The organism is Pelomicrobium sp. G1, from assembly GCF_051905455.1.
Lineage (GTDB): Bacteria > Pseudomonadota > Gammaproteobacteria > Burkholderiales > UBA6910 > Pelomicrobium.
Genome location: NZ_JBQACR010000009.1, coordinates 109,713 through 161,873 on the forward strand (window position 1 = coordinate 109,713; position 52,161 = coordinate 161,873).

The following is a 52,161-nucleotide window of genomic DNA, read 5'->3' on the forward strand; positions in this document are numbered from 1 at the left end:
CGTCCCGTTCTTCCCGCGCCAGGGCGAAGAGCTCCCCGGCGTCCTTGAGCTCTTGCCCGAGGCGCGAAAGGCGAAGCACCACCGATTCCAGGGCCTTGCGCTCGCGTCCCAGCTCCTGGGCGCGGCGGGGGTCGTTCCAGACCGCCGGGTCCTCGCTCAGGCGCACGACTTCGGCCAGGCGCGTTTTCTTGGCATCGTAGTCAAAGATACCTCCGCAGTTCGGAGGTGCGCCGGGCCAGGTCTTCCAGGGATTGCTCGATGTCGTTGAGGGTTTCGGCGTCCATGGGCGGAAGATTCTGTAAAATGACAAATTATAACGTCGCGCGGCCGCTACCGAGCGTCCTAAAAAGGCTTGACGACGCTCGGCGGTAAATGGTTCGTCAACCATTTACTGGAGCCTCAATAGGACAGGCTCAGGCCGGCTCCCAGTGCCGGATCGTGAGCTGCACCCGCTCCTCGCCGTTGAACTCGTTGACCTCCAGCCGGTAGGCGGCGCGAATGCGGGAGGGCAGCTCCCCGGCGTGGAAGAACAGCATGGCGTCGAATCGGGCGCCCGCCTTGGCAAGCCTGAGTTTGAGATGACGGCCCGCCACCACCCGCTGGGATTCCACCAGGAAGCAGTCGTCGAACAGGGGCTCCGGAAACCCCTGGCCCCAGACGTGCCGGGCGAGGAGCCGGGCGAGCTCCAGGTCGACGTCCCGGGGATCGAGGGGGCCGTCCGTCTCCAGGATCTGTTCCAAGTCAGCCTCGGTGAGCAGCTCCCGCGCGCAAGTTTCGAAGGCCTCGCGAAACGCCTCTAGCCCCTCCGCCGGCAGGGTCAGGCCCGCCGCGGCGGCGTGGCCACCGAAGCGGACGATCAACCCGGGCCGGCGCTTGGCCACGAGATCCAAGGCGTCCCGCAGGTTGAGGCCCGGGATGGAGCGGCCGGAACCCTTGAGCTCGCCGGCCTGCCCCGGTGCGAAAGCGATCACGGGGCGATGGAAGCGTTCCTTGAGCCGCGCGGCGAGGATGCCGATCACCCCCTGGTGCCAGGAGGGTTCGTAGAGAGCGAGGCTCCAGCGGCTTCCGGGGTCGAAGTCTTCCAGACGTTCCAGGGCCGCCTCGTGCATGTCCGCCTCGATGTCCCGGCGCGCCGCGTTGAGCCGGTCCAGCTCCGCGGCGATGGCCTCGGCCCGGACCGGGTCGTCGGTGGTGAGGCACTCGATCCCTAAGCTCATGTCGGCGAGCCGTCCCGCGGCGTTCAGGCGCGGGCCCAGGCAGAAGCCCAGGTCGTAGGCGCTCGCCCGGCGCGGGTCGCGCCCCGCGGCCTGGAACAGGGCCAGCACACCGGGGGGCGCGTCCAGGGCCCGGATGCGCGCGAGCCCCTGGTGCACTAGGATGCGGTTGTTGTGATCCAGCTTCACCACGTCGGCCACGGTGCCGAGGGCCACCAGGGGCAAGAGCCGGGCCAAGTTGGGCTCGGGCGTCCGGGCGAAGGCTCCGCGGGCGCGCAGCTCCGCCCGCAAAGCCAGCATCAGGTAGAACAGGACGCCGACGCCGGCCAGGGCCTTGCTGGGAAAGGGGCATTGGGGCTGGTTGGGGTTGACGATGGCCGCCGCCCGGGGCAGGACGGGCCCGGGCAGGTGGTGGTCGGTGATCACCACCTCCATCCCCAGCCGGCGGGCCGCCTCCACCGCTTCCACGGCGGCGATGCCGTTGTCCACGGTGATGAGGAGGTCCGGGCGCTTCAGGTGAGCGGCCAGTTCCACGATCTCAGGGCTGAGGCCGTAGCCCGTCTCGAAACGGTTGGGCACCAAGTAATCCACCCGGGCGCCGAAGGCCTTGAGCGCTCGCAGCCCCACCGCGCAGGCGGTGGCGCCGTCCGCGTCGTAGTCGGCCACGATCAGGAGCCGCTTGCCCGCCTGGATCGCCTCCGCCAGGAGCCGGGCCGCCTCCCTCACCTGGCGCAGCCCGTCGTAGGGGAGCAGGGCGGCGAAGCGGGCGGAAAGCTCCTCCGGCGCCGCGACGCCCCGGGCCGCGGCAAGCCGGGCCAGCACGGGATGGATTCCCGCTCCCCTCAGAGCCTGCTCGGCGTCGGAGGGGACTTCCCGGGAGATGAGCCGGGGCACGGTCAGCCTCCCCGGCTTCTCGCCGCCCACACGGGCAACGGTCGCTTCCTTCGCCAGAAACGGCGCAGGTCCGAAGCCCGGACCTGGACTTGCACGGGGGCGGGAACCGGGGTCACCACCAGGCGCTCGAAGCGCTTCGCGCCGAGGGCGGCTTCCAGGGGAGCAAACCACTGCCCTTCCAGGGCGGCGAGGCCCTCCCGCCAGCCTTGGACGTCCCCGTACTGGACCGCGCCCCGGAGGCGGTCCAGGACCACCAGCACCTCACCCTCCTCCCGAGGGCCGGCGAAGAATTCCCGGGCCGAAGGGGGGAGGGCGCGCGCCGCAACGCCGGCGGCCCGGGCGAGGGCGAGCGCCAGGACGTCGCGGGCGTACACGGTGCTGAAGACGGGCCGGGGTGCGGGGACCTCGCGCCCGCCCCCCCACAGCCAGACGCTGTTGATCGGCGGCCGCCCTTCCGCCTCCCGCCGGAGATTGACGGGATGCTCATGGAGTAGCATCTGAATCTCGGTCAGCCGGCGCTGCCAGCGGGGCGCGTCTTCGCCCGTGAGCTGAAAAGCGTCCACGTCCCGCCCGATCGCCTCGGCGATGAGCCGGGTCTGGAGCCGGGGGACGGCGGGCAGGCGCAGGTACCACCGGTCGGGCCGCATGGGGTAGAAGGCGAGCCCTTCCTCGGCGAAATGCCGGTTCAGGGTGTCGGTGAGGGCGGCGGCTTCCGCCTGATTCACTTCGAACGCGCCGCTGTCGGCGAGCAGCACCCGATCCCGCTCGACCTGAAGATGGACCGGATCGGCCCGCAGCCAGTAGGCGCCGCCCGGCGCGCCCTCGTCCAGCGCCAGGGTGAGGGGGGCGACCGGCCAGTCCTGCTGGCGCTCGACGCCGAACGCTCGGCATAGCCAGATTTCCGGGCTTGCGGGCTCGGCCGGCTGCCACCGGCCCCGGGACAGGAGCCGCTCCAGGCCCTCGAGGGAAAGATCTGCGAACGGCGAGGGGTCCGAGGCGTCGAAATCAAGAAGGTCAAGAAGGTGGGGAACCAGCAGATGGACGATCACGGGGGCACAAGGACCGCGCGGCGCGGTTGGAGGGGGCATTGTACACCGGCTCCTCGGAGGAGCTCCTCTTCCCGGCGGGCGGCCCGGGGTGCGTGCACCGGAAGAATGTGGCAGACTCTGGCCCGCCTTCCTTCGAAAGCGACGGCCTGAATTGCAACCTTACGAAGTCTTCGTCGGCCTGCGCTATACCCGCGCCAAGCGCCGCAACCATTTCATCTCCTTCATCTCCCTCATCTCCATGGCCGGCATCGCCCTGGGGGTGGCGGCGTTGATCGTGGTGCTCTCGGTGATGAACGGATTCCAGAAGGAGCTGCGGGCCCGCATCCTGGGGGTGGTTTCCCACGTCCAGATCTCGGGCCCGGGTAACGTGCTGCGGGACTGGCGGGAGGTAGAGGCTCAGGCGCTCAAACATCCCGGCGTGCTGGCCGCCGCGCCCTACGTGCTCGGGCAAGGCATGCTTACCCACCAGAGCCGGGTGCAGGGGGTGGTGGTGCGGGGCATCGACCCGGCGGCGGAATCCCGGGTCGCCGACGTGGGACACCACATGCGCTCGGGCAGCCTCGAGGCCCTCGAGCCCGGCGGGTTCGGGATCGTGCTGGGAATCGACCTGGCCCGCATCCTGGGCGTCTTCCCGGGAGACAAGGTGGTGCTGGTGGTGCCCCAGGGGATGGTGACCCCGGCCGGCATCCTGCCCCGGCTCAAGCAGTTCACCGTGGCGGGCGTGTTCGAAGTGGGCATGTACGAATACGACAGCGGCTTCGCCCTGGTGCACCTGGCCGATGCCCAGGCCCTGTTCCAGTTGGGCGGCGCCGTTTCGGGCGTGCGGCTCAAGCTCGACGACCTGTTCGCCGCGCCGCGGAGGGCGCGGGAGCTCTCGGCGACCCTGCCCGGGGACCTGTACGTGAGCGACTGGACCCGCCAGCACAGCAACTTCTTCCGCGCGGTGGAAATCGAAAAGCGCGTCATGTTCATCATCCTCACCCTGATCGTGGCGGTGGCCGCGTTCAACATCGTCTCCACCCTGGTGATGGTGGTGACCGACAAGCGGGCCGACATCGCCATCCTGCGCACCATGGGGGCGACCCCCGGGAGCATCACCCGCATCTTCATGGTACAGGGCTCCCTGATTGGCGTGATCGGCACCCTGCTGGGCGTGGCGGGCGGGGTGCTGCTGGCGTGGAACGTGGACGTGGTGGTGCCCTTCATCGAGGGCCTGTTCGGCGTCCAGTTCCTGGCCAAGGACGTCTACCAGATCAGCGAGCTGCCGTCGGAATTGCAATCGAAGGACGTGATCACCATCGCCGGCGTGTCCCTCGCCCTGAGCCTGCTGGCCACCCTCTACCCGAGTTTCAGGGCTTCCCGGGTGAACCCGGCGGAGGCGCTGCGCTATGAATGACCGCACGGCCCCGGTGAGCGGCGCGCGGGCCGGGGCGCCGGCGCGGGAGGAGGCGAGGCCGGTGATCGCCTGCCGGGGATTGCGCAAGACCTACGGGGAGGGTCCCACTGCAGTGGAAGTACTGCTGGGGGTGGACCTGACCGTCGAGCCCGGCGAGCGCCTCGCCATCGTCGGCGCGTCGGGATCGGGTAAGAGCACCCTGCTGCATCTGCTCGGAGGGCTCGACCCGCCCACGGCGGGAGAGGTGCGGGTGCAGGGGCAGGACATCCACGCGATCAGCGAAGCGGAGCGCAATCGGCTCCGCAACCGGACCCTGGGTTTCGTCTACCAGTTCCATCACCTGTTGCCGGAATTCACCGCCTTGGAAAACGTGGCCATGCCGCTCCTGATCCGCCGCCTGCCCAAGGAGGAGGCGGCTGCCCGGGCGGCGCGGATGCTGGAGCAGGTGGGGCTGGCGGCGCGCCAGCACCACGTCCCTGGGGAGCTCTCGGGGGGCGAGCGCCAGCGGGCGGCGCTGGCCCGGGCGCTGGTGACAGAGCCCCTGTGCGTGCTGGCGGACGAGCCCACCGGTAACCTGGACCGCCACACCGCCCGCAGCGTGTTCCGCCTGATGCTGGAGTTGAACGAGCGGCTCGGGACCAGCTACGTGATCGCTACCCACGACCCGGAGATCGCGGCCGGCGCCCAGCGCGTTCTCCGGCTGGAGGAAGGGGTGCTGGTACCGGCGAAGGCCGTTTATTGAGCCTACGGTAAATGGTTGACGAACCATTTACCGCTGTTCTGTTGCCTTCTCCTCGGCCGGGTCCTCGATCTTCAGCACGCCGGCCTGCACCGCCTCGGTGTACCAGGCTTCATCCTGGAGGGCCTGGGTGACCACGAAATTGGGTGCCGAGCGCTTGATGAGGCGCGGTCCGACGAAGCCCGCCAGGAAGACCAGGATCCCGAGCCACAGCTGGCCGATCAGCGCCAAGGCCACCCCGGCTCCCAGGACCGGCAGCGCCACCAGGGGCAATAGCAGCCGGCGGGACAGGAGCTTTTCCGCCAGGGCCCGATCGATTTTCACTCGCAGCGCGCCGCTGCGGTAGCCGGAGACGAATTCTTCGTGGGTCATGGGGCTCTAGTATTCCACCGGAATCGGATCCAGGCTGCGCCACAGGTACCAGGTGGCCACCGAGCGCCACGGGATCCAGCGCCTGGCGATGGAGCGCATCTTGAGCTTGGACAGGGGTCGCTCGTCGTTGTAGTGCCGGCTCATGGCCCGCTGCAGCCCGATGTCGTCCAAGGGCAGCACGTCCGGGCGCAGCATGTAGAAGATCAGGAACATCTCCGCTGTCCAGCGGCCGATTCCCCGCAGCTGGGTAAGTTCCCCGATGAGCGCCTCATCCTCCAGTTGCTCCCATGCCTCCAGGGAAATGGAGCCGTCGCTGAAGCGGCGCGCCAGGTCCCGCAGATAGTCCGCCTTGCGCGCGGATAGCCCGCAGGCGCGCAGCGCCTCCTCGTCCAGCCGGAGCAGGGCCTGGGGGCTTACGGCGCCGCAGGCGGCGGCGAGCCGCTGCCACACCGATTCCGCGGCCTTGACCGAGATCTGCTGGCCGACGATGGAGCGGGCGAGGGCGGTGAAGGCGTCGCTGCGCCGGCGCAGCGCCAGCCCGTCGTGGCGCCGGATGAGCCGGCGGATCACCGGGTCCGAGCCGGCCAGCTCCCGCTTGGCCTGTTCCCAGTAGAGGGGCGTCATGGGGATCAGGAGGGGTGGCGGGGGACGGAGCGAGCGAAGCGGGCCCGGCGGCGGCGCCACTGGATCGAGTAGTAAAGGCGCCAGGACCCGAGGACCGCGAAATAGCCCAGGCCAGCGAGCAGGACCGCCAGCATCGGCAGGCCGATCAGCAGGGGCTTGCCCAGGGAGGCGGTCCAGTCGACGAGGGCGGGGATCCATTCCTTGAAAGGCACGTGGCCAAACTCTAGGGGCTCCAGGGGGAGCGCCCGGTTGCCGCCGCCCGTGACCAGGGTGCCCAGCTTGTAGGCTGCCAAGTACAAGGGGACGATGGTGAAGGGATTGGTGTAGAGGGTCGCCAGCAGGGCGACTGGGAGATTCACCCGCAGGATCGCCGCCAGGATCGCCGCGACCAACATCTGGAATGGACCCGGAATGAGCCCCGAGAAGAGGCCTACGGCGACACCGCCCGCCACCGAGCGCCGGTGGAGATGCCACAGGTTGTGGTGGTGCAGGGTCTTGCCGAAGACCGAAAGGAAGCGGTTGCCTTTGACGCTTTCCAGCGTCGGTAGGTATTTCCTAAAGTATTTCCTGGGCATGCACGTGAACCCGCAGGCCGGCGCCGGACGGGACAAGGAGCGTGGCCCTGGGCGCGAGGCGAAGATCAATCTTACACTAAGGGACCTCTGAACAAGTCCCGCGCGGCGCAACTTCGGGTAAATTGACGGCCCGTGCGCGTCGCGGTGCTCGCCTTTCTTTTGGGAACTTTCCTGCTCCAGCAGCAGGCGTCCCTTCCCGACCGGCGCTGGCTTTGGCTCGCGCCCGTGGCCTTCGCTTTGGGCTGGGCTGCCGCTGGGAGCCGGTGTCCCTGGCGGCGGAGCGTGGGGCTCGCGGCGGCGGGCCTCGTCCTCGGCTTTCTGTGGGGTCAGCTTCGCGCCGACCTGCGGCTCGCGGACGCCCTCGCTCCCGAGTGGGAAGGCCGGGACGTGGAAGTGGAAGGCGTGGTGGCGAGCTTGCCGCGGCGACTGGAGTACGGCACCCGGTTCGAGTTCCAGGTGCGAGACCGGTTCCCGGCGGAGGCCGAGGTACCGGCGCGGCTCCTCCTCACCTGGCCCCGGCGGGAGAACGAGGACGGGGCCTGGGTCCCGCCCGTCAGGGGCGGGGAGCGCTGGCGTTTCACCGTCCGGCTGCGTCGTCCCCACGGCACGGCCAACCCCCACGGGTTCGACTACGAGGCCTGGCTCCTGGAGCGGGGGGTCCGCGCCACCGGCACCGTGCGGGAACGCTTGCCGAGCGCCCGGCTCGGCGTGGACGGCGGGCCCTCGTCCCGGGTGCTGCGGGCCCGGGAAGCGGTACGGGAGCGCCTGTACGGGGTACTCGGGGTTCGCCCCTACGCCGGCGTGATCGTCGCCCTTGCCATCGGCGACCAGGACGCGATCCCCCGCAGCCAGTGGGAGGTCTTCACCCGCACCGGGGTGAACCATCTCATGAGCATTTCCGGATTGCACGTCACCCTGGTCTCGGGCCTGGTGTTTGGCCTGGTCCGGGCCCTGTGGCGGCGCGTACCCGGGCTCGCTCTGCGGCTGCCGGCGGCGAAGGCGGGGATCGCGGCGGGCGCCGCCGCGGCCCTCGCCTACGCCTTGCTGGCCGGCTTCGCGGTGCCCACCCAGAGGACCTTCTACATGCTGGCGGTGGTGGCCCTGGCCCTCTGGACCGGGCGGGTCGAGTCCCCTTCCCGGGTCCTGGCGGCCGCCCTGTTCGTGGTCATGGCCCTGGACCCCTGGGCCGTCCTGTCCCCCGGGTTCTGGCTTTCCTTCGGCGCCGTGGCCGCCATCTTCTACGTGGCTTCGGGCCGCATCGGGACGCCGCCGCGCCTCGTCCAATGGGCGCGCATTCAGGGCGCGGTGACCCTGGCGCTCCTGCCCCTGCTCCTCGCCCTTTTCCAGCAGTTCTCGGTGATCTCCCCCATCGCCAACGCCCTGGCGATTCCCCTGGTGAGCCTGGGGGTGGTGCCCCTCACCTTGGCGGGGGCGCTCCTTCCCCTGGACTTCTTGCTCATCGCCGCCCATGAGGCCATGGCGGCCGGCGGCGCGGCGCTGGCCTGGTTCGCCGCGTTGCCGGCCGCGGTGTGGCAGCAGCACGCACCGCCCGGGTGGAGCGTACCCCTGGCCGTCGCCGGGCTGTTGTGGCTCCTGCTCCCCAAGGGTTTTCCCGCCCGCTGGGTGGGGGTGGTGCTGCTCCTGCCCCTGGGGCTTACGGCCGCGCCGCGGCCCGGTCCCGGGGAGCTGTGGGTGGACGTGCTGGACGTGGGCCAGGGGCTGGCGGTGGTGGCGCGCACGGAGAACCACGCCCTGGTGTACGACACTGGACCCGCCTTCGGACCGGACGCGGACAGCGGCGAGCGAGTGGTGGTGCCTTTCCTGCGGGGGGAGGGGATCCGGCGCCTGGACGCCCTGGTCGTAAGCCACGACGACGCGGACCACGCGGGGGGAACTCGTTCGGTGCTGGCGGCGCTGCCCGTCGCCCGGATGTGGTCGTCCCTGCCCGAGGGCCATCCCCTCCGGGGCGCCGCCTCCGAGCATCGCGTCTGCCGGGCGGGGGAAGGCTGGGACTGGGACGGGGTGCGCTTCGAGTTCTTGAGCCCTGAGACCTCGGACTACGCCGATCCGCGCCGAGACGACAACGCCCTGAGCTGCGTGCTCCGCATCGCCGCCGCTGGCGGCAGTGTGCTGCTGCCGGGGGACATCGGGCGGGCCGTCGAACGGCGCCTAGTGCAAGCCTATGGCCCGGGGCTCGACGTCACCCTGCTCATCGCGCCCCACCACGGCAGCGGCGGCTCCTCGTCGCCTGCGTTCGTGGCCGCTACCCGACCCGAGACGGTGGTGTTCACGGCAGGCTATCGCAATCCTTTCCGCCATCCCCGCCCCGACGTGGTGGAGCGTTACCGGGCGCTCGGTGCGGCGGCTTTCCGCAGCGACCGGGACGGGGCGGTGCGGGCGCACTTCGGGCCGCAGCCCGGCATGGAGATCGTCGCCCATCGCCAGGTGTCGCGGCGCTACTGGCACGCTGCCGAGCGCTGAGGGATCTAGCTCGCGACCGTGCCCGGCCCGCCCGGGCAAAGCCTTCGTGTCATAATGAATTCCGTGATTTTGACCAGCGCACCGAACTCCGCCGCGCTCGAGGCGCGGCTTCCCGCCGCGATGACCGCGGTGCTTCCTCGGCTCGGCGCTTCCGAGGCAGCGCTGCTCGGCCGGGCGCTGGAGAAGGCGCGAGCCCTCTACGGCGACGCCCGACGGCCGACCGGGGAAGGGCTGCTGGAGCACGCGCTGGGGGTCATGGAGATCCTCAACCTGTTGCGGCTCGACTCGGACGCCCTGGCGGCGGCGCTCCTCATGGACGCCCACGGCCGGCTGGAAAACGCCGCGGAAAGGCTCGCGGCGGAGTTCTCCCCCGCCATCGCCCGGCTCACGGAAGGGGTCGCCCGCATGGGCCAGATCCACGCCCTTTCCGGCACCGCCGCCCAGCAGGGGCAGGCAGAAGCCCTGCGCAAGATGCTGCTCGCCATGGTGGAGGACCTGCGGGTGGTGCTGATCAAGCTGGCTGACCAGCTCCAGACCCTGCGGGCCCTGGCGATGTCGGAGACCCCCGACGAAGCTGCCCGGGCGATCGCCCGGGAGACGCTGGATATCTTCGCCCCGCTGGCCAACCGGCTCGGGGTGTGGCAGCTCAAGTGGGAGCTGGAGGACCGGGCCTTCTCCCTCCTGGAGCCCGCTCTCTACAGGAAAATCGCCGCCCAGCTCGACGAGCGGCGGGTGGATCGGGAACGCTACATCGGGCGCGTGGTCGCGGCCCTCAAGGAGGAGCTGGCCCGCGCCGGGGTCCAGGCCGAGATCACCGGGCGGCCCAAGCACATTTACAGCATCGTCAAAAAAATGCGCCGCAAGCGGGTGCCTTTCGAGGAGATCTACGACGCCCGGGCGGTGCGCATCCTGGTGAAGGAGGTGAAGGACTGCTACACGGCGCTGGGGGTAGTGCACAACCTGTGGACGCCGATCCCCAAGGAGTTCGACGACTACATCGCCAAGCCCAAGGGCAACCACTACCGCTCGCTCCATACCGCCGTCATCGGCCCGGAGGGCAAGGCGTTGGAAGTGCAGATCCGCACCTTCGAGATGCACCAGCACTCGGAGCTCGGGGTGGCCGCCCACTGGCGCTACAAGGAAGGCGGGCGGGAGGATCCCCGCTACGACGACAAGATCGCCTGGGTGCGGCAACTCCTGGAGTGGAAGGAGGAGCTCGCCGACAGCGCGGAGCTGGCCGAGCAGTTCAAGACCGCCCTCTTCCAGGACACGGTCTACGTGCTCACCCCCCAGGGGCGGGTAATCGACTTGCCCCGGGGCTCGACTCCGGTGGATTTCGCCTACGCCGTGCACACCGACCTGGGGCACCGCTGCCGCGGCGCCCGGGTGAATGGGGCCATCGTGCCCCTCACCTATCGCCTGGAGAACGGCCAGCGGGTGGAGATCATCGCCGCCAAGCAGGGCGGGCCGTCCCGGGACTGGCTGAATCCCGAGCTGGGCTACCTCCGCAGCCCCCGCGCCCGGGCCAAGGTGCGCCAGTATTTCAAGAGCCAGGAGCTGGCCCAGACCCTGGCCGAGGGCCGGGCGATCGTGGAGCGGGAGCTCTCCCGCCGGGGCCTGGCGGCCATGGGCCTGGAGCAGGTGGCCCAGCGGCTCCATTTCTCCAAGGTGGAGGACCTCTTCGCGGCGGTGGCCCGGGGGGACGTGAACCACCGGGCCCTGGCCCAGGCCCTGGGGGAAAAAACCGCCCCGGCGGCGCCGGAAGAAGCGCTGGGGCCGCGGCCCCAGGCCGCCCCTTCCGCCACGGGCATCCTGGTGGGCGGGGTGGGGGATCTGCTCACCGTTTTCGCCCGCTGCTGCCGGCCGGCGCCCCCCGACCCGATCCTCGGTTACGTGACCCGCGGCCGCGGGGTGTCGGTCCACCGGCGGGGCTGCGCCACCCTCGCCAAGCTGATCGAGCGCCATCCCGACCGGGTGATGGACGCCGCCTGGCGGGTGCGCGAGGGCATGACCTTCGAGACCGACGTGGTGGTGGAAGCGAACGACCGGCCGGGCCTGCTGCGGGACATCTACGAGGTGGTGGCCCGGGAGCGGATCAACATCACCGCGGCCAACACCCACACCCGGGGCTCCGTGGCGCACATGTTCTTCACCCTGCGCGTTGCCAACCTGGAACAGCTGAAGCGCCTGCTCGCCCTGGTGAGGGAGGTGCCTGGCGTGGTGCATGCGGTCCGGCACTAGAACCGGGAACCTCCGGGTTGCTTAAGAGGGAGGGAAAACCCATGACGGCGTGGGAGAGACTCGGCGCGTCCCTGGAGAACGCCTTCCTGCAGGTGGGGGAGCGTCTCGCCAGTACCGCGCCTAACCTTCTCGGCGCGGTAGCGCTCCTGTTGGCGGGCTGGCTCGCGGCCCGCCTCCTGCGGGGAGGGGCGGTGCGGCTGATCGGCGTGCTGGAGCTGTTGCTTTACCGGCTGTCCCGGACCCGCGGAGTCGAGCCGCCCCGCATCCCCTCCGCCACGGCGGAAGGGGTGGGCAGCGTCCTGTTCTGGGTGGTGATCCTCTTCTTCGCCGCCGCGGCCACCCACGTGCTGGGCTTGGACGTTTTTTCCTCCTGGCTCGCGGGGCTGGTGGCCTACGTGCCGACCCTGGCAGCGGGGGTCCTGATCATCCTGGCCGGCGTGCTCCTGTCGGGCCTCGCCCGGGACCTGACCGCGGCGACTTTGTCCACCCTATCGGAAGCCCAGCGGGCGCTGCTCGCCCGCATCGTCCAGATCACCATTCTCACGACCGCCGTGGTGATCGGCGCCGACCAGATCGGGGTCAAGATTACCTTCTTAGTGATCCTGGCCGCCGTGGTGATGGCCGCCATGATCGGCGGCGTGGCCCTCGCGGTGAGCCTAGGGGCGCGGGCCTACGTGGCCAACCTGATCGGCGCCCACTACCTGCGCCAGGCCTTCGGCGTGGGGCAGCGCATCCGGGTGGCCGGACTGGAAGGGACGATCCTGGATCTTACCCCCGTGTCTATCGTGCTCGATGCTGAGGAAGGCCGGATTACCGTTCCGGCCAAGGTGTTTAACGAGGAGCCCATCGTGCTGCTCACCGACCGGGGTGGGGAAGCCTGAGGTGAACGGGCTCACACTAACCTTTGTGGAAGGGCATCCGGCGGATGCGGCCCGGGTGCTAGAGGGTCTGCCCGCGCCCGAAAGCGCTGCTTTTGTGGCGCGGCTGCCGGCGCGGCTCGGCGCACTGCTTCTTCGGTATATGGCGCCCCTTTACGGCGGGAGGCTGCTCGCGCTGCTGGACGACAAAACCGCCGTTGCCCTGGTGGAGCGCCTCAGCCCCCACGAAGCGGCCGGGTTGCTCCAGCAGCTCTCGAGTGAACGCCAGGCCCGGCTGCTCCAGGCGCTGCCGGTCGCCACGGCGGTGGCCCTGCGCCTGCTGATCGGCTATCCCCGCGGCACCTGTGGCGCGGCGATGGATCCCTGGCCCCCGACGGCATCTCCCGGTACCCTGGCGGAGGAGGCGCTTGCGCAGGTGCGCGCCTTCGACGGGGACCCGGGCGATGCCCTGCTCGTGGTTAACGGACAGCGGCGCTTACTGGGGGTCGTGCCCCTGGCGGTACTGGTCAAGGCGACGCCGAGGGACACCTTGATGAAACTGATGCGGCCCCCTGTCCATGCGGTGTCGGCGCTCGCCACTCTGGCCTCGGTGGCGCAGCATTCCGGGTGGGCCGAGTTCCACGCGCTGCCGGTGGTGGAGCGGGACAATCGGCTCGTGGGCCGATTGCACCGGAGCGCGGTCAACCCGGCGCGGCAGCCGCCCTTGGAGGCCGCCGAAGGCCACCTAGGCGCCGGGCTTGCCGCTGCCTACTGGCAGGTGCTGGCCGCCCTGGCCCAAATGGTGGTGGGAGTCCTACCCGCCATACAACCTATCGACGGAACGAGGAAATCCGATGAGCGCTGACGCCCGACTCCCAGCGGAAGCGGCTCTGGAGAGCCGCTATCTCAAGGACTATCCCCGGGAGGCTGCTCGCCGCCTGGAGGCCATGCCCGCCGCGGAGGCGGCGGAGGTGATCGCCGCCCAGCCCCCCGCCCTGGTGGTGCCGGTGTGGGAACTGTTGGCAGCGGACGTGCAGGAGCGGCTGCTGGAGCGGCTGCCCGAGGCCACGGTGGCGCGGCTTCTCTCGGAGATGGACCCGCCGCTCGCCGCCGAGCTGCTATTGGACCTGGAAGCGGAAGCCCGGACCCACTGGCTCGCCCACATGGATCCGGCGGCGGCTCGGCTGGCGGAGCGGCTGATGGCTTATCCCCCCGACTCGGCGGGCAGGCTCATGGATCCCCGGGTGTTGGGCTTCCGAGCTGACATGACTGTGGCGGAAGCGCTTGCCCGGATGAGGGGATTCCGCCGAACCCGGGCCCTGCGGGAGCTGTTCCTCGTGAACGAGGAAGGGCATCTGGCCGGCCGGGTGGAGCTGCAGGACCTGGCGGTGGCGCCGCCGGAGGAGAGCTTGGCCCAGCTCTCCCGCCCGGTGACGGCGGCGGTGCTGGATCTGGCGCCCAGGGAGGAGGTGGTGGAGCGGATCGAGCAACACCGGGTCCCGGCCCTGCCGGTGGTGAACGTGGCCGGGCGCCTGATCGGTGTGATCCACCAGGGCGCCCTGGTCACGGCGCTCCAGGAGGAGGTGAGCGTGGACATCCAGACCATGGTGGGGGCGAGCAAGGACGAGCGGGCCCTGTCGAAGGTGTCCTTCGCCGTGGTGAAGCGCCTGCCCTGGTTGCACGTCAACCTGGCCACCGCCTTCCTGGCCGCCTCGGTGGTGGGGCTGTTCGAGGACACCATCGCCAAGGTCACTGCCCTGGCGGTGTTGATGCCCGTGGTGGCGGGTCAGTCGGGCAACGCAGGCGGCCAGGCCCTGGCGGTCACCATGCGCGGGCTGGCCCTGCGGGAGATCAGCCCGCGGCATCTTTCGTGGGTGGTGTTCAAGGAGATCCGGGTGGGGCTCCTGAACGGCCTGGCGGTGGCGGCCACCTGCGCCTTGGGGGTGTACCTGTGGAGCGGTTCCCCCGGGCTGGTGGCGGTCATCGCCGCGGCCATGGTGGTGTCCATGGTGGCTGCCGGACTCGCAGGGGCGTCGATCCCTATCCTGCTCACTCGCCTGGGACAGGATCCGGCCCAATCCTCCACCATCTTCCTCACCGCCGTGACTGACGTGGTGGGGTTTCTGTCCTTCCTAGGGGTGGCCAGCCTATCTCAGGGATGGCTCTGACCTTGCCGGTTCGGCGGTCTAGAAGACGGCGAGCAGAAACACCAAGCCTGCAGTGGTGGCAGAGGCTCCCGCCAACGGCAGCAGCATCCGCAGCCGTCCTGCTTGAGCGCTTCCTACCCAGGCCATGCCAATACCCATGCCAATCAATAGGACGCTCGCCAGCATAAAGCCGGCGACGTACGCTAGAGCATCCCCAGCCACCGGCATTTTCACCCCATGGGCATAGCCATGAATGATGGCGAACGTCGCGGCGATAGCGCTGGCGAAGGCAGTAGGTGGCTGGACCGCGTGCAGAATCAATAGGCCGAGCACTACGCTGGAGAGCGCAACGCCGGCCTCTGTGCCCGGCAGCGGGATTCCCCACGCTCCGATGAGCCAGCCACCGAGCGTCGCCGCAAGAAACCAAGCCAGAAGCCGCGGCCTTCCCCGAGAACCGAGCTGGGCGGCCCAAACCCCCACGGCCACCATGGCTACCATATGGTCCAGGCCGAGGACCGGGTGCAGGAAGCCGACGCTGAAAGACGCGAGCTCGTCATGGCCCGTGTGGGCGATGGCGATTCCGCCAAGGCCGCTGATCGTGAACAGGACGATGAGTGTCAGAAAGTTTTTGGACGTCATTCGCTGGCCTCCAAGAAGAAAAGAAAAATCAAGGTGTCGGTTGAGTCGGGGCAGAACGGGGCGTCAGCATGCCGTGGGTCTCGATAAACGCAATGATGGCCTCAAGGCCCTGACCGGTCTTCAAGTTGCTGAAGACGAAGGGCCTCGGACCGCGCATGCGGCGCGCATCCTGCGCCATCACTTCCAGCGACGCCCCCACGAGCGGCGCGAGGTCGATCTTGTTGATGATCAGCAGATCCGACCTGGTGATTCCAGGCCCGCCCTTGCGTGGGATCTTGTCGCCTGCGGCCACGTCGATCACGTACAGGGTCAGGTCGGAGAGTTCCGGGCTGAAGGTGGCCGCCAGGTTGTCGCCGCCGCTTTCCACGAACACGATGTCCAGCGCCGGGAAAGCGTGACTGAGTCGGGCCACCGCCTCCAGGTTGATGGAGGCGTCCTCGCGGATCGCGGTATGAGGGCAGCCGCCCGTCTCCACGCCGATGATCCGCTCGGGGGCAAGCGCCTCGTGGCGCACCAGGAACTGGGCGTCCTCCTTCGTGTAGATGTCGTTGGTCACGACCGCGATCTCGTAGCGGTCCCGAAGGGCGCGGCACAGGGCGAGGGTGAGCGCGGTCTTGCCGGAGCCTACCGGGCCGCCGATGCCGACGCGCAGAGGCTGATTGCGGCTCATGGGGTGACCTCCTCAAGATCTGAACAACCGGCTGTATTGGGTCTCGTGGCGGCAGCTGGCGAGGGCGAAGGCCGGGGCGAAGTTGCTGAAAGCGTGGTCGTCCAGCCGGATCGATCGGCGCGCGACTTCTTCGATGCGCGTGCCCAACGCGAGCAGCAGCCGCTGGCCGGCGCTCTGCCCCAGCGGCACCGTCTTGATCGCCACCATGACTTGGTTTTCAGCCCACGCCCAAAGGTAGGCAGCCACGGCTTCAAAGGTGGGCAATCCCCACGCGGCCGCCACCCATCCCCAGGCCGTCGGGTACGCCGGCTCGGGGATGGACTCGAGCCTCGCCAGCTCGGCCTCGTCGAAGGCGTCGAGCTCTCGGACGAGGCGCACCAGGGAATAGCCCATCTGCAGCGTCTCCGCCCGCAACTCCGCCGTTTCGCGGCTCGCCACGAACCAGGCATTCAGCTCGGCTGCGGCTCGATCGTCGCGGGCTCTCCAGGCGGTCATGAGTCGCGCCAGCAGGGGCGCTTCGAAAGAGCCCACGACAAATTCCAGCAGGTCCGCAACCCAACGGCCGGCGCTTTGCTCGTCGTGCACCGTTCCCTCGGCCACGGCCCATTCCAGCCCCTGGGAGTAGGTGTACCCGCCCACTGGCAACGCGGGGCTCGCCAGCTGCAATAACCTGGATAGAGAGGCACCATATCTCGCGGTCATCGTCATTCGAAATGATGAATCGCGGGCCGGCCCTTTCCGTGGCCGTGTCCGTGGCGGTAGGCGCCACCCTCGGGCTCAAACGGCGCCACCACTTCCGTCACCCGGGCGCCGAGACCCACGAGCATTTGTTCGAGCACCGCGTCGGCCGCAAAGCGTAGCCATTGCGGCCCCACTTCTACAGCCACATGGCGATTGCCGAGGTGATAGGCCAGGCGGGCCAATTGCGCCGGATCCTCACTGCGGGCTTCCATGAGCCGCTCGGGGGCCGCCACCACTTCCACCACGCGCCCGTCATTCCCGAGCAGCCGGTCACCACCGCGCAGCACCGTGCCGGGCTCAAGGAACAGGCCCGCTTCTTCGCCGGTTTCCAGGCGCGTGCGCAAGCGGCTTCTGCAGCGCAGTTCGAACGGCAGCACCAGCCGCTCGGTGGGAGGCTCGGGACCCTCGTAGCGCCGTTCGATCACGAGCATGCTTTCAGAATAAAAAGTATCGCTGCGCCATGGGCAGCACGTGCGCCGGCTCGCAGACGAGGAGCTCCCCGTCTGCGCGTACCTCATAGGTTTCCGGATCCACTTCGACCCTGGGCGCGTAATCATTGTGGATCATGTCCCGTTTGCTGAGGGTGCGGGTGCCGCGCACGGGCTCCAGAGGCTTCCTTAACCCGAGCGCACGCAGTTGTGGGTCGTCCAGCGCCGCTTGTGACACGAAGGTGACCGAGGTGCGCAGCGCGGCACCGAAGGCGGCGAACATGGGCCGGTAGTGCACCGGTTGCGGGGTGGGAATGGACGCATTGGGATCTCCCATGGCGGCCGCCGCGATCATGCCGCCTTTGAGCACCAATGCCGGCTTGACGCCGAAGAAGGCTGGCCGCCACAGCACCAGGTCGGCGAGCTTGCCTTTTTCCACGGAGCCCACCAAGTGGGCGATGCCATGGGTGATGGCCGGATTGATGGTGTACTTGGCCACGTATCGCTTGACGCGAAAGTTGTCATTCCTGGGATTTTCCTGCACCGCAGGGTCAGACGTTTTCATCGCTTCCTGGGAAAGGGGGTGGAGGCGAGGGCCAGGGGGCGCAAGCCAGCCGCGCTGCACCTTCATCTTGTGGGCCGTCTGCCAGGTGCGCTGAATCACCTCGCCCACCCGGCCCATGGCCTGGGAGTCGGACGAGATCATGCTGAAGGCCCCGAGATCGTGGAGAATGTCCTCTGCCGCGATGGTCTCGCGGCGAATGCGGGATTCGGCGAACGCCACGTCTTCGGCGATGCTGGGATCCAGGTGGTGGCACACCATGAGCATGTCCAGATGCTCGTCGACGGTGTTGACCGTGTACGGCCGCGTTGGGTTGGTGGAGGAGGGCAGCACGTTGGGCTCGCCGCAGGCGCGAATGATATCCGGCGCGTGGCCGCCCCCGGCCCCCTCGGTGTGGTAGGTATGGATAGTACGCCCCTTGAACGCGCGCAGGGTGGTCTCGACAAAGCCGGATTCATTGAGCGTATCGGTGTGGATCGCCACCTGAATGTCCATTTCGTCGGCGACGTTCAGGCAGTTGTCGATGGCCGCCGGCGTGGTCCCCCAATCCTCGTGGAGCTTCAGCCCCATGGCGCCGGCCCGCACCTGTTCCTTGAGCGGCTCCGGCAGGCTGGCGTTGCCCTTGCCGAGAAAGCCCAGGTTCACGGGAAAGGCTTCCGCCGCGGCCAACATCGATCGGATATGCCAGGGGCCAGGGGTGCAGGTGGTGGCCTTGGTGCCGGTCGCGGGCCCCGTGCCGCCGCCGATCATGGTGGTGATGCCGGACATCAATGCCTCTTCGATCTGCTGGGGGCAGATGAAGTGAATGTGGGCGTCGACGCCGCCTGCTGTTACGATCATGCCTTCGCCGGCGATGATCTCGGTCGCCGGCCCGATGACGATGTCCACGCCGGGCTGGATGTCGGGATTGCCCGCCTTGCCGATGCCAGCGATGCGTCCGCCCTTGATGCCGATGTCCGCCTTGACGATGCCCCAGTGGTCCACGATCAGGGCGTTGGTGATCACCGTGTCGGCGACCTCGCCAGCGGTGCGCGGGCTCTGGCCCATGCCGTCGCGGATGACCTTGCCGCCGCCGAATTTGACCTCTTCGCCGTATACGGTGAAGTCCCTTTCCACTTCGATCCAGAGCTCCGTGTCCGCCAGGCGGACACGGTCGCCCACGGTGGGTCCGAACATCTCGGCATACGCTTGACGGGAGATCTGGGCGCTCATCTCAGTCTCCCCATCACTTTGCCGGCGAACCCGTACACTTTCCGCTCACCGCCCAGGGCCACCAGCTCCACGGTACGGCTCTGACCAGGCTCGAACCGTACTGCGGTGCCGGCGGGGATGTTGAGCCGGAAGCCGTACGCCGCTTGGCGATCGAACCTCAGCGCCTCGTTGGTCTCGAAGAAGTGATAATGGGACCCGACCTGGATGGGCCGGTCGCCGGTATTCGCCACCTCCAGGGTGACCGTGGCGCGGCCCGCGTTCAACTCGATTTCGCCGGGCTGCACGTGGATTTCGCCGGGAATCATCGGACGCTCCGTTTTCAAACGATCGGATTGTGGACGGTGACCAGCTTGGTGCCGTCGGGGAAAGTGGCTTCTACCTGGATCTCGGGGATCATCTCGGCCACGCCTTCCATCACGTCCTCGCGCTTGAGCAGGGTGGCGCCCCAGCGCATGAGCTCGGCCACGCTCCGGCCGTCGCGAGCGCCTTCCATGATGGCAGCGCTGAGGTAAGCGACCGCTTCCGGGTAATTGAGCTTCAGTCCCCGGGCCTTGCGCCGCTCGGCCAGAAGCGCTGCCGTGAAGACCAACAGTTTGTCTTTCTCTCTCGGTGTCAGCTCCATGCGATTTCCTCCCGCATTAAGTCCTGCCGTGCGGTCCCTGGATGATCAAGTGTTCCAGATCCGCGGCGGACACGCCGCCCGCCCGCACAGAGCCGGGCGGATCAATGCCCACAACTGGCCGAAATACCGGCGCGCAGCCTGCCCGCTCGGACCGAGAAAGCGCGCCACCAGCAGCCCCGGGAGCGCAGTGATGCCGCCCGCGCAGCCTTGCGCCGGCGCCACGTCTCGGCAGCGCTCCAGCAGCTCCGGCGGGATGTGATCGGCGACCGCGAGCAGCGTGCCGCAGACCGGCTGGCCGGCGAGGCCCGCCGGCGATGTCAGTACCGGTCCGCCACCCGCCAGAATTCCTTGTTCCAGCCACAAGGGTCGCCCGTTGCGCCACAGCCGGGTGCTGAGCTTCACGGTGCCGCGGGAGAAACGCTCGCCTCGCGCCGTGCGTCCCAGGCACAGGATCTCCCAGCCGATGTAGCGGCTGCGCTCCTTTAGATGCACGTCGCAATGCATGACAGCACGCGCTTGATCGAACACAATGGTCTCTTGGGGCAGCCATTCCAGCGTTGCATCATCTTCCACGTCGAAGCGCAGCCGCTGAGCCGCTTCTGGACCCGCGGAACGGTACCACTTGTTGGCTCCGGGGGTGGTGAGGAGCGCATGGGCGCCCGACATCAACTGTACGCAGAGATCCAGCCGGTCGCCTCCAGCCAGTCCTGCGGGCGGGTGCAGTGGCACTGTGTGGCAGACGGCTTCTCCTTCCGGGTAGAACGGCTTCTGGACCGCCAAGGGACCCGAGTGGGCGCGCTCCACCAGCCGCGTGCGCGGGCCATCCCTGTCGTAGCGCAACGTGAGCGCTCCATGCCATCCCGTGGCGGCAACCTGCTCGCGGGGAATCATCCCCGAATTATACGGCGAGGTAGCCTCGCACGTTGTCGCGGTCCATGTCGGCTCCCGCGCCGCGCTTGACGATTTCGCCGCGTTCCATGACCAGGTACTGGTCGGCCAGCGAGCGGGCGAAATCGTAGTACTGCTCCACCAACAGGATGGCCATTTCACCGCCTTCGGCGAGCGTGCGGATCGCGCGCTCGATGTCCTTGATCAGGGAGGGTTGGATCCCCTCGGTCGGCTCGTCCAGGATGAGCATCTTCGGCGTCATGGCGAGCGCTCGGCCGATGGCAAGCTGCTGCTGTTGGCCGCCGGAGAGGTCGCCCCCGCGGCGCCTGAGCATGGTCTTGAGCGCGGGAAACAGCTCGAAAATGCGCGCCGGAAGCGGCGTTGCCGGATGGCGCGAAGCAAGCCCCATGCGCAAGTTCTCCTCCACCGTGAGTCGGGGAAAAATCTCCCGCCCCTGAGGCACGTATCCGATGCCGGTCCGCGCGCGCCGGTGCGAAGGGCAGCGGGTGATATCCTGCCCGGCGAAGCGGATGGTACCCGAAGCTGCCGGGATGACGCCCATCAGGCACTTGAGCAGAGTGGTTTTGCCCACGCCGTTGCGGCCCAGCAGCGCCGTCACCTTCCCTGGCGGCACCTCGAAGCTCACGTCGCGCAGGATGTGGCTTCCGCCGTAGAACTGGTTGAGATTTTCAACGCTCAGCATATGGGCGTTTAACCGCGGGCAGAGGCGGAGAAAACAACTTTCTCGCGTTTTTCGAATGGAAGCTCCATACCTCGGCGGTCAAGGATTCAGCGTCCAAGATACACCTCGACCACCCGCGGGTCGTTCTGCACTGTCTCCATGGAACCTTCGGTCAGCACGCTGCCTTCATGCAGGACGGTGACCTTGCGTGCGATGTGGCTGACGAACTTCATGTCGTGCTCCACCACGATCAGGGAGTGGCGGCCAGCGAGGGAAATGAACAGCTCTGCGGTGCGCTCCGTTTCCTCGTCCGTCATTCCCGCCACCGGCTCGTCCAGCAGCAACAGCTTGGGCTCTTGCATCAGGAGCATGCCGATTTCCAACCACTGCTTCTGGCCGTGGGACAAGAGCCCGGCCGGGCGGTCCGCCTGATCGGCCAGTTGCACCAGGCGCAGCGTTTCCGCAATGCGGTCGCGCTGGACGTCGTCCAGCTCGGCGAATAGGCTGGCAAACACGCCCTTGTCGGTTTTCATCGCCAGCTCCAGGTTTTCGAACACCGTATGTTGCTCGAACACGGTGGGCTTTTGGAACTTGCGTCCGATGCCGACTTGGGCGATTTCCGGCTCGGTGAGGCGCGTCAGGTCGATGGTCTGGCCGAAGAACGCTTTTCCCTTGTCCGGGCGCGTCTTGCCGCTGATCACGTCCATCATGGTAGTCTTGCCGGCGCCGTTGGGGCCGATGACGCATCGCAGCTCCCCCGCGTCGATGACCAGGTTGAGGTCGTTGAGGGCTTTGAACCCATCGAAGCTGACGCTGATGTTTTCCAGGTAGAGGATGGTGCCGTGGGAGATATCCAGCTCGCCCGGCTGCAGGACGTGACCGAAGGCGGTCGAGCCGCTGGCGGCGCTGTGGTCAACGGCCATGCTTCCGGCTTTCATGGTTTGCGTGCCGCGAGTTGCTGCACGAGCCCGACGATTCCGCGCGGCATGAAGAGCGTCACCGCGATGAACAGAAGCCCTAGGAAATAGAGCCAGAACTCGGGGAACGTCACCGTGAACCAACTCTTCGCCCCGTTGACGATGCCGGCGCCCACGAGCGCGCCGATGAGCGTTCCGCGGCCGCCGACGGCAACCCAGATGGCGATCTCGATCGAGTTGGCGGGCGACATCTCGCTGGGGTTGATGATGCCCACCTGCGGCACGTACAGGGCCCCGGCGATGCCGCAGATGACGGCGGAGAGCGTCCAGATGAACAGCTTGTAGTGCAAAGGGTTGTAGCCGGAGAACATGATCCGGCTCTCGGCGTCGCGGATGGCGGTCAGCACCCGGCCCAGCTTGGAAGTGACGATGAAGCGCGCGGCGATCAGCGTCAAGAGGAGCGCGGCTCCGGTGACCATGAACAGCGCCATACGGGTTTCGGGGGTCGCGATGGGAAAGCCGAGGATGCGCTTGAAATCGGTGAATCCGTTATTGCCCCCGAAGCCGGTCTCGTTGCGGAAGAACAGCAGCATGGCGGCGAAGGTGAGGGCCTGGGTGATGATGGAAAAGTACACGCCCTTGATGCGGGAGCGAAACGCGAAATAGCCGAATACAAAGGCGAGCAGTCCTGGCACCAGCACCACGAGCAGCGCCGCGTACCAGAACTGGTCAGTGTTCCACCAGTGCCAGGGGAGCTCTTTCCAGTCCAGAAAGACCATGAAGTCTGGAAGATCGCTTTGGTAATGGCCGTCGCGGCCGATCTGACGCATGAGATACATGCCCATGGCGTAGCCGCCGAGGGCGAAAAACAGGCCGTGGCCCAGACTCAGGATGCCGGCGTAGCCCCAGATGAGGTCCAGGGCGAGTGCGACCATGGCGTAGCACATGATTTTGCCGATAAGCGTCACGAGGTAGTCTGGGATGTGCAGCGGACTTCCGGCGGGCACTGCCAGGTTGAGGATCGGGAACAGGACCAGCAAGATGGCGGCGGCGAGCGCTACCGAGGTCCAGCCGGCCGGACCGTAGAGACGTCCCAGGCGGACGCAGAAGGGCGTGCGCATCGGTCAGCTCTCCGCGGTCCGCCCTTTCAGGGCAAACAGGCCCTGGGGTCGTTTCTGGATGAACAGGATGATGAAGACCAGCACGGCGATCTTGGCCAGCACGGCGCCTTGCCATGCTTCGAGGAACTTGTTCACGACGCCAAGGCCGAGCGCTGCGTAGACCGTGCCGGCGAGCTGCCCGACGCCGCCCAACACCACGACCATGAAGGAGTCCACAATGTAGGCTTGGCCGAGGTCGGGTCCGACGTTGCCGATCTGGGAAAGGGCGCACCCCGCGAGCCCGGCGATGCCGGCGCCCAAGCCGAAAGCGTAGGTGTCCACCCGCGCGGTGGGGACGCCGCAGCAGCCCGCCATGGACCGATTCTGCGTGACGGCGCGGATGAACAGACCGAGGCGGGTTCGGGCGAGCAGCACGGCCACCAGCAGGACGACCATGCCGGCGAACAGGATGATGACGATCCGGTTGTAGGGCAACACCACGTTGCTCATCAGTTCTACACCGCCCGACATCCAGGACGGGTTCTCGACCTGGACGTTCTGGGCGCCGAAGAGCGTGCGGACTCCTTGGATCAGGATCAGGCTGATGCCCCAGGTGGCGAGCAGCGTCTCCAGGGGCCGCCCGTACAGGTGGCGGATCACGCTGCGTTCCAATGCGATGCCGACGAGGGCCGAAGTGACGAACGCCGCCGGGGCGGCGCACAGCAGGTAGAAGTCGAACGCATGGGGCAGATGGCTGCGGAACAGGTTCTGCACCACGTAGGTGGCGTAGGCGCCCACCATGATGAGCTCGCCATGGGCCAGGTTGATGACGCCCATGAGGCCGTAGGTGATGGCAAGTCCCAAGGCGGCGAGCAGCAGGATGCTGCCCAGGCTCACACCGCTGAAGACCTGGGCCGCCCGCTCGCCCATCGCCAGCCGGCTCTCCACCGCCCGCAAGGATTTTTCGGCCTCGGCGCGCACGGTGGGATCGGGCTCGGCGTAGCCATCGGCTTTTTTCGCCAGCAAAGCGAGCAGCAGCGTCCGGGTGTTGGGATCGCTGCTGGCGGCAAGCGTCCTGACGGCGGAGAGGCGGGTGGCCGGATCGGGGCTGGCCAGCTGCAGTCCGGCCTGGGCCAGTTGCAGCTTTTCTTTGATCCGGGGGTCGGTCTCCTGGGCGAGGGCCCGGGAGATCGCCGGCAGCAGCGATTCGTCCGCGCCGGCTTGCAGCGCCTGTGCCGCCGCCAGGCGCTCGGCGCGGTTTTTGGAAAACAGCTTAAGGCTGGCGATGGCGGTCGCCAGTTCGCTGCGAATCCGGTTGTTGACGACCACCTCGTCGAGCTGTTCCGGCGTCGGCTCCACTTTCCCGCCTGTGGCCGCGTCGATGACCGCACCGTCTTTGACGATGAGCACCCGGCCATCGGGGGTCGTGTGGAGCTCGGCGTTTTCCAGGGCCTGGAGCACCGGCAGCGCCGAGTGGTCGCCTCCTGCCGCGATTTCGCGAATCGCGGCGATCTTCTCGTCACTGTCGCCGAAGGCCAGGGCCTGGAGCCGTTGCGGCGCCATCGCCAGCGCGCAGAGCGGCAGTAGCGACAGGATGGGGGCGATGAGATGCAGCAGTCGTTTCACGACGCTATGAGGCCCAGGAAGCAGGTTCAGGCAAAAGGGGAAACGCCGCGGCCCGGAAGCGTCCCGGCCGCGGGCGGGCACAACTTACTTCTTCTCCGGTTCGTCTTTCTTCTTATCGTTGCCGGGGATGTAGGGGCTCCACGGCTGGGCCTTGACGAGGCCCTTGCTTTTCCACACCACGTTGAATTGGCCGTCCGCCCGCACTTCGCCGATGAACACCGGCTTATGGAGGTGGTGGTTTTTTTCGTCCATTTTCACGGTGAAGCCGGAAGGGGCCTTGAAGGTCTGGCCCGCCATGGCGGCGATGACTTTATCGACATCGGTCGTCCTGGCCTTTTCCACCGCCTGCTTCCACATGTGGATGCCGATGTAGGTGGCCTCCATCGGATCGTTGGTGATGGGTTTGTCCCGGTGGCCGGGCAGGTTTTTCGCCTTGGCGTACGCCGCCCATTTCTTGATGAATTCTTCGTTGGTCGGATTCTTGAGCGACATGAAGTAGTTCCACGCCGCCAGGTGACCCACCAGCGGCTTGGTGTCGACGCCCCGCAGCTCTTCCTCCCCGACCGAGAACGCCACCACCGGCACGTCGGTGGCCTTCAAGCCCTGGTTGCCGAGTTCCTTGTAAAACGGCACGTTGGAGTCGCCATTGATCGTGGAGATCACCGCCGTCTTTCCGCCCTGGGCGAACTTCTTGATGTTGCCGACGATGGTCTGGTAGTCGGTGTGCCCGAACGGCGTGTAGACTTCCTCGATGTCCGACTCCTTGACCCCTTTCGACTTGAGGAAGGCGCGCAGGATCTTGTTGGTGGTGCGGGGATACACGTAATCCGTGCCAAGGAGGAAGAAGCGTTTGGCACCGCCGCCTTCCTTGCTCATCAGGTATTCGACCGCGGGAATCGCCTGCTGGTTAGGAGCGGCCCCGGTGTAGAAGACGTTGTAGGACAGCTCCTCGCCCTCGTACTGGACGGGATAGAAAAGCAGCCCGTTGAGCTCTTCGAACACGGGCAGCACGGATTTGCGTGATACCGAGGTCCAGCAGCCGAAGACGACGGCCACCTTGTCCTGGGTAAGGAGCTGGCGCGCTTTCTCGGCGAACAGGGGCCAGTTGGAGGCCGGGTCCACCACCACGGGCTCCAGTTTTTTGCCCAAGACCCCGCCCTTGGCGTTGATTTCCTCGATGGTCATCAGGGCGACGTCCTTCAGCACCGTCTCGCTGATGGCCATGGTGCCCGAGAGCGAGTGCAGGATTCCTACCTTGATGGTCTCGGCAGCCTGCAGGGGCGCAGCCCACCAGAGGGCAGCCGCCAGGCCGAGCGCCGTTTTCAAGAATTGCTTCCGGTTCATCGTGCTCCCCTTGTGAGGACGAGTGATGTGGGTGCTCAATCTCCGCGTGAGTGAACCTCTGCCCTTTGCAGGGCGGCGGTTCGACGCCCCTGTCCGCAACAACCATGCCAGTCGGAGGACTGGCGTCAAAGACGTTGTGTTTCAGCTGATTGCGGCGAGCCGCCGATGCCCTTGGCCGTGCCGGGCGACGGGGCGGCGCGCCCGTCTTTGGTGCGCCCGCGGCGAGCGTGCACTGGTTTGGGGCGGGGTGGGGCTTCGGGCCTGGGGTGAGGCCATCGCGTGCGCTTCCGGTTTGATGGCACACCCGGTTTCCGGTAGAATTCAGGGCGTTTCAGGCGCGTAGCTCAGCTGGTTAGAGCATCACCTTGACATGGTGGGGGTCGGTGGTTCGAGTCCACTCGCGCCTACCAGCCTCTTGCAGGTTGCCCATGTCGTTCCGAACTCGCATGACGACCGACGCTTGAGAAAAGGGGTCGAGCCCCGCTCAAAGAAGGGTGCGGCTCGGCCGCACTTTTTTTGCGCCCCGGGAGAGGATTTCCATGTCGGTCGTCATCACGCTGCCCGACAAGTCGCAAAAGACGTTCGACCAGCCGGTGACCGTGGCGGAAGTCGCCGCGGCCATTGGCCCGGGTCTTGCGCGCGCCGCCCTCGCCGGCCGGGTCAACGGGCGGCTGGTGGACACTTCCTACCGTATCGAGTCCGACGCTGAGGTGGCCATCGTCACGGACAAGGACCCCGAGGGGCTGGAGATCCTACGCCACTCCACGGCCCATCTCCTGGCCCACGCGGTGAAGGAGCTCTTTCCCGACGCCCAGGTGACTATCGGCCCGGTGATCCAAAACGGCTTCTACTACGACTTCGCCTACAAGCGTCCCTTCACCCCTGAGGACCTGGAGGCGATCGAAAAGCGCATGGCGGAGATCGCCCAAAGGGACTACCCAGTGGAACGCCAGGTGCTCCCCCGGGACGCGGCGATCAGGTTCTTCCGCGAACAGGGCGAAGAGTACAAGGCCCGGATCATCGAGGCGATCCCCGAGGGGGAGGAAATCTCTCTGTACCGCCAGGATGGATTCACGGATCTATGCCGGGGGCCCCACGTGCCCTCCACCGGCCGGCTCAAGGTCTTCAAGCTGCTCAAGGTGGCGGGGGCTTACTGGCGGGGCGACGCGCGCAACGAGATGCTGCAGCGGATCTACGGCACCGCCTGGGGAAAAAAGGAAGACCAGGAGCGCTATCTCAAGGCCCTGGAAGAGGCGGAGAAGCGCGACCACCGTCGGCTCGGGCGCCAGCTGGATCTGTTTCACACCCAGGACGAGGCGCCAGGAATGGTGTTCTGGCATCCTAAGGGATGGGCCGTGTGGCAGCAGGTGGAACAGTACATGCGCCGGGTGTACGTGGAAAACGGCTATCAGGAAGTGCGCTGCCCCCAGATCCTGGACGTCAGCCTGTGGCAGCGTTCGGGCCACTGGGACAATTTCCACGAGAACATGTTCTTCACCGCGTCCGAAAACCGGCAATACGCGGTGAAGCCGATGAACTGCCCGGGTCATATCCAGATCTTCAACAGTGCGCTACGCAGCTATCGGGACCTGCCGCTGCGCTACGGAGAGTTCGGCTCCTGTCACCGCAACGAGCCTTCCGGGGCGCTGCACGGGCTCATGCGGGTGCGGGCCTTCACCCAGGACGATGGCCACATCTTCTGCACCTCGGAGCAGATCGAGCCCGAGGTGGTGGCGTTCCACCGCCTGGCCCTGAGCGTCTACGCCGATTTCGGCTTCGACGAGGTCACCATCAAGCTGGCCCTGCGGCCCGAGAAGCGGATCGGCTCCGACGCGATCTGGGACCAGGCGGAAGGGGCGTTGCGGGCGGCGCTCGCCGCCTGCGGCGTGCAATGGGAGGAGCTTCCCGGCGAAGGAGCCTTTTACGGCCCCAAGATCGAATACCATCTCCAGGACTCCATCGGCCGCTCGTGGCAGTGCGGAACCATCCAGGTGGACTTCGCAATGCCCCAGCGCCTGGGGGCGGAGTACGTGGCGGAGGACAACACCCGCAAGACGCCGGTCATGCTCCACCGGGCCATCCTGGGCTCCATGGAGCGGTTCATCGGCATCCTGATCGAGCACTACGCCGGGGCGTTTCCCCTATGGCTCGCCCCCGTCCAGGCGGTGGTGATGAACATCTCCGAAGGCCAGGCGGCTTACGCCCGGGAGGTGGGCGAGGTGCTGCGGCGCCGGGGGCTGCGGGTGGAATGCGACTTGAGGAACGAAAAAATAACCTATAAAATTCGCGAACATAGTTTGCAGAAAGTGCCGTTCCAGCTCGTTGTCGGGGACAAGGAGGTGGCGGCGCGGAAAGTGGCGGTGCGCGCGCGAGGCAACCAGGACCTGGGGGCGATGACCCTAGAAGGATTCTGGAACCTGGTCGAGCGGGAACTGGCCAAGAAGGGGCGCACTGGATGAGGGCTGTGGCCGCCGCGCGTATCGACGAGCGGAGCGCGGCGGGCCGCAGCTTTTTTTGACTTGGAGGGCTGACGCTATCGTTCAAGAGAAACAGCACCGGATCAACGGCGAGATCACCGCGCCCGAGGTCCGACTGATCGGCGTAAACGGCGAGCAGATCGGCATCGTGAGCCTGGCCACCGCCCAGCAAATGGCGGAGGAAGCTGAGCTGGACCTGGTGGAAATCGCGCCGCAGGCGAAGCCCCCGGTTTGTCGCATCATGGACTACGGGAAGTTCAAGTACCGGGAGAGCAAGAAGCGACACGAAGCCAGGCTCAAGCAGAAGCAGATCCAAGTCAAGGAGATCAAGTTCCGGCCGGGAACCGACGAAGGGGACTACCAGATCAAGCTGCGCAACCTGGTTCGTTTCCTCCAGGAAGGGGATAAAGCGAAGGTGACGCTGCGTTTCCGCGGGCGCGAGATGGCCCACCAGGAGATCGGCGTGCGGCTGCTCGAGCGGGTGAAGGCGGACCTGGAACCCTACGGCATGGTAGAACAGTTTCCCAAGATGGAAGGGCGGCAGATGGTGATGGTGCTGTCGCCCAAGAAGAAGTGAGCGGCCCAAGGTAAGGATCGCTATACAAGCGGCGCCGGGTCATGAAGCGTCCGCCCATGCGGGCCGCCCGGCGAGCGAAGAAAGGAGAGTGAAAGTGCCCAAACTCAAGACCAAGCGCGGCGCCGCCAAGCGCTTCAAAGTGCTGGGCGGCGGCGGGATCAAGCGCACCAAATCCCACCTGCGCCACATCCTCACCAAGAAGTCGCGCAAGCGCAAACGCAACCTGCGCGGGACGACCATGATTCACCCGGCCGACAAGGCCCTGGTGAAGAACATGCTGCCGTACGCGTAAAGGAGCGCACCCATGCCGAGAGTCAAACGTGGAGTCACGGCGCGCGCCCGCCACAAGAAGGTACTCGCCCAGGCCAAGGGCTACCGGGGCCGCCGCAAGAATGTGTTCCGGGTCGCCACCCAGGCGGTGATGAAGGCGGGGCAGTACGCCTACCGGGACCGCCGCCAGCGCAAGCGCCAGTTTAGGGCCCTGTGGATCGCCCGCATCAACGCCGCAGCGCGGGAGTGCGGTCTCACCTACAGCGCCTTCATGAACGGGCTGAAAAAGGCCTCCATCGAGATCGACCGCAAGGTGCTGGCCGATCTCGCGGTATTGGACAAGCCGGCCTTCGCCCGCATCGCGGAGCAAGCCAAGGCGAGCCTCGGCACCTGAGGGATTGCCCGGCCCCGGGGGCTTGAAGCCTCCCTTTTTGTTCGCGGGCGGGCCCGAGAAACCCATGGTTCAGCCGTTGATGGAAAGCCTGGATCAGCTCGTCCAGGAGGCGCTCAACGAGTTCCAGGGCGTCGAGGACCCGGATGCCCTGGAGAGGGCGAAGGCGCGCTATCTGGGCCGCGCGGGGGTCATCACTGGGCTGCTGAAGGGGCTCGGCCGGTTGCCGGCCGAGGAACGGCCGGCGGCCGGCGCGCGGATCAACCAGGCGAAACAGACGCTGGAGGAGGCCCTCGCCCGCGCCCGGGAGGCGCTCGCCTGGCGCAAGCTGGAAGAACGCTTGGCCTCCGAGGCCCTCGACGTCACCCTCCCGGGACGGGGCCAGGGCACCGGGGGGATGCATCCCGTGACCCGCACCCTCGCCCGCATCGAGGAGCTGTTCGCTTCCATCGGCTTCGAGATCGCCTCCGGCCCGGAGATCGAGACCGACTATTACAACTTCACCGCCCTCAACATCCCGGAGGGGCATCCCGCCCGGGCCATGCACGACACGTTCTACGTGGAGGGCGGGCTGCTCCTGCGTACCCATACCTCCCCGATCCAGATCCGCTACATGGAGCGCCATACCCCGCCCATTAAGATCATCGCCCCGGGGAAGGTCTATCGCGTGGATTCGGACGCCACCCACTCCCCCATGTTCCACCAGGTGGAGGGCCTGTGGATCGACAACCACATCACCTTCGCCGACCTCAAGGGGGTGGTGGCCGATTTCCTGCGCCGGTTTTTCGAGCGGGACACCCTCCAGGTGCGCTTCCGGCCGTCCTTTTTCCCCTTCACCGAGCCGTCCGCCGAGATCGACATGAGTTTCGGCGAGGGCTGGCTGGAGATAGGCGGATGCGGCATGGTGCACCCCAACGTGCTGAAGTTTGTCGACATCGATGCCGAGCGCTATCAGGGTTTCGCTTTCGGCCTCGGTGTCGAGCGGCTGGCGATGCTGCGCTACGGCGTCAACGACATCCGGGCGTTTTTTGAAAACGATCTGCGCTTCCTGAAACAGTTCAATTAGGCCCCAGGGCCATGAAGTTCTCCGAACACTGGCTCCGCAGCTTCGTGGATCCGCCCCTCACCAGCGAGGAGCTGGCGGAGGCCCTCACCATGGCCGGGCTTGAGGTGGAGGCGTTGGAGCCAGTCGCGCCGCCCTTCAGCGGGGTCGTGGTCGGCCGGGTGCTGGCGGTAGAAAAACACCCGGGCGCGGACCGCCTCTCGGTATGCCGCGTGGACGCGGGGGACGATCCCCTCACCATCGTCTGCGGCGCGCCCAACGTGCGCCCCGGCATGAAGGCGCCGTGCGCCCTAGTGGGCGCCCGGTTGCCAGAATCAGCCATCCGGGAGGTGAGTGTGCGGGGCGTGGTTTCCCAGGGCATGCTGTGCTCGGCCCGGGAGCTGGGCCTGTCCCAGGAGGCATCGGGGTTAATGGAGCTGCCCGCGGATGCCCCCGTGGGGGTGGATCTGCGGGAAGCGTTGGATCTGGATGACCGGCTCTTCACCTTGAAGCTCACCCCCAACCGCAGCGACTGCCTGAGCGTCGCGGGGGTTGCCCGGGAAGTGGCGGCCATCACCGCCACCAGCCTGCGGCTGCCCGAAATCGAGCCGGTGGCCGCGAGCATCGAAGACGCGCTGCCCGTCCAGGTGGACGCTCCCGACGCCTGCCCCCTCTACTGCGGCCGGGTGATCCGCGGCGTGAATCCCGCCGCCCCCACCCCGGACTGGATGGTCCAGCGCCTGGAGCGCAGCGGCGTGCGTCCCTTGAGCGCCCTCGTCGACGTCACCAACTACGTGATGCTGGAGCTGGGGCAACCCCTGCACGCCTTCGATCTCGCCCGGATCGAAGGCGGAATCGTGGTGCGCTTCGGGCGCCCGGGGGAGGGGCTCGCCCTGCTCAACGGGCAGCGGGTGGAAACCGCCCCGTTCCTGGTGATCGCGGATGCCGCGAAACCGCTGGCGCTGGCCGGCATCATGGGCGGGGCGGACAGCGCGGTCGGCGCGGCCACCGCCGACGTTTTTCTGGAGGCGGCTTTCTTCAGCCCCCAGGCGGTGGCGGGGAAGGCGTTCGGCCTGGGCTTCACCTCCGAGTCGCTGCACCGCTTCGAGCGGGGCGTGGACTACGCCGCCACCCGCCAGGCGATGGAACGGGCGACCCAGTTGATCCTCGGCATCTGCGGCGGGCGCGCCGGGCCGATCGGCCAGGTGGAAGGCACGCTGCCCAAGCGGGAGCCCATCCGGCTGCGGGTGGCGCGGGCGCAGCGCCTGCTGGGCATAGAGCTGGATGCGGCCAAGGTGAGCGAGCTGCTGCGGCGGCTCCAGTTCCGCTTCGTCGACGAGCGGGACGTGTTCTACGTCACCCCCCATACCTACCGCTTCGACCTGCAGATCGAGGAGGACCTGATCGAAGAGCTAGCCCGGCTCTATGGCTACGACCGCATCCCGGCGACCCTGCCTTCGGGGGTGGCCGCCATACGCCCGGTTCCCGAAGGGGTGAGGCGCGAGGAAACCCTGCGCCAGCGGCTGGTGGACCGGGACTACCAGGAGGTGGTGACCTATGCCTTCGTGGACGAGGCGCTGAATGGGGACCTTACGGGGAACGGGGAGCCCGTGCGCCTCTTGAATCCCCTCGCCAGCCAGATGGGGGTCATGCGGGGCAGCCTGTGGACAGGCCTGCTCCAGTGTCTTCGCTACAACCTGAGTCGCCAGCAGCCCCGGGTGCGGGTGTTCGAGGTAGGCAGTTGTTTCCTTCGTCAAGACGGGGAACTGCGCCAGCCGGCGCGCATCGCCGCCCTCGCTTACGGGGAGGCATTGCCGGAGCAGTGGGGGGAGGCGGCCCGGAATGTGGATTTCTTCGACGTGAAAGCCGATCTGGAAGCTCTGTTTGCCCCCCGGCCGGTGCGCACGGTGGCCCGGTCCCATCCGGCCCTCCACCCCGGGCGCTCGGCGGCCGTGGTGGTGGAAGGGGTAGAGGTGGGATGGATCGGCGCGCTGCATCCCCGCTGGCAGCAAAAATACGAGTTGCCCGAGGCCCCCGTCCTGTTCGAAGTGGAGCTGGCCGAGGCGCTGCGGGTGCCAGTTCCCGCTGCCCAGCCGGTCTCCAAGCTGCCTTTGGTACGCCGCGACATCGCCGTGCTGGTGGACGAGGGGCTGCCCGCCCAGGCCTTGCTGGACGCCCTGGAGGGACTCCACCTGGACCGGGTGGTGGAAGTGGGTCTCTTCGACGTGTATCGGGGAGGGGGCCTTCCCCCCGGGAAAAAAAGCCTTGCATTCCGAGTGTTATTCCAGGATACTCAGAAAACCCTTACCGACCAGGAGGTTGAGGAACTGGTGGCCCTGCTGGTGCGGGCCCTCGAGCACAAGTTCCAGGCCAAGCTTCGAATTTAAGGGGAATTTCCATGACGTTAACAAAAGCCGAGCTCGCGGATCTGTTGTTCGAAAAGGTCGGCCTCAACAAGCGGGAGGCCAAGGACATGGTGGAGTCCTTTTTCGAGGAGATCCGGGTAGCCCTCGAAAACGGAAACAGCGTGAAACTCTCCGGCTTCGGCAACTTCCAGTTGCGGGACAAGCCCCAGCGCCCCGGGCGCAACCCGAAGACCGGCGAGGAGATCCCGATCACCGCCCGCCGGGTGGTGACCTTCCACGCTAGCCAGAAATTGAAAGCCCTCGTCGAGCAGACCTATCGTGGACCCGACAACGCCCAGCAAAGAGTTGCCTCCGATTCCCGCTAAGCGCTACTTCACCATCGGTGAAGTGAGCGAGCTATGCGGGGTGAAGCCCCATGTCCTGCGCTACTGGGAGCAGGAATTCACCCAGTTGAAGCCCGTCAAGCGGCGAGGCAACCGGCGCTATTACCAGCATCACGAAGTGCTGCTGATCCGGCGCATTCGCGAGCTGCTCTACGAGCAGGGCTTCACCATCAGCGGTGCCCGCCATCGCCTGGAAGAGGGGGCGAGTGTCGCGGCCTCCACCCCGCTCGATCTGCGGGAGCTTAAGCGCGAGCTCAAGGAAGTTATCGAATCCCTGCGCCTTTGAGGGACCCCCGGCGAAGGTTCCCCAGCGGGCGCACCCGCGCCGTTGTCCCGTTCTCTGCTATAATCCGTTGCGCGTTCGGGGCGTAGCGCAGCCTGGTAGCGTACCTGCATGGGGTGCAGGTGGTCGCTGGTTCAAATCCAGTCGCCCCGACCAGTTTTTCAGAAGGCGGAAGTCAGGGGCGCAAGCCGAAGAAAGCGTCGGACGCGCGGCATCGATCCAGGCGGTCGCAGGTCGTGTTCTAATTTCTGACTTCCGACTTCTGTCCCATGCGGATCCTACTGAGCAACGACGACGGCTATTTCTCTCCCGGTCTCGCCGCCCTCGCCGAAGCCCTCGCCAAAATCGCAAGAATCACGGTGGTCGCGCCGGAGCGCGACCGCAGCGGGGCGAGCAACTCCCTGACCTTGGATCGGCCGCTCACCGTGCGGCGCGCGGCCAACGGGTTCCTGTACGTGAACGGCACCCCCACCGACTGCGTGCACCTGGCCGTGACCGGGCTCCTTGACGAGATGCCAGAGATGGTGGTCTCGGGCATCAACCACGGGGCCAACATGGGCGACGACACCATCTATTCGGGCACGGTGGCGGCGGCCATGGAGGGCTACATGCTGGGCATCCCGTCGATCGCCGTGTCCCTGGTGTCCAACGGGGACAAGCATTTCGACACGGCGGCCCGGATCGTCGCCGACCTGATCGAGCGCCATCAGCGGGAGCCGTTTCCCGAGCCCGTGCTGCTCAACATCAACGTGCCGGATTTGCCCTTCGAACGGCTCGCCGGCATCCAGGTCACCCGCCTCGGCAAGCGGCACAAGGCGGAAGGGGTGGTGAAAAGCGTCAATCCCCGGGGGGAGACCGTGTTTTGGGTGGGCGCCGCGGGGGCCGCCCAGGACGCGGGCGAAGGCACCGATTTCCACGCCGTCGCCCGGGGGGCGGTGTCGCTCACCCCGCTGCAGGCGGATCTCACCCGCTTCACCCAGATGGAGGCGTGCCGTCAGTGGCTGAAGGCCTACGGGGAGCGCCTCCAGGGCCGAGAGGGGAGCACCGGCGACCCGCAGCATCAGACGCGTCCCCCGGCTCTCCAGGGCTCCGGCCGGGACCCGGAAGCCGTGGGCCAGGGCACGGCTTCGCGCCCGGGCAGGTTCGAATGACCTCCCGCTTCGACGGCATCGGCATGACCTCCATGCGCACCCGCGCCCGCATGGTGGAGCGCCTGCGCGAACGGGGCATTCGGGACGAGGAGCTGCTCGCCGTGATGGGCAGCCTCCCGCGGCACCTGTTCGTCGACGAGGCGCTGGCGAGCCGGGCCTACGAGGACATTGCCCTGCCCCTCGGCTTCGGTCAGACCATCTCCAGCCCCTACACCGTGGCCCGCATGACCGAGGCGCTGCGGGGCGGCCAGGTGCTGAAGAAGGTGCTGGAAGTGGGCACGGGTTGCGGCTACCAGACCGCGGTCCTGGCGCGCCTGGCGAAGGAAGTATATTCGGTGGAGCGTATCGGCGCGCTGCTCAAGCGCGCCCGCGCCGCGCTTCGCGACCTGCGCCTCTACAACGTGCGCTTGAAGCATGGGGACGGCCAGCAGGGCATCCCCGAGGCGGCGCCCTTCGACGGCATCATCGTCACCGCCGCCATGACCCACGTACCGCGCTCCCTCACGGAACAGTTAGAAGTCGGTGGTAGAATGGTCCTGCCCCTCGGCGCCCAGGAGCAAGTGTTGCACCTGATCGAGCGGACCGAAAGTGGGATCAGGGAAAGCGCTCTCGAGTCGGTGAAGTTTGTGCCGTTGATTCCTGGGGTGGTGAGCTGAGGGGGCTGTTCGGCACTCCGCGAATCCCGCATGCACCGGCATCGACGCCCGCTTCTCTTCGTATGGATCCTCCTGCTGGCGGGCTGCGCGCCCGTGCGCCAGGGGGCCCCGGTAGTCGACCGCACCCCGTCCGCTGCCCCGCAAGCCAAAACCGTCCCCGCCCCGTCCCGGGCGGATTCCCGCGGCGAAGTCTACGTGGTCAAGCGGGGCGATACCCTCTACAGCATTGCCCTGGAGCACGGGATGGACTACCGGGAGCTGGCGGCGATCAACGGCATCACCGACCCGGGGACGCTCCCGGTGGGGCGCGAGCTCAAGCTCAAGCGTCCGGCCCCGCCGGCGGCCCTCGCACCCGCCGCGAGCGAGCCGGGCGGAGTGGTCACCGCGCCCCTCGTCGTGCCTTCGGGCATCGAGGCGAAGCCCCTGGGCGATTCGGTCACCCTTAAGACCGAGCCGAAGGGCTACAAGCTCCCCTACTCGGCGGAGGCCCTCGCCCGGATGAAAAGCGGGACGCCGCTCGCCGCGGCGAAGCCCGAGTCGGCCACCCCGCCCAAGCCGGAGGCGAAACCCGACCCCAAGCCTGAGGCGAGGCCCGGGCCGGACCCGGAGGGGGACGGGGAGATAGATTGGGCCTGGCCCGTGACCGGCAAGCTCATTTCCCGCTTCTCCGAGGGGAGCAAGGGGATCGACATCGCCGGCCGGATGGGCCAGCCGGTGTACGCCAGCGCCCCTGGCAAGGTGGTCTATACCGGCAGCGGCTTGCGGGGCTATGGAAAGCTGGTCATCATCAAGCATAATAGTGCCTACCTGTCGGCCTATGCCCACAACCGGGAGATCCTGGTGAAAGAAGGGCAGAGCGTCGCCAAGGGCCAGCAGATCGCGGAGATGGGCAATACGGACGCCGACCAGGTAAAGCTGCACTTCGAGATTCGGCGCTACGGCAAACCGGTGGATCCCCTCAAGTATCTGCCGGCGGACAGGGCTTCATGAGCAACGACAGCTTTTCCCACGAAGAGGAGTCCCTGGAGCCGACCCCGGAGCCGCCTCTCGCTTCCGAAGAGACGTTGTATGAGCCGGAAGCGCTGACCGGCGACCTCCTTTCCGACGTCACCAAGCTTTATTTGAACGAGATCGGGCACAACGCCCTGCTCACCCCGGAGGAGGAGCTGCGCCTCGCCCGGCTCACCCGCCAGGGCGACTTCGCCGCGCGCCAGAAGATGATCGAGCACAACCTTCGGCTGGTGGTGAACATCGCCAAGCACTACGTCAATCGCGGGGTGGCGCTGATGGACCTGATCGAGGAGGGCAACCTGGGGCTCATGCACGCCCTGGAGAAATTCGATCCGGAGCGCGGCTTCCGCTTCTCCACCTACGCCACCTGGTGGATCCGCCAGAACATCGAACGGGCCATCATGAACCAGTCCCGCACCATCCGGCTTCCGGTGCACGTGATCAAGGAGCTGAACACCGTGCTGCGGGCCATGCGCCACCTGGAGGCCCATTCCGAGCGGGAGCCCACCGCCGAGGACGTGGCCCACCTGCTGGACCGGCCTGTGGAGGAGGTGCGCCGGGTACTATCCCTCAACGAGCGCACCGCCTCCCTGGACGCGCCTCTGGACATCGACCCCATGCTTTCCATCGGGGAGTCCATCCCCGACGAGGCCAACCCGACGCCCGATCTGTGGCTCGAACAAACCCAGCTCGAGCACTGCGTGCGCGACTGGCTGCAGCAACTTTCGGAAAAGCACCGCTGGGTGATCGAGCGCCGCTACGGCCTAAACGGCCACGAGGTGGCGACCCTGGAGCAACTGGCCGAGAGCCTGGGGCTCACCCGGGAGCGGGTGAGGCAGATCCAGGTGGAAGCCTTGCAGTCATTGCGGCGGTTGCTCCAGCGGCGCGGCATGTCCAAAGACCTGTTGCTTTAGCGCTCAGGCGCGAAAACTCCCCACCAGGATCCGCAGCCGCTTGAGTTGGCGCGGATCGCCCTCGGCCCCGTAGCGCAGGGCGATGTAGAGCTGGGAGATGGCCTGCACCTGGGCGGCCAGCTCGGGACGGGCCGCGGCGACCCGGTCCGCGTAGTCCCTGGGCCCTTCGCCCGGCCGCCGGGCGAGCCCCCGCCGGGCGAGCCGCCGGCAGAAGCGGCGATAGAGCCGCTGCGCCGGCTCCGGCCGCCGTTCCCCCATCCGCCACAGCAAGCCGGCGGCCAGCATTCCGATCAGCGCCCCCGTGCCGGCGAGAAGCAGGGCGGCCATGGAGCGCCAGTCGGGGCTCGCGAAGCCGATGCGGCTCAGGAGCTTCCGCTGGCGCTCCCCTCCGTAGCCCAGCACCCATTGGTTCCACCCGTTGGCCAGGGCGTCCCATGCCAGGCGCATCTGTCGCAGCCAGCCGCCGCCCGGGCGCATGAGCACGGGGAGCGGCTCCCCGGAGGCCGCGGCCAAGGCGAGCCCGCGCTCGACCCGCTCCGGGGCCACTGCCGCGGTGGGGTCCACCCGGGTCCAGCCCGAGGGCTCGAGCCACACTTCCGCCCAGGCGTGGGCGTCGGCCTGGCGTACGATCAGGTAGCCGCCCAGGGGGTTGAGCTCGCCCCCCTGGTAGCCGGTGACCACCCGGGCCGGGACGCCGGCGGCGCGCATGAGGAAGACGAAGCTCGAGGCGTAGTGCTCGCAGAAACCGCGCCGGGTATTGAACAGGAAATCGTCCACCGGCTCCGCGCCGAGGAGCGGCGGCCGCAGGGTGTAGAAGAAGCCCTCGGCGCGGAAAAACTGGAGCGCCCGCTGGACGATGGCCGCCGGATTTCCCAGCTCCCGTTTCCACGTCAGGGCGAGGGCCCGGGCCCGGGGATTGCCGCCGGAAGGCAGTTCCAGCGCCCTCTCGGCCGCCTCGCCGGAGAACCCCGGCTCCGCCCGGTAGCGCAGGTGAGAGGTTGCCGTGTAGCGGGTGCGGCTTCGCACCGGCGCCTGGGCGACCAATTGGTAGTCAGGCGTTAGCAAGGTTTTTTCCGGGCCGCGGCCGAGCAGGTCCAGGGCGAACAGCCAGCGCCGCTGATGGGGCTCCAGGGTCACCGTGTAGGTGACGCCCGCATCCAGGGGCTCCAGCGCCCCAGGCCCCGGCCCCGATGACAGGGACATGGACCAGACCCGGCCATCGAAGCGGGTGAGTACCGGCCCGCGCCAGTAGAGCCGGGAGGGCGGCGGCGCCTCCCCCTGGAAGTCCACCCGGAAGGCGACCGCGTCCGACAGGGACAGCCGGCTCAGATCGCCCGGCGCCATGGTGTCCGAGAGCCCGCTCACGCCCTCGGCGGCTTCGTGGGGAACGCCCCACAAGGGCTGGGGCAGGCGCGGGAAGAACAGGAACAGGATCGCCATCACGGGCAGCGCCTGGGCGAGGAGCGCCGCGGCGGTCCTGAAGGGAGTGCCCAGCCCGGGATCCCCCGCCCCGTGGGCGAAGGCGGCGAGGAGGGCGGTCAGGCTCAGGACCGGCGCGGCGGCGTAGACGGCCATGGGGATCGACTGGTCGTAAAGGAAGACCGTGATCACCAGGAAATAGCCGAGGAACGCGAGGAGCACCGCGTCCCGCACCGTGCGGGACTCCAGGAGCTTGAGGGCCACTAGGACGATGAACAAGGCAACTCCCCCTGAGGGACCGAAGAGGGTGCCGTAATGGAGCGCGGTGCCGGCTACCCCGGCGGCGGCGAAGGCGAAAAGCAACAGCCGGGGCGGCAGCGGGCCGCCGGTGAAAGCCAGGTACCAGCGCCACAAGCCCAGCATCAGCACGAAGGCGCACATCCACAGGGGCAGGCGCGGCAGATGGGGCGCCACGGCGAGCCCCAGGGTGAGGAGCAGCCAGGCGCTCTGGCGCTGGGTGGGGCGGGACTCCAGGGGAGACGCGGCGCTCATGGGCGGGGGGGCGGGTCGGGCCGCACGGGGTCCCCCAGACCGAATAGGGCCAGGGCTTTGAGACAGGCGCGGCGGTGCTCAGGGGTGAGGGCCGGGGGACGCGTTGCCCCCGGGAGCCGCAGCCCGTAGGGGATTCCCAGGACGTCGCACTCCAGCACCCAGCGGGCGAGGCGGGACAGCCGGGCCTCCGTGTCCAGGCCGGCGAGCCGCTCCCAGTCCAGCCACACTTCTTCCGCGGCGTTGCCGCTGAATTGCTTGGTGAGGGTGCCCCGCTCCTGGGCGGCGGCTTTCCAGGCGATGTGCCGGGGCGAATCGCCGGGGCGGTAGTCCCGCAGGCCAGCGAAATCCTCCCCGGCTCCCAGGAGGTCCCGTCCTCCTTCCATGGGGTGGAGGGCGGCGGGGGGCGGGAGCCGGATATCCTCGGGCCGGGGATAGACCAGGCACTGGAGCTTAAGCTCCACGGGTGCCCAGGCGCGGAACAACCCGAGGGGGTAGCGGGTGTGCACGGTCAAGCGCTGGAGCCGTAGCCAGCCCCGCCGGGTCGCCGTCATGGACACGGTCAGGGTGCGGGTCTGCCCCGGCGGGAGATCGCAGTGGACGGTGGGACTGCCGGGATGGGAGAGGGCGACGCTCAGGCGTGGTCTCGGCGAACGATTGGTGAGATCGATCCCGAAGGTGACCGCCTCGCCGGCGAACGCGGGAGCGGTCTTGCCGACGGACACCTCCAGGCCCGCCAGGGTGCGGAAGGCATGGAGGATGGAGACCATGCCCATCGCCCCCAGCAGGAAGGTCAAGGCGAAGCCCAGGCTCAACTGGTAATTGGTGGCGCCGATCAGCATGAGGAGGAGCATGCCGGCAAAGACGAGCCCCTGGCGCGTCGGCAGGATGAAGATGCGGCGCCGGGTCAGCACGACCCGAGCGCCGTCGCGGCCGCTGGATTCCGATCCTGGAAGATGCCCGGCGCGGCGGGCGGTTCCGCCCAGGCCCGCGCGGATCCTCGCCGTCCAGGGACCCGTTTCCCAGGCGTTCGCTGCCGGCGATCTCATGCTCACGGGATGGGCACTGCGGCGACGATGCGCCCGCTCAGATCGGTGCCGTCCTCGACCCCCAGGCGGTCGGCGGCGGGCCGCAGCCGATGCCCCACCACGCTCGGCAGCACCGCCTGGATGTCCTCCGGCAGGACTTCGCGCCGCTCGTCCATGAGCGCCCAGGCTCGGGCGGCGGCGAGCAGCGCTAGCCCCGCCCGGGGCGACAGGCCGGTGTGAAAAAGGGGCGAGCGGCGCGTGAACTCGATGATGGCCTGGAGGTAGTCCACCAGGGCATCGGAGGCGTGCACCCGGCGAACCTGGCGCTGCAGCGCCTCCAGCTCCCCGGCCTCCATGCAGGGCGTGAGCTCCGCCAGCAGCGCGCGGCGCTCGATCCCCTTGAGCAGCCCGCGCTCGGCCTGGGGGTCCGGGTAGCCCAGATGGATGCGCATCAGGAAGCGGTCCAGTTGGGATTCGGGCAAGGGAAAGGTCCCCACCTGGTGGGACGGATTCTGGGTGGCGATGACGAAGAAGGGACGGGGCAGGGCCCGGCTCTCCCCTTCGATGGTCACCTGGTGCTCCTCCATCGCCTCCAGCAGGGCGCTCTGGGTCTTGGGGGTGGCCCGGTTCACCTCGTCGGCCAGGATCACCTGGCTGAAGATGGGTCCGGGGTGGAACTTGAAGGCGCCCGTGTCCCGCTCGTAGATGGACACCCCCACGATGTCCGCCGGCAGCAGGTCGGCGGTGAACTGGATGCGCCGGAACTCGAGCCCCAGGGACTTGGCCAGCACGTGGGCCAGGGTGGTCTTGCCCACCCCCGGCAGGTCTTCGATGAGCAGATGCCCGCGGGCGAGGAGGCAGGCGAGGGCCAGCCGGATCTGCCGTTCCTTGCCCAGGATGACGGTACCCGCCTGTTGGACCACCCGCTCGACGGCGCTTGCCATGTCGTGATCCTCAGAGGGCCTTGCGGACCCGCTTGAGGCTGGGGTCTTCGGGGTGGTTTTCGATGGCGAAGCCGAGCTTTTCCATCAGCCTCAACATGTTGGCGTTGCCGGCGAGCACGTCGCCCACCATGGCCTTGAGGCCGTTCGCCCGGGCCACTTCCATGAGGGAATGCATGAGCTTGGTGCCAATCCCGCGTCCCTGCCAGGCGTCGGCCACCACCAGGGCGAATTCGCACGTCTCTCCGTCGGGGTTGGTGACGTAGCGGGCGGCGCCCAGTTCCATTTCCCGCTCGCCCTCGGCCAGCACGGCGATGAGGGCCATCTCCCGGTCGTAGTCGATCTGGGTGAGGCGGGCCACGGTCCGGGGGGAGAGCTCCTGCACCGTGCTGATGAAGCGGAAATAGCGGGATTCTTCCGACAGGTTGCGCACGAACGCCTGCAGGAGCTCCGCGTCCTCTGGGCGGATGGGCCGGATGGTGATCTCGGTGCCGTCGGCGAGATTCCAGCGCTGGATCAGATGCACCGGGTAGGGGCAGATGGCCATGTGGGCGTAGCGCGTCCCTGGGCCGGGGGTAGCGTGGTCCACGGTCACCCGGGCGTCCACGGCGATGGCCCCTTCTTCGTCCACGATGAGGGGATTGATGTCCATCTCTCGGATCCAGGGCAGCTCGCTCGCCATCTCCGAGACCCGCAGGAGCACCGTGACGAGGGCGTCCATGTGGATCGCGGGCAGGTTGCGGAAAGGCCCGAGCATGCGGGCCACCCGGGTGCGCTCGATCAGGTCCTTCGCGAGGAGCGCATTGAGGGGCGGCAGGCTCACCGTCCGATCCCCCATGACTTCGGCCACGATGCCCCCGGCGGCGAAGGTGATGACCGGGCCGAACACGGGGTCGGTGGCGATCCCCACCATCAGCTCGCGCCCGTTGGGCTTCACCGTCATGGGCTGGAGGGTTACGCCATCGATGCGGGCTTCGGGCAGGCGGGCCGCGACGCTCCCCATGATCTCGTTGAACGCCGAGCGCAGTTGCTGCACGGTGGCGATATTGAGCTTCACCCCACCCACGTCGCTCTTGTGGGGGATGTCCGGGGAATTGATTTTCATCGCCAGGGGAAAGCCCATCTGCTCGGCCACCACGATCGCCTCGGGAAGGGAGCGCGCCACCACGGTGCGGGCGACCGGGATGCGGAACGCCGCCAGCAGGGACTTGGACTCCATCTCCGAGAGCACCTTGCGCTTCTCCGCCAGCGCGTGCTCGATCACCATGCGCGCCCCCTCGGCATCCGGCCGGTCGACCCGGGACGTGGAATAGGGGACCTGCACCAGCAATTGCTGGTTGCGGTAATGGGTGGCGATGTGGGAGAAGGCCTCCACGGCGGGCTCCGGGGTGCGGAACACGGGGAGCCGGGCATGGGACAGGATCCGCCGCCCTTCCTCCACGTCCTCGCCTCCCATCCAGCAGCCCACCACCGGTTTCCTGAAATCCCGGGCGGTCTCCGCCACGGCTTCGGCCACCCGGGCTGCGCGGGTGTTGACATGGGGCGTGAGGATCACCAGCACGCCGTCGATGCCCGCGTCCTCGAGGCAGGCGCGCACGGCGCCGCGGTAATGCTCCTCGGTCGCCTCCCCCGTGAGGTCCAGGGGGTTGCCCCGGGACCAGCCGGCGGGGAGGGCTGCGGCGAGGCGCTCCAGGGTGGCGGGCGCGAGGGCGGGGACATCGATGCCGATGCCTGCCGCCCAGTCGGCGGCGATGACCCCGGCGCCCCCTCCGTTGGTGACGATAGCGAGCCGGTTGCCGGTGGGCCGGTAGCGGGCGCTCAGGCACTTGGCGGCGGAAAAGAGCTGGCTGAAGGTCTTCACCCGCACCGCTCCGGCCCGGCGCAGGACGGCGTCGAACACGTCGTCGGACCCCACCAGGGCCCCCGAATGGGTGAGGGCGGCCTGGTAGGCGGCGGGACACCGGCCGGTCTTCACCACGATCACCGGCTTGGCCCGGGCCGCCATGCGCAGCGCGCTCACGAACCGTCGCGGGGCGAACACCCCCTCCAGGTACAGCAGGATGCTTTCGGTGGCCACGTCCCAGGCCAGGTAGTCCAGTATCTCGCCGAAGCCCACGTCGGCGCCGTCGCCTACGGTGACGACGCTGGAGAAGCCCACTCCGTCCGCCTGGGCCCAGTCCAGGATGGCGTTGGTGAGAGCCCCGGACTGGGAGACGAGGGCGATGGTGCCGGGAAGCGCCCGGAAACGGCTGTAGGTGAGGTTGATGCGGGCCGCGGGCCGCTGGATGCCTGGGCACGCGGGTCCCAGGATGCGTACTCCGCCCGAGCGCGCCGCCGCCAGGGTCTGCCGCAGCAGGCGCGGCCCCTGGGGATAGGCGGGAGACAGCCCGTCGCTGACGATCAACGCGGCGCGGATCCCTTTGCGGGCGCAGGCGGCGACGATCTCCGGGATCGCCGCCGCCGGGGCGGCGACGACTGCCAGGTCCACGCTGGCGCTCACTTCGTCCAGGGAGCCGAAACACGGGCGCCCGAGCACCTGGGCGTGCTTCGGATTGACCGGATAGACGGCGCCTTCGAACTGTTCCGCGAGCAGGTTCTCCATCAGCACCCGGCCCGCCGTTCCGGGGCGCTCGCTTGCCCCCACGATGGCCACCGACCGGGGAGCGAAGAGGGGCGTGAGATAGTGCCTTTCGGTGGAGACCGTCACGGATGCACCGTCATGGACAGGACCTGGGGGCCGCCGTAAGATGTTTGCAACAGAAGCGCCGGCGCACGCCAGGCCAGCAAATGGAGGAGGCTCGATTGAGCACGGTGCTCATCACCCATCCCGACTGCGCGCTGCACGACATGGGCTCCTATCACCCGGAATGCCCCGCCCGGATCCGGGCCATCGAGGATCAGCTCATCGCTTCCGGGTTGATGAACTGCCTGAGGCACGAGGAGGCTCCGCTGGCGACCCGGGAGCAACTGGAGCGGGTCCACGCCCCCGAATACCTCGATACGCTGCAAGCGGCGGCCCCCAAGCAGGGGCTGGTGCACCTCGACCCGGACACCGCCATGAATCCCCACAGCCTGAAGGCGGCGTTACGCGCTGCAGGTGCCGCCATTCTAGCAACCGACCTGGTGATCGGCAAAAAGGCGGACACGGCCTTCTGCAACGTGCGGCCGCCCGGCCATCATGCCGAGTGCGCCCGAGCGATGGGGTTCTGCTTCTTCAACAACGTGGCGGTGGGCGCCGCCCACGCCCTGGAGCACCACGGGCTCGAGCGGGTCGCCATCGTGGACTTCGACGTGCACCACGGCAACGGCACCGAGGACATCTTCCGCGACGACCCGCGGGTCATGATGGTGTCCACTTTCCAGCATCCCTTTTATCCCTACAGCGGGGTGGAGGGACGCTCGGAGCGGATGGTGAACATCCCGCTGCCGGCCTACAGCAACGGCGCCAAGTTCCGCGCCGTCGTCACCGAGCACTGGCTGCCGGCGCTGGAGCGCTTCAAGCCCCAGATGGTATTCGTTTCCGCCGGCTTCGACGCCCACCGGGACGACGACATGGCCTCCCTCATGCTAGTGGAGTCCGACTACGCCTGGGTCACGGAGCGCATCAAGGAAATCGCCGACCGCTACGCGGAAGGGCGCATCGTCTCGGTACTGGAGGGGGGCTACGACCTGCACGCCCTGGGGCGCAGCGCCGCGGCCCACCTCAAGGTGCTGGCGGAGCTTTGACGCCGCCATGATCGCCTGGAACGCGGTGGACACGGTTCTGCTGGACATGGACGGGACCCTGCTGGACCTCAATTTCGACAACCACTTCTGGCTCGCCCACGTGCCCCGCCGCTACGCCGAGAAGCACGGCTTGAGCTTCGAGCGGGCGCGGGAGGAGCTCGTCGAGCGCTACCGCCGCAAGGCCGGCACCCTGGACTGGTATTGCATGGACTACTGGACCCGGGAGCTGGGCCTGGACATCGCCCGGCTCAAGGAGGAGGTGGAGCACCTGATCGCGGTCCATCCCCACGTGGTGCCGTTCTTGATGGAGGTGCGACTGCGGGGCAAGCGGGCGGTGCTGGTCACCAACGCCCATCAAAAGAGCCTGGAATTGAAGCTCAAGCGCACCGGGCTCGAGCGCTATCTGGACGGGCTCGTCTGCTCCCATGGGCTCGGGCTGCCCAAGGAAGCCCCGGGTTTCTGGGGGCGGATGCAGGCGCTCGAGCCCTTCGATCCGGGACGCACCGTCCTGGTGGACGACAGCCTACCCGTGCTGCGCTCGGCGCGGGCCTTCGGCATCCGCTACCTCGTCGCGGTGCGCCGGCCCGACTCCGCGGCCCGGGAGGCGGCCGTCACGGAATTCGATTCCGTGGCGAGCTTCGCCGAATTGCTGCCGGGGTAAGGGACGCTCAGCCCAGGATCAGGGCTGCCACCACTTTGCGATCCTCGGCCATGAGGATGTTGTAGGTGCGGCAGGCGGCGTAGGTGTCCATGATCTCGTAGCCGATGCCGGCCTGAACCAGCGGCTCCAACAGGCTGGGATCGGGAAAGCGCAGCCGCTCCCCTGTGCCGAGCAGCACGATCTCCACGTCGAGGCCGGCGAGAAACTGGAAGTGTTCCCGGGCGAGAGCCGGGAAGGCGGGGACGTCCCAGTTCTCGATGAGGCGCTCGGGAAGGATCACCAGGCTTCTGTCGTAGCGCCGGCGGTTAACCATCACGTGGTCGCGCCCGTAGCCGGTGACCACGTTCTTGTCCGCCACCTGGGCGAGATGCAGTTTCATGGCGGTCGTTGCAGGGGACTTTACTCCTCGGTAGCATTATAAACTTTTTGTCCGGCCGGGCCCTGGCTTGGCTTATTGATACGGTAAAGGGTTGACGAGCCGCTTACCGCTTTTGACCCGCGACCATGGAAGAGTTTCCGCGCATCAAGCGCCTGCCCCCGTACGTGTTCAACATTACCGGGGAGCTCAAGCTCGCCGCGCGCCGGCGCGGGGAGGACATCGTCGACTTCGGCATGGGCAACCCCGACGGGCCGACCCCCAAGCACATCGTAGACAAGCTGGTGGAGGCGGCCCAGCGGCCGGATACCCACCGCTATTCGGTGTCCAAGGGCATTCCCCGGCTGCGGCGGGCCATCTGCACCTGGTACCAGCGTCGCTACGGGGTCGAGCTGGACCCGGATGCGGAGGCGATCGTCACCATCGGCTCCAAGGAGGGCATCGCCCACCTGGCACTCGCCACCCTGGACCGAGGCGACGCGGTCCTGGTGCCCAATCCCAGCTACCCGATCCACATCTACGGCCCGGTCATCTCGGGCGCAGACATCCGCCACGTTCCCATGGTGCCGGGGGTGGATTTCTTCGAGGAGCTGGAAAAGGCGATCAAGGACTCCTACCCTAAGCCCAAGTTCCTGATCTGCTGCTTTCCCAGCAATCCCACCACCCACTGCGTGGAGCTTTCCTTCTTCGAGCGGCTGGTGGCCCTCGCCCGGGAGCACGACATCTACGTGGTACACGATCTCGCCTACGCCGACATCGTGTTCGACGGCTACCGGGCGCCTTCCATCATGCAGGTGCCGGGCGCCCGGGACGTGGCCGTGGAGTTCTTCACCCTGTCCAAGAGCTACAACATGGCCGGCTGGCGGGTGGGCTTCATGGTGGGGAACAAAGACCTGGTGGCGGCCCTTGCCCGGATCAAGAGCTACCACGATTACGGCACCTTCACCCCGATCCAGGTGGCGGCCATCGTCGCCCTGGAGGGGCCCCAGGAGTGCGTGGAGCAGATCCGCCAGGGGTACCAGAAGCGCCGGGATGTGCTGTGCCAGGGCCTGCACTCCGCCGGCTGGAGGGTGAGCGTCCCCAAGGCCACCATGTACGTCTGGGCCAAGATCCCCGACGCCTACCGGGGGCTGGGTTCCCTGGAGTTCGCGAAAAAGCTGCTCCGAGACGCCAAGGTGGCCGTGTCCCCGGGAGTGGGCTTCGGCGAGTACGGCGACGATCACGTGCGCTTCGCGCTGATCGAAAACGAGCCCCGCATCCGCCAGGCGATCCGGGGGATCAAGGAGATGTTCCGCAAGGACGGGCTGCTGTGAGCGGGACCGGCCGCCCGCGGCGCATCGGAGCGTAGAGAGCGAAGCGAGAAATGAAACCGATCAGGGTGGGACTCCTGGGCATGGGGACCGTGGGCGGCGGCACGTTCCGCGTGCTCAAGCGCAACAAAGCGGAGATTACCCGCCGGGCCGGCCGGGAGATCGTCATCACCACGGTGGCGGACCGCAACGCACAGAAAACCCAGGCCATCGCGGGGGAGGGTATGCGGGTGACCGCCGACCCCTTCGAGGTGGTGAGAGATCCCCATATCGACATCGTGGTGGAGCTGATCGGCGGCACCACGGTGGCGCGGGAGCTGGTGATGGCCGCCATCGAGAACAAGAAGCATGTGGTCACGGCCAACAAGGCGTTGCTCGCGCTCCACGGCAACGAGATCTTCGCCGCCGCCCAGGAAATGGGCGTCATGGTGGCCTTCGAGGCCGCGGTGGCGGGGGGCGTGCCCATCATCAAGTCCCTGCGGGAGGGACTGACCGCCAACCATATCGAGTGGATCGCCGGCATCATCAACGGCACGAGCAACTTCATCCTGTCCGAGATGCGGGACCGGGGCGCGAGCTTCGAGGAGGTGCTGAAGGAGGCCCAGGCGCGGGGCTACGCCGAGGCGGACCCCACCTTCGACATCGAGGGGATCGACGCCGCCCACAAGCTCACCATCATGTCCGCCATCGCCTTCGGCATTCCGATGCAGTTCGACAAGTGCTACACCGAGGGCATCTCCCGGCTCACCCGGGAGGACATTCGCTACGCGGAAGCCTTCGGCTATCGCATCAAGCTGCTCGGCATCACCCGCCGGCGCCCCGAGGGAGTGGAGTTGCGGGTGCACCCCACCCTGGTGCCAGCACGCCAGTTGATCGCCAACGTGGAGGGGGTGATGAACGCCATCCTGGTGAAGGGGGACGTGGTGGGACCGACCCTGTACTACGGCGCCGGTGCGGGCGCCGAGCCCACCGCCTCGGCGGTGGTGGCGGATCTCGTGGACGTGACCCGGCTGCACACGGTGGATCCCAACAACCGGGTGCCCCACCTGGCCTTCCAGCCCGACGCGGTGCAGGACATCCCCATCCTGCCCATGGACCAGGTGGAGACCTGCTACTACCTGCGGCTGCGGGCCCTGGACCGCCCCGGGGTGCTGGCCGACGTGACCCGGGTCCTGGCGGACCTGGAGATTTCCATCGACGCCATCCTGCAGCGGGAGCCGGCGGAAGGGGAGGATCAGGCGGACATCATCATCCTCACCCACAAGACCCTCGAGGCGCGCATGAACGCCGCCATCGGCAAGATCGAGGCGCTGCCCACCCTCATCGGCCCGGCGACCCGCATCCGGCTGGAAATGCTGAACCGGCACTGACGAGCAAAACACCGATGGGTTCGAGCTCGAAGCCATTTCGATCGGCCCGGGGCGCTAGGCGGCGCGCTTGCCCGCTGAAGGCGGAGTCCTGAGCATGCGCTACGTGAGCACCCGAGGCGGCATGGCGCCCCAGTCCTTCCGCCGGATCCTGCTGGGGGGACTCGCCCCCGACGGCGGCCTGGTGGTGCCGGAAGCCTATCCGCGCCTGAGCGGCGCCGAGCTCGCCGCCCTGCGCGGCCGCCCTTATCCGGAGCTGGCCTTCGAGATCATCCGTCTCTTCGTCGACGACATCCCGCCGGCGGACCTGAAGAAGCTGATCCAGCGCACTTACACCAAGGAGGTGTTCCGCAGCGACGACATCACGCCGGTGAAGACCCTGGAGCCGGGGCTCCACCTGCTGGGGCTGTCCAACGGGCCCACCCTGGCCTTCAAGGACGTGGCGATGCAGCTCCTCGGCCATCTGTTCGAGTACGTGCTGGAGCGGGAGGGGACGGAGATCAACATCCTGGGGGCCACCTCCGGCGACACCGGCTCGGCGGCGGAATACGCCATGCGGGGCAAGCGGGGGATACGGGTGTTCATGCTCTCCCCCTACGGGAAGATGAGCCCGTTCCAGACCGCCCAGATGTATTCCCTGCTGGACCCCAACATCTTCAACCTGGCGATCCGCGGCGTGTTCGACGACTGCCAGGACATCGTGAAGCGGGTGAATGCGGACGCCGAATTCAAGGCCCGCTACCGGATCGGCGCGGTCAACTCCATCAACTGGGCCCGGGTGGTCGCCCAGGTGGTGTATTACTTCAAGGGCTACTTCGCCGTCACTCGCGGCGACGACGAGCAGGTTTCCTTCGCCGTTCCCACCGGCAACTTCGGCAACATCTTCGCCGGGCACATCGCCCGCATGATGGGGCTTCCCGTCCGGCGGTTGATTCTCGCCACCAACGAGAACGACGTGCTGGACGAGTTCTTCCGGACCGGCCGTTACCGGGTTCGCAAGAGCGCCGAGGTGGTGCACACCTCCAGCCCCTCCATGGACATCTCCAAGGCGTCCAACTTCGAGCGCTTCATCCACGACGTGGTGGGACGCGATGCCGCGGTGACGGCGCGGTTGTGGCGGGCCGTGGAGCGGGAGGGCGGCTTCGAGCTCGCCGGGACTCCCTATTGGCGGGAGGTGGAGCGCTACGGCTTCGCGTCGGGCTCCAGCACCCACGCGGACCGGCTCGCCACCATCCGCCGGATCTACCGCGATTACGCAGTCATGATCGACACCCACACCGCCGACGGGCTCAAGGTGGGACTGGAGCACCGGGAGCCGGACGTGCCGCTGGTCTGCCTCGAGACCGCCCTGCCTGCCAAGTTCGCCGAGACGATCCGCGAGGCGCTGGGCCGCGACCCGGAAATCCCCCCGGGCTACGAGGACCTGGAGAAACGCCCCCAGCGCTACGAGCTCATGGATACGGACGCCGAGGCGGTCAAGCGGTTCATCGCCGCCCACGCCGCCGGCTGAATAGGAGGCGGAAGTGCCCGCTGCCGCACTCGTTGACAGAGGGGCGGGACGGGCAAATAATGTCCTGAGTTTTTTCTCCCGGGCCGTTAGCTCAGCTGGTAGAGCAGTGGACTCTTAATCCAACGGTCGGGGGTTCGAATCCCTCACGGCCCACCACCGCAATCCCCTCGTGGTGGGCCAGTATCCCAAGTGCCGCCCCGTCGTCGACGGTCAACGCGCGAAGGCAAGCCAGCAAAGCTCGTGTGAGTCCTCCTTGGTTGCGGCAAGAGGCGGTCGTGTCCCGCGTGATGGATGCTCGCAAGTGTCCCTACTGCGGCGGTCCCCTGGAGCGCATTCGGCGCCGTCCCGTCGATCGCCTGCTCAGCCTCCTCTATCCCGTCCGCCGTTACCGCTGCTTAAACCCGGCGTGCCGCTGGGAGGGGCTGCTGTGCCGCCGGCGGGGAGAACCGTGATATCCGGCCTCCGGGCGTCTGTGGCATGCTGATGGATGCCGGGGGATCGAGGCGCCCCGAAGCGAGGAGGGCAGAGATGGAAACGTTGCTGCTGTGGGTCGGACGCCTGGCCGGGCTGGCGGGCGTGCTGGTGTGCGCCGTGGCCGTGGCGGTCAGGCTGAGCGGCGCCTACTGGCTCGCCGGCTTCCAGGCGGGCACCTTGCTGCTGGCGGGGATGGCGGCGATGCTGATGGGGTGCCTGAGTCTCCTGATGCTCCTGACTTCCCGGGTGAGCGCCCGGGACTGACCGGCGTCGTTTTCGGGCCGGGCCGCGAGCGCCGGCTTTGTGGCTCGGCGCAGGGACAGGATGGTTTGCCTGGAAGCGGGAGGAAAGCCCTCGAAAGGCGAGAGGCTTGCCGCCCTCACCGCACTTTCACTGGCTTCTCGCGTCCCCGCGGTGGGACAAGCGCAATCCCTCCAGCACCGTCACGAGGATTTCGGTTCCGTTGGTTACCAGCGCAACTTGCGCCTCGTCGAGTTCCGCGGGCGGGATGGCGGGTTCCTTGAGGGGCAGGGGCCCATAGCGGTGCTGGTAGCACGCCAGGTTGAGGGCGAGCAGCCTGGCGGCTTCGGCCAGCTCATCCCGGCTCGCTTGGGACACGAGGCGCCGGGCGAGCCCGTCGAGCTGCAACAAGGCGGCGAGGTCTGGCATTGCCATCTCCTATCCTTTGGCCCGTGTCCCCCACGGGATGCTTTATTTGACTTGTTCCAGGGCCTTTCGGCGCCGCGAGGCTCTCGCGGACAAAGGTCGCCGCGCCCGCTTCTCGCCAAGCAATTCCCGGACCGGCTTGGCTGGATCGCCCGAACGACAGGCACATAGCGCGCTTTCCGCGAAGCCCTGGCCGGGTTTCGGCGCCTTCATGTAAACGCCGGCGACGGACTCCGATCAGCGCTCGGCACGCGCCCATACGATAAAACGAATCGACGGCTGGCGCGCCGCCCCTTGCACTTCTTAACGATCTCCACCGTCCCTGGATCAAGGTCCGGGACGCAGCGCCTTACGCCTGGGCGTGGCGCCGTTTGCTTCCCGAAACCGCTCCCCTTGCTCCGGGCAACGAGGCGGTCTTGGCGCCCGCCAGGGCATAAAAAACGGGCGGTTTCCCGCCCGTCCGGATTGGCCGGCCTCAGGCTGCGGCCCGCAACGGCATCTCGGCGCAGAAAGGCCCGTCGCCGATCATCCGGGTCTCCTCGGTCCAGGGCAGCCCCTTCGCTTCCGGGTGGACCCGCCGGACCTCTGCCTCG

50 protein-coding genes, 3 tRNA genes and 1 pseudogene (1 of these 54 cut by a window edge) are annotated in these 52,161 nt (G+C 67.7%); 29 read left to right on the plus strand and 25 right to left on the minus strand.

Features of this window, described 5'->3' with window-relative positions; genetic code table 11:
* The 3 genes from prfB to ACTFO6_RS10435 all read right to left on the minus strand — a co-directional run.
* A protein-coding gene (gene prfB / locus ACTFO6_RS10425; protein ID WP_439934399.1) for a peptide chain release factor 2 occupies positions 1 to 284 on the minus strand; the annotation gives its coding sequence in 2 pieces (ribosomal slippage) (positions 1 to 202 and positions 204 to 284; 1,104 coding nt in all); it reaches 821 nt to the left of the window's first position.
* Between the two features lie 129 nt (positions 285 to 413).
* Complete coding sequence (gene recJ, locus ACTFO6_RS10430) at positions 414 to 2,108, minus strand: single-stranded-DNA-specific exonuclease RecJ (protein WP_439934400.1); 1,695 nt, start codon at positions 2,106 to 2,108, stop codon at positions 414 to 416.
* A gap of 2 nt (positions 2,109 to 2,110) precedes the next feature.
* Positions 2,111 to 3,157 (minus strand): phosphoglycerate mutase, encoded by a 1,047-nt coding sequence (locus tag ACTFO6_RS10435; RefSeq protein WP_439934401.1) that lies wholly within the window; start codon positions 3,155 to 3,157, stop codon positions 2,111 to 2,113.
* Positions 3,158 to 3,308: 151 nt separating this feature from the next.
* On the opposite strand from ACTFO6_RS10435, the gene ACTFO6_RS10440 reads away from it, so the two are divergent.
* Entirely contained in the window at positions 3,309 to 4,553 is a 1,245-nt protein-coding gene (locus ACTFO6_RS10440) for a lipoprotein-releasing ABC transporter permease subunit (protein ID WP_439934402.1), read from the plus strand.
* Entirely contained in the window at positions 4,546 to 5,295 is a 750-nt protein-coding gene (lolD, locus tag ACTFO6_RS10445) for a lipoprotein-releasing ABC transporter ATP-binding protein LolD (protein ID WP_439934403.1), read from the plus strand. Before ACTFO6_RS10440 ends, lolD begins: the two co-directional genes overlap by 8 nt.
* 27 nt (positions 5,296 to 5,322) lie before the next feature.
* Here lolD and ACTFO6_RS10450 read toward each other — a convergent pair whose 3' ends face one another.
* From ACTFO6_RS10450 to ACTFO6_RS10460, 3 genes are read right to left on the minus strand one after another with little or no spacing between them, the layout of a single operon-like run.
* Positions 5,323 to 5,664 (minus strand): hypothetical protein, encoded by a 342-nt coding sequence (locus ACTFO6_RS10450; protein ID WP_439934404.1) that lies wholly within the window; start codon positions 5,662 to 5,664, stop codon positions 5,323 to 5,325.
* 6 nt (positions 5,665 to 5,670) lie between these two features.
* On the minus strand, positions 5,671 to 6,288 hold the full coding sequence (locus ACTFO6_RS10455) for a DNA-3-methyladenine glycosylase family protein (protein ID WP_439934405.1): 618 nt from the start codon (positions 6,286 to 6,288) through the stop codon (positions 5,671 to 5,673).
* A 5-nt stretch (positions 6,289 to 6,293) separates the two neighbouring features.
* Entirely contained in the window at positions 6,294 to 6,863 is a 570-nt protein-coding gene (locus ACTFO6_RS10460) for a DUF2062 domain-containing protein (protein WP_439934406.1), read from the minus strand.
* 132 nt (positions 6,864 to 6,995) lie between these two features.
* Here ACTFO6_RS10460 and ACTFO6_RS10465 point away from each other — a divergent pair, with 132 nt between their 5' ends.
* Genes ACTFO6_RS10465 through mgtE form a run of 5 tightly spaced genes read left to right on the plus strand, consistent with a single transcriptional unit; the run spans position 6,996 to position 14,610 of the window.
* Complete coding sequence (locus tag ACTFO6_RS10465) at positions 6,996 to 9,344, plus strand: DNA internalization-related competence protein ComEC/Rec2 (RefSeq protein WP_439934407.1); 2,349 nt, start codon at positions 6,996 to 6,998, stop codon at positions 9,342 to 9,344.
* Between the two features lie 54 nt (positions 9,345 to 9,398).
* Positions 9,399 to 11,585: a RelA/SpoT family protein gene (locus tag ACTFO6_RS10470; RefSeq protein WP_439934408.1), complete on the plus strand. Its 2,187-nt coding sequence runs from the start codon at positions 9,399 to 9,401 to the stop codon at positions 11,583 to 11,585.
* A gap of 41 nt (positions 11,586 to 11,626) precedes the next feature.
* The gene (locus ACTFO6_RS10475) at positions 11,627 to 12,466 is read left to right on the plus strand and encodes a mechanosensitive ion channel family protein (protein WP_439934409.1); all 840 of its coding nucleotides are present in this window, start codon (positions 11,627 to 11,629) and stop codon (positions 12,464 to 12,466) included.
* 1 nt (position 12,467) lies between these two features.
* Complete coding sequence (locus tag ACTFO6_RS10480) at positions 12,468 to 13,307, plus strand: magnesium transporter MgtE N-terminal domain-containing protein (protein WP_439934410.1); 840 nt, start codon at positions 12,468 to 12,470, stop codon at positions 13,305 to 13,307.
* Positions 13,297 to 14,610 carry a magnesium transporter gene (gene mgtE, locus ACTFO6_RS10485; RefSeq protein ID WP_439934411.1) on the plus strand — a complete coding sequence of 438 codons (1,314 nt, stop codon included), beginning with the start codon at positions 13,297 to 13,299 and terminating at the stop codon, positions 14,608 to 14,610. Before ACTFO6_RS10480 ends, mgtE begins: the two co-directional genes overlap by 11 nt.
* 18 nt (positions 14,611 to 14,628) lie before the next feature.
* On the opposite strand, the gene ACTFO6_RS10490 is transcribed toward mgtE, so the two are convergent.
* From ACTFO6_RS10490 to urtA, 13 genes are all read right to left on the minus strand, one after another.
* The gene (locus tag ACTFO6_RS10490) at positions 14,629 to 15,228 is read right to left on the minus strand and encodes a HupE/UreJ family protein (RefSeq protein WP_439934412.1); all 600 of its coding nucleotides are present in this window, start codon (positions 15,226 to 15,228) and stop codon (positions 14,629 to 14,631) included.
* Between the two features lie 28 nt (positions 15,229 to 15,256).
* Positions 15,257 to 15,898, minus strand: a complete 642-nt coding sequence (gene ureG / locus ACTFO6_RS10495; RefSeq protein ID WP_439934413.1) for an urease accessory protein UreG — start codon at positions 15,896 to 15,898, stop codon at positions 15,257 to 15,259.
* Positions 15,899 to 15,910: 12 nt separating this feature from the next.
* The gene (locus tag ACTFO6_RS10500; protein ID WP_439934414.1) at positions 15,911 to 16,600 is read right to left on the minus strand and encodes an urease accessory protein UreF; all 690 of its coding nucleotides are present in this window, start codon (positions 16,598 to 16,600) and stop codon (positions 15,911 to 15,913) included.
* 2 nt (positions 16,601 to 16,602) lie between these two features.
* Entirely contained in the window at positions 16,603 to 17,070 is a 468-nt protein-coding gene (gene ureE / locus ACTFO6_RS10505; protein ID WP_439934415.1) for an urease accessory protein UreE, read from the minus strand.
* A 4-nt stretch (positions 17,071 to 17,074) separates the two neighbouring features.
* Positions 17,075 to 18,841, minus strand: a complete 1,767-nt coding sequence (ureC, locus tag ACTFO6_RS10510) for an urease subunit alpha (protein WP_439934416.1) — start codon at positions 18,839 to 18,841, stop codon at positions 17,075 to 17,077.
* Positions 18,838 to 19,146 carry an urease subunit beta gene (locus ACTFO6_RS10515; RefSeq protein WP_439934417.1) on the minus strand — a complete coding sequence of 103 codons (309 nt, stop codon included), beginning with the start codon at positions 19,144 to 19,146 and terminating at the stop codon, positions 18,838 to 18,840. The genes ureC and ACTFO6_RS10515 overlap by 4 nt, the downstream gene beginning before the upstream one ends.
* A 14-nt stretch (positions 19,147 to 19,160) precedes the next feature.
* Positions 19,161 to 19,463 carry an urease subunit gamma gene (gene ureA, locus ACTFO6_RS10520; protein ID WP_147799866.1) on the minus strand — a complete coding sequence of 101 codons (303 nt, stop codon included), beginning with the start codon at positions 19,461 to 19,463 and terminating at the stop codon, positions 19,161 to 19,163.
* Between the two features lie 45 nt (positions 19,464 to 19,508).
* Positions 19,509 to 20,354 (minus strand): urease accessory protein UreD, encoded by an 846-nt coding sequence (locus ACTFO6_RS10525; RefSeq protein ID WP_439934418.1) that lies wholly within the window; start codon positions 20,352 to 20,354, stop codon positions 19,509 to 19,511.
* A 7-nt stretch (positions 20,355 to 20,361) separates the two neighbouring features.
* Complete coding sequence (gene urtE / locus ACTFO6_RS10530) at positions 20,362 to 21,054, minus strand: urea ABC transporter ATP-binding subunit UrtE (protein ID WP_439934419.1); 693 nt, start codon at positions 21,052 to 21,054, stop codon at positions 20,362 to 20,364.
* Between the two features lie 86 nt (positions 21,055 to 21,140).
* Positions 21,141 to 21,956 carry an urea ABC transporter ATP-binding protein UrtD gene (gene urtD, locus ACTFO6_RS10535; protein ID WP_439934420.1) on the minus strand — a complete coding sequence of 272 codons (816 nt, stop codon included), beginning with the start codon at positions 21,954 to 21,956 and terminating at the stop codon, positions 21,141 to 21,143.
* 11 nt (positions 21,957 to 21,967) lie between these two features.
* Positions 21,968 to 23,071, minus strand: coding sequence for an urea ABC transporter permease subunit UrtC (gene urtC / locus ACTFO6_RS10540; RefSeq protein ID WP_439934421.1), 1,104 nt, complete (start codon positions 23,069 to 23,071; stop codon positions 21,968 to 21,970).
* A 3-nt stretch (positions 23,072 to 23,074) separates the two neighbouring features.
* The gene (gene urtB / locus ACTFO6_RS10545; protein ID WP_439934449.1) at positions 23,075 to 24,613 is read right to left on the minus strand and encodes an urea ABC transporter permease subunit UrtB; all 1,539 of its coding nucleotides are present in this window, start codon (positions 24,611 to 24,613) and stop codon (positions 23,075 to 23,077) included.
* Positions 24,614 to 24,760: 147 nt separating this feature from the next.
* Positions 24,761 to 26,020: an urea ABC transporter substrate-binding protein gene (gene urtA, locus ACTFO6_RS10550; RefSeq protein ID WP_147799861.1), complete on the minus strand. Its 1,260-nt coding sequence runs from the start codon at positions 26,018 to 26,020 to the stop codon at positions 24,761 to 24,763.
* A 333-nt stretch (positions 26,021 to 26,353) separates the two neighbouring features.
* Between urtA and ACTFO6_RS10555 the strand changes: the two genes are divergently transcribed.
* The 14 genes and pseudogenes from ACTFO6_RS10555 to rpoS all read left to right on the plus strand — a co-directional run bounded on the left by ACTFO6_RS10555 (position 26,354) and on the right by rpoS (position 37,541).
* Positions 26,354 to 26,430 (plus strand) — tRNA-Val (locus ACTFO6_RS10555).
* 129 nt (positions 26,431 to 26,559) lie between these two features.
* Positions 26,560 to 28,479, plus strand: a complete 1,920-nt coding sequence (gene thrS / locus ACTFO6_RS10560; protein WP_439934422.1) for a threonine--tRNA ligase — start codon at positions 26,560 to 26,562, stop codon at positions 28,477 to 28,479.
* Positions 28,480 to 28,534: 55 nt separating this feature from the next.
* Positions 28,535 to 29,074 carry a translation initiation factor IF-3 gene (gene infC, locus ACTFO6_RS10565; protein WP_439934423.1) on the plus strand — a complete coding sequence of 180 codons (540 nt, stop codon included), beginning with the start codon at positions 28,535 to 28,537 and terminating at the stop codon, positions 29,072 to 29,074.
* A 94-nt stretch (positions 29,075 to 29,168) separates the two neighbouring features.
* On the plus strand, positions 29,169 to 29,366 hold the full coding sequence (rpmI, locus tag ACTFO6_RS10570; protein ID WP_439934450.1) for a 50S ribosomal protein L35: 198 nt from the start codon (positions 29,169 to 29,171) through the stop codon (positions 29,364 to 29,366).
* Between the two features lie 12 nt (positions 29,367 to 29,378).
* Positions 29,379 to 29,738, plus strand: a complete 360-nt coding sequence (gene rplT / locus ACTFO6_RS10575; protein WP_439934424.1) for a 50S ribosomal protein L20 — start codon at positions 29,379 to 29,381, stop codon at positions 29,736 to 29,738.
* A gap of 79 nt (positions 29,739 to 29,817) precedes the next feature.
* Positions 29,818 to 30,801, plus strand: a complete 984-nt coding sequence (pheS, locus tag ACTFO6_RS10580) for a phenylalanine--tRNA ligase subunit alpha (RefSeq protein ID WP_439934451.1) — start codon at positions 29,818 to 29,820, stop codon at positions 30,799 to 30,801.
* 11 nt (positions 30,802 to 30,812) lie between these two features.
* Positions 30,813 to 33,164 (plus strand): phenylalanine--tRNA ligase subunit beta, encoded by a 2,352-nt coding sequence (gene pheT, locus ACTFO6_RS10585; RefSeq protein ID WP_439934425.1) that lies wholly within the window; start codon positions 30,813 to 30,815, stop codon positions 33,162 to 33,164.
* An 11-nt stretch (positions 33,165 to 33,175) separates the two neighbouring features.
* On the plus strand, positions 33,176 to 33,508 hold the full coding sequence (locus tag ACTFO6_RS10590; protein ID WP_333843682.1) for an integration host factor subunit alpha: 333 nt from the start codon (positions 33,176 to 33,178) through the stop codon (positions 33,506 to 33,508).
* Positions 33,462 to 33,812: a MerR family transcriptional regulator gene (locus ACTFO6_RS10595; protein ID WP_439934426.1), complete on the plus strand. Its 351-nt coding sequence runs from the start codon at positions 33,462 to 33,464 to the stop codon at positions 33,810 to 33,812. Before ACTFO6_RS10590 ends, ACTFO6_RS10595 begins: the two co-directional genes overlap by 47 nt.
* 76 nt (positions 33,813 to 33,888) lie before the next feature.
* Positions 33,889 to 33,965: transfer RNA gene (locus ACTFO6_RS10600), tRNA-Pro, on the plus strand.
* Positions 33,966 to 34,078: 113 nt separating this feature from the next.
* Positions 34,079 to 34,816, plus strand: a pseudogene (surE, locus tag ACTFO6_RS10605) (5'/3'-nucleotidase SurE); the annotation flags it as partial.
* A gap of 140 nt (positions 34,817 to 34,956) precedes the next feature.
* Positions 34,957 to 35,616, plus strand: a complete 660-nt coding sequence (locus ACTFO6_RS10610) for a protein-L-isoaspartate(D-aspartate) O-methyltransferase (RefSeq protein WP_439934427.1) — start codon at positions 34,957 to 34,959, stop codon at positions 35,614 to 35,616.
* 30 nt (positions 35,617 to 35,646) lie between these two features.
* Positions 35,647 to 36,606 (plus strand): peptidoglycan DD-metalloendopeptidase family protein, encoded by a 960-nt coding sequence (locus tag ACTFO6_RS10615; protein ID WP_439934428.1) that lies wholly within the window; start codon positions 35,647 to 35,649, stop codon positions 36,604 to 36,606.
* Positions 36,603 to 37,541: an RNA polymerase sigma factor RpoS gene (gene rpoS, locus ACTFO6_RS10620; RefSeq protein ID WP_439934429.1), complete on the plus strand. Its 939-nt coding sequence runs from the start codon at positions 36,603 to 36,605 to the stop codon at positions 37,539 to 37,541. Before ACTFO6_RS10615 ends, rpoS begins: the two co-directional genes overlap by 4 nt.
* Positions 37,542 to 37,544: 3 nt before the next feature.
* Here rpoS and ACTFO6_RS10625 read toward each other — a convergent pair whose 3' ends face one another.
* The 4 genes from ACTFO6_RS10625 to ACTFO6_RS10640 form a co-directional block, all read right to left on the minus strand.
* Complete coding sequence (locus ACTFO6_RS10625; RefSeq protein ID WP_439934430.1) at positions 37,545 to 39,512, minus strand: transglutaminase TgpA family protein; 1,968 nt, start codon at positions 39,510 to 39,512, stop codon at positions 37,545 to 37,547.
* On the minus strand, positions 39,509 to 40,423 hold the full coding sequence (locus tag ACTFO6_RS10630) for a DUF58 domain-containing protein (protein ID WP_439934431.1): 915 nt from the start codon (positions 40,421 to 40,423) through the stop codon (positions 39,509 to 39,511). The genes ACTFO6_RS10625 and ACTFO6_RS10630 overlap by 4 nt, the downstream gene beginning before the upstream one ends.
* A 137-nt stretch (positions 40,424 to 40,560) precedes the next feature.
* Entirely contained in the window at positions 40,561 to 41,481 is a 921-nt protein-coding gene (locus ACTFO6_RS10635) for an AAA family ATPase (protein ID WP_439934432.1), read from the minus strand.
* 10 nt (positions 41,482 to 41,491) lie between these two features.
* Positions 41,492 to 44,185, minus strand: coding sequence for a bifunctional acetate--CoA ligase family protein/GNAT family N-acetyltransferase (locus ACTFO6_RS10640; protein ID WP_439934433.1), 2,694 nt, complete (start codon positions 44,183 to 44,185; stop codon positions 41,492 to 41,494).
* 95 nt (positions 44,186 to 44,280) lie between these two features.
* Between ACTFO6_RS10640 and ACTFO6_RS10645 the strand changes: the two genes are divergently transcribed.
* The gene (locus ACTFO6_RS10645; RefSeq protein WP_439934434.1) at positions 44,281 to 45,204 is read left to right on the plus strand and encodes a histone deacetylase family protein; all 924 of its coding nucleotides are present in this window, start codon (positions 44,281 to 44,283) and stop codon (positions 45,202 to 45,204) included.
* 7 nt (positions 45,205 to 45,211) lie between these two features.
* Positions 45,212 to 45,865, plus strand: a complete 654-nt coding sequence (gene yrfG, locus ACTFO6_RS10650; protein WP_439934435.1) for a GMP/IMP nucleotidase — start codon at positions 45,212 to 45,214, stop codon at positions 45,863 to 45,865.
* A 7-nt stretch (positions 45,866 to 45,872) separates the two neighbouring features.
* On the opposite strand, the gene ACTFO6_RS10655 is transcribed toward yrfG, so the two are convergent.
* Complete coding sequence (locus tag ACTFO6_RS10655; protein WP_439934436.1) at positions 45,873 to 46,244, minus strand: Mth938-like domain-containing protein; 372 nt, start codon at positions 46,242 to 46,244, stop codon at positions 45,873 to 45,875.
* A 125-nt stretch (positions 46,245 to 46,369) separates the two neighbouring features.
* On the opposite strand from ACTFO6_RS10655, the gene alaC reads away from it, so the two are divergent.
* From alaC to ACTFO6_RS10685, 6 genes are all read left to right on the plus strand, one after another.
* Positions 46,370 to 47,554 (plus strand): alanine transaminase, encoded by a 1,185-nt coding sequence (gene alaC, locus ACTFO6_RS10660; protein ID WP_439934437.1) that lies wholly within the window; start codon positions 46,370 to 46,372, stop codon positions 47,552 to 47,554.
* Between the two features lie 50 nt (positions 47,555 to 47,604).
* Entirely contained in the window at positions 47,605 to 48,921 is a 1,317-nt protein-coding gene (locus tag ACTFO6_RS10665; protein ID WP_439934438.1) for a homoserine dehydrogenase, read from the plus strand.
* Between the two features lie 94 nt (positions 48,922 to 49,015).
* The gene (thrC, locus tag ACTFO6_RS10670; protein WP_439934439.1) at positions 49,016 to 50,428 is read left to right on the plus strand and encodes a threonine synthase; all 1,413 of its coding nucleotides are present in this window, start codon (positions 49,016 to 49,018) and stop codon (positions 50,426 to 50,428) included.
* An 80-nt stretch (positions 50,429 to 50,508) separates the two neighbouring features.
* Positions 50,509 to 50,584, plus strand: a tRNA-Lys gene (locus ACTFO6_RS10675).
* 119 nt (positions 50,585 to 50,703) lie between these two features.
* Entirely contained in the window at positions 50,704 to 50,880 is a 177-nt protein-coding gene (locus tag ACTFO6_RS10680) for a hypothetical protein (protein ID WP_439934440.1), read from the plus strand.
* 76 nt (positions 50,881 to 50,956) lie between these two features.
* Positions 50,957 to 51,166 carry a hypothetical protein gene (locus ACTFO6_RS10685; RefSeq protein WP_439934441.1) on the plus strand — a complete coding sequence of 70 codons (210 nt, stop codon included), beginning with the start codon at positions 50,957 to 50,959 and terminating at the stop codon, positions 51,164 to 51,166.
* A gap of 126 nt (positions 51,167 to 51,292) precedes the next feature.
* On the opposite strand, the gene ACTFO6_RS10690 is transcribed toward ACTFO6_RS10685, so the two are convergent.
* Positions 51,293 to 51,577, minus strand: a complete 285-nt coding sequence (locus ACTFO6_RS10690; protein ID WP_439934442.1) for a hypothetical protein — start codon at positions 51,575 to 51,577, stop codon at positions 51,293 to 51,295.
* Positions 51,578 to 52,161: the final 584 nt, after the last annotated feature.

Excerpts from the sequence above, each read along its gene's own strand:
- ACTFO6_RS10615 (WP_439934428.1), top strand. The coding sequence starts at position 35,647 with ATGCACCGGCATCGACGCCCGCTTCTCTTCGTATGGATCCTCCTGCTG.
- ACTFO6_RS10475 (WP_439934409.1), top strand. The coding sequence starts at position 11,627 with ATGACGGCGTGGGAGAGACTCGGCGCGTCCCTGGAGAACGCCTTCCTG.
- pheS (WP_439934451.1), top strand. The coding sequence starts at position 29,818 with ATGGAAAGCCTGGATCAGCTCGTCCAGGAGGCGCTCAACGAGTTCCAG.
- ACTFO6_RS10470 (WP_439934408.1), top strand. The coding sequence starts at position 9,399 with ATGAATTCCGTGATTTTGACCAGCGCACCGAACTCCGCCGCGCTCGAG.
- ACTFO6_RS10515 (WP_439934417.1), bottom strand. The coding sequence starts at position 19,146 with ATGATTCCCGGCGAAATCCACGTGCAGCCCGGCGAAATCGAGTTGAAC.
- lolD (WP_439934403.1), top strand. The coding sequence starts at position 4,546 with ATGAATGACCGCACGGCCCCGGTGAGCGGCGCGCGGGCCGGGGCGCCG.
- ACTFO6_RS10685 (WP_439934441.1), top strand. The coding sequence starts at position 50,957 with ATGGAAACGTTGCTGCTGTGGGTCGGACGCCTGGCCGGGCTGGCGGGC.
- ACTFO6_RS10625 (WP_439934430.1), bottom strand. The coding sequence starts at position 39,512 with ATGAGCGCCGCGTCTCCCCTGGAGTCCCGCCCCACCCAGCGCCAGAGC.
- alaC (WP_439934437.1), top strand. The coding sequence starts at position 46,370 with ATGGAAGAGTTTCCGCGCATCAAGCGCCTGCCCCCGTACGTGTTCAAC.
- ACTFO6_RS10590 (WP_333843682.1), top strand. The coding sequence starts at position 33,176 with ATGACGTTAACAAAAGCCGAGCTCGCGGATCTGTTGTTCGAAAAGGTC.
- yrfG (WP_439934435.1), top strand. The coding sequence starts at position 45,212 with ATGATCGCCTGGAACGCGGTGGACACGGTTCTGCTGGACATGGACGGG.
- ACTFO6_RS10610 (WP_439934427.1), top strand. The coding sequence starts at position 34,957 with ATGACCTCCCGCTTCGACGGCATCGGCATGACCTCCATGCGCACCCGC.
- ureA (WP_147799866.1), bottom strand. The coding sequence starts at position 19,463 with ATGGAGCTGACACCGAGAGAGAAAGACAAACTGTTGGTCTTCACGGCA.
- ACTFO6_RS10655 (WP_439934436.1), bottom strand. The coding sequence starts at position 46,244 with ATGAAACTGCATCTCGCCCAGGTGGCGGACAAGAACGTGGTCACCGGC.
- urtB (WP_439934449.1), bottom strand. The coding sequence starts at position 24,613 with ATGGCGCCGCAACGGCTCCAGGCCCTGGCCTTCGGCGACAGTGACGAG.
- ACTFO6_RS10450 (WP_439934404.1), bottom strand. The coding sequence starts at position 5,664 with ATGACCCACGAAGAATTCGTCTCCGGCTACCGCAGCGGCGCGCTGCGA.
- urtE (WP_439934419.1), bottom strand. The coding sequence starts at position 21,054 with ATGCTGAGCGTTGAAAATCTCAACCAGTTCTACGGCGGAAGCCACATC.
- ACTFO6_RS10525 (WP_439934418.1), bottom strand. The coding sequence starts at position 20,354 with ATGATTCCCCGCGAGCAGGTTGCCGCCACGGGATGGCATGGAGCGCTC.
- ACTFO6_RS10460 (WP_439934406.1), bottom strand. The coding sequence starts at position 6,863 with ATGCCCAGGAAATACTTTAGGAAATACCTACCGACGCTGGAAAGCGTC.
- ACTFO6_RS10490 (WP_439934412.1), bottom strand. The coding sequence starts at position 15,228 with ATGACGTCCAAAAACTTTCTGACACTCATCGTCCTGTTCACGATCAGC.
- pheT (WP_439934425.1), top strand. The coding sequence starts at position 30,813 with ATGAAGTTCTCCGAACACTGGCTCCGCAGCTTCGTGGATCCGCCCCTC.
- rpoS (WP_439934429.1), top strand. The coding sequence starts at position 36,603 with ATGAGCAACGACAGCTTTTCCCACGAAGAGGAGTCCCTGGAGCCGACC.
- ACTFO6_RS10635 (WP_439934432.1), bottom strand. The coding sequence starts at position 41,481 with ATGGCAAGCGCCGTCGAGCGGGTGGTCCAACAGGCGGGTACCGTCATC.
- ACTFO6_RS10500 (WP_439934414.1), bottom strand. The coding sequence starts at position 16,600 with ATGACCGCGAGATATGGTGCCTCTCTATCCAGGTTATTGCAGCTGGCG.
- rplT (WP_439934424.1), top strand. The coding sequence starts at position 29,379 with ATGCCGAGAGTCAAACGTGGAGTCACGGCGCGCGCCCGCCACAAGAAG.
- ACTFO6_RS10455 (WP_439934405.1), bottom strand. The coding sequence starts at position 6,288 with ATGACGCCCCTCTACTGGGAACAGGCCAAGCGGGAGCTGGCCGGCTCG.
- urtD (WP_439934420.1), bottom strand. The coding sequence starts at position 21,956 with ATGGCCGTTGACCACAGCGCCGCCAGCGGCTCGACCGCCTTCGGTCAC.
- ACTFO6_RS10690 (WP_439934442.1), bottom strand. The coding sequence starts at position 51,577 with ATGGCAATGCCAGACCTCGCCGCCTTGTTGCAGCTCGACGGGCTCGCC.
- mgtE (WP_439934411.1), top strand. The coding sequence starts at position 13,297 with ATGAGCGCTGACGCCCGACTCCCAGCGGAAGCGGCTCTGGAGAGCCGC.
- ureC (WP_439934416.1), bottom strand. The coding sequence starts at position 18,841 with ATGAGCGCCCAGATCTCCCGTCAAGCGTATGCCGAGATGTTCGGACCC.
- urtC (WP_439934421.1), bottom strand. The coding sequence starts at position 23,071 with ATGCGCACGCCCTTCTGCGTCCGCCTGGGACGTCTCTACGGTCCGGCC.
- thrC (WP_439934439.1), top strand. The coding sequence starts at position 49,016 with ATGCGCTACGTGAGCACCCGAGGCGGCATGGCGCCCCAGTCCTTCCGC.
- ACTFO6_RS10665 (WP_439934438.1), top strand. The coding sequence starts at position 47,605 with ATGAAACCGATCAGGGTGGGACTCCTGGGCATGGGGACCGTGGGCGGC.
- thrS (WP_439934422.1), top strand. The coding sequence starts at position 26,560 with ATGTCGGTCGTCATCACGCTGCCCGACAAGTCGCAAAAGACGTTCGAC.
- urtA (WP_147799861.1), bottom strand. The coding sequence starts at position 26,020 with ATGAACCGGAAGCAATTCTTGAAAACGGCGCTCGGCCTGGCGGCTGCC.
- ureE (WP_439934415.1), bottom strand. The coding sequence starts at position 17,070 with ATGCTCGTGATCGAACGGCGCTACGAGGGTCCCGAGCCTCCCACCGAG.
- ureG (WP_439934413.1), bottom strand. The coding sequence starts at position 15,898 with ATGAGCCGCAATCAGCCTCTGCGCGTCGGCATCGGCGGCCCGGTAGGC.